At 71.2% G+C, this 55,908-nt stretch carries 55 protein-coding genes and 1 pseudogene (2 of these 56 cut by a window edge); 25 read left to right on the top strand and 31 right to left on the bottom strand.

The features are described 5' to 3' along the window. The 3 genes in view from KXC43_RS14135 to KXC43_RS14145 are tightly spaced (at most 60 nt apart) and all read left to right on the top strand, a layout consistent with a single transcriptional unit that may run on beyond the window. Nucleotides 1-660 carry the 3' portion of an energy-coupling factor transporter transmembrane component T family protein gene (locus KXC43_RS14135; protein WP_221376507.1) on the top strand. It extends 141 nt beyond the left edge of the window, so only the last 660 of its 801 coding nucleotides appear in the window; its start codon lies beyond the left edge, outside the window; its stop codon occupies nt 658-660. Nucleotides 661-720: 60 nt separating this feature from the next. Next, complete coding sequence (locus tag KXC43_RS14140; protein WP_221376508.1) at nt 721-2,166, top strand: sensor histidine kinase; 1,446 nt, start codon at nt 721-723, stop codon at nt 2,164-2,166. Continuing rightward, the gene (locus KXC43_RS14145; protein WP_308129077.1) at nt 2,163-2,807 is read left to right on the top strand and encodes a response regulator transcription factor; all 645 of its coding nucleotides are present in this window, start codon (nt 2,163-2,165) and stop codon (nt 2,805-2,807) included. The genes KXC43_RS14140 and KXC43_RS14145 overlap by 4 nt, the downstream gene beginning before the upstream one ends. On the opposite strand, the gene KXC43_RS14150 is transcribed toward KXC43_RS14145, so the two are convergent. Both KXC43_RS14150 and KXC43_RS14155 read right to left on the bottom strand, forming a co-directional pair. Further along, on the bottom strand, nt 2,804-3,511 hold the full coding sequence (locus tag KXC43_RS14150) for an ABC transporter permease (protein ID WP_221376509.1): 708 nt from the start codon (nt 3,509-3,511) through the stop codon (nt 2,804-2,806). The genes KXC43_RS14145 and KXC43_RS14150 overlap by 4 nt on opposite strands. Nucleotides 3,512-3,567: 56 nt before the next feature. Continuing rightward, a pseudogene (locus KXC43_RS14155) lies at nt 3,568-4,215 on the bottom strand (ABC transporter ATP-binding protein); the annotation flags it as partial. A 94-nt stretch (nt 4,216-4,309) separates the two neighbouring features. Between KXC43_RS14155 and KXC43_RS14160 the strand changes: the two are divergent. From KXC43_RS14160 to KXC43_RS14170, 3 genes are read left to right on the top strand one after another with little or no spacing between them, the layout of a single operon-like run. Then, entirely contained in the window at nt 4,310-6,058 is a 1,749-nt protein-coding gene (locus KXC43_RS14160) for a CehA/McbA family metallohydrolase domain-containing protein (RefSeq protein WP_255644065.1), read from the top strand. Next, nucleotides 6,055-6,552, top strand: coding sequence for a hypothetical protein (locus KXC43_RS14165; RefSeq protein ID WP_221376510.1), 498 nt, complete (start codon nt 6,055-6,057; stop codon nt 6,550-6,552). Before KXC43_RS14160 ends, KXC43_RS14165 begins: the two co-directional genes overlap by 4 nt. 21 nt (nt 6,553-6,573) lie before the next feature. Further along, nucleotides 6,574-7,503, top strand: a complete 930-nt coding sequence (locus KXC43_RS14170) for a methylenetetrahydrofolate reductase (RefSeq protein WP_308129078.1) — start codon at nt 6,574-6,576, stop codon at nt 7,501-7,503. A 2-nt stretch (nt 7,504-7,505) separates the two neighbouring features. On the opposite strand, the gene KXC43_RS14175 is transcribed toward KXC43_RS14170, so the two are convergent. Next, a complete protein-coding gene (locus tag KXC43_RS14175; protein ID WP_308129079.1) occupies nt 7,506-8,120 on the bottom strand; it encodes an aldo/keto reductase in 615 nt (204 codons plus the stop codon). A 125-nt stretch (nt 8,121-8,245) separates the two neighbouring features. Here KXC43_RS14175 and KXC43_RS14180 point away from each other — a divergent pair, with 125 nt between their 5' ends. Next, complete coding sequence (locus KXC43_RS14180) at nt 8,246-8,914, top strand: NADPH-dependent F420 reductase (protein ID WP_221376511.1); 669 nt, start codon at nt 8,246-8,248, stop codon at nt 8,912-8,914. 4 nt (nt 8,915-8,918) lie between these two features. Here the strand turns inward: KXC43_RS14180 and KXC43_RS14185 are convergent, their stop codons facing one another. Beyond that, the gene (locus KXC43_RS14185) at nt 8,919-9,344 is read right to left on the bottom strand and encodes a PIN domain nuclease (RefSeq protein ID WP_221376512.1); all 426 of its coding nucleotides are present in this window, start codon (nt 9,342-9,344) and stop codon (nt 8,919-8,921) included. Beyond that, nucleotides 9,341-9,562, bottom strand: a complete 222-nt coding sequence (locus tag KXC43_RS14190; protein ID WP_221376513.1) for a DUF2191 domain-containing protein — start codon at nt 9,560-9,562, stop codon at nt 9,341-9,343. The genes KXC43_RS14185 and KXC43_RS14190 overlap by 4 nt, the downstream gene beginning before the upstream one ends. 275 nt (nt 9,563-9,837) lie before the next feature. On the opposite strand from KXC43_RS14190, the gene KXC43_RS14195 reads away from it, so the two are divergent. Both KXC43_RS14195 and KXC43_RS14200 read left to right on the top strand, forming a co-directional pair. After that, on the top strand, nt 9,838-10,137 hold the full coding sequence (locus KXC43_RS14195; RefSeq protein ID WP_251800321.1) for an MTH1187 family thiamine-binding protein: 300 nt from the start codon (nt 9,838-9,840) through the stop codon (nt 10,135-10,137). Continuing rightward, a complete protein-coding gene (locus KXC43_RS14200; RefSeq protein WP_255644066.1) occupies nt 10,134-10,841 on the top strand; it encodes an HAD family hydrolase in 708 nt (235 codons plus the stop codon). The genes KXC43_RS14195 and KXC43_RS14200 overlap by 4 nt, the downstream gene beginning before the upstream one ends. A 388-nt stretch (nt 10,842-11,229) precedes the next feature. Here KXC43_RS14200 and KXC43_RS14205 read toward each other — a convergent pair whose 3' ends face one another. From KXC43_RS14205 to recO, 3 genes are all read right to left on the bottom strand, one after another. Then, nucleotides 11,230-11,748 carry a histidine phosphatase family protein gene (locus KXC43_RS14205; RefSeq protein WP_221376515.1) on the bottom strand — a complete coding sequence of 173 codons (519 nt, stop codon included), beginning with the start codon at nt 11,746-11,748 and terminating at the stop codon, nt 11,230-11,232. Nucleotides 11,749-11,884: 136 nt separating this feature from the next. Further along, complete coding sequence (locus tag KXC43_RS14210; protein ID WP_221376516.1) at nt 11,885-12,667, bottom strand: isoprenyl transferase; 783 nt, start codon at nt 12,665-12,667, stop codon at nt 11,885-11,887. Continuing rightward, entirely contained in the window at nt 12,664-13,440 is a 777-nt protein-coding gene (gene recO / locus KXC43_RS14215) for a DNA repair protein RecO (RefSeq protein WP_221376517.1), read from the bottom strand. The genes KXC43_RS14210 and recO overlap by 4 nt, the downstream gene beginning before the upstream one ends. A 119-nt stretch (nt 13,441-13,559) precedes the next feature. Between recO and KXC43_RS14220 the strand changes: the two genes are divergently transcribed. Continuing rightward, nucleotides 13,560-14,345 carry a DUF4097 family beta strand repeat-containing protein gene (locus KXC43_RS14220; RefSeq protein ID WP_221376518.1) on the top strand — a complete coding sequence of 262 codons (786 nt, stop codon included), beginning with the start codon at nt 13,560-13,562 and terminating at the stop codon, nt 14,343-14,345. Further along, nucleotides 14,342-15,103, top strand: a complete 762-nt coding sequence (locus tag KXC43_RS14225; RefSeq protein ID WP_221376519.1) for a thioesterase family protein — start codon at nt 14,342-14,344, stop codon at nt 15,101-15,103. The genes KXC43_RS14220 and KXC43_RS14225 overlap by 4 nt, the downstream gene beginning before the upstream one ends. Before the next feature lie 79 nt (nt 15,104-15,182). On the opposite strand, the gene KXC43_RS14230 is transcribed toward KXC43_RS14225, so the two are convergent. The 7 genes from KXC43_RS14230 to KXC43_RS14260 all read right to left on the bottom strand — a co-directional run bounded on the left by KXC43_RS14230 (nt 15,183) and on the right by KXC43_RS14260 (nt 23,172). Then, nucleotides 15,183-16,385, bottom strand: a complete 1,203-nt coding sequence (locus tag KXC43_RS14230; protein WP_221376520.1) for an acyltransferase family protein — start codon at nt 16,383-16,385, stop codon at nt 15,183-15,185. A 108-nt stretch (nt 16,386-16,493) separates the two neighbouring features. After that, on the bottom strand, nt 16,494-17,390 hold the full coding sequence (era, locus tag KXC43_RS14235) for a GTPase Era (protein WP_221376602.1): 897 nt from the start codon (nt 17,388-17,390) through the stop codon (nt 16,494-16,496). A gap of 977 nt (nt 17,391-18,367) precedes the next feature. Then, complete coding sequence (locus KXC43_RS14240; RefSeq protein WP_221376521.1) at nt 18,368-18,715, bottom strand: cytidine deaminase-like protein; 348 nt, start codon at nt 18,713-18,715, stop codon at nt 18,368-18,370. Then, nucleotides 18,708-20,084 carry a hemolysin family protein gene (locus tag KXC43_RS14245; RefSeq protein WP_221376522.1) on the bottom strand — a complete coding sequence of 459 codons (1,377 nt, stop codon included), beginning with the start codon at nt 20,082-20,084 and terminating at the stop codon, nt 18,708-18,710. The genes KXC43_RS14240 and KXC43_RS14245 overlap by 8 nt, the downstream gene beginning before the upstream one ends. Before the next feature lie 3 nt (nt 20,085-20,087). Beyond that, nucleotides 20,088-20,558 carry an rRNA maturation RNase YbeY gene (gene ybeY / locus KXC43_RS14250; protein ID WP_221376523.1) on the bottom strand — a complete coding sequence of 157 codons (471 nt, stop codon included), beginning with the start codon at nt 20,556-20,558 and terminating at the stop codon, nt 20,088-20,090. 23 nt (nt 20,559-20,581) lie between these two features. Then, the gene (locus KXC43_RS14255; protein WP_221376524.1) at nt 20,582-21,655 is read right to left on the bottom strand and encodes a PhoH family protein; all 1,074 of its coding nucleotides are present in this window, start codon (nt 21,653-21,655) and stop codon (nt 20,582-20,584) included. 125 nt (nt 21,656-21,780) lie between these two features. Next, on the bottom strand, nt 21,781-23,172 hold the full coding sequence (locus KXC43_RS14260) for a serine hydrolase domain-containing protein (RefSeq protein WP_221376525.1): 1,392 nt from the start codon (nt 23,170-23,172) through the stop codon (nt 21,781-21,783). A gap of 51 nt (nt 23,173-23,223) precedes the next feature. On the opposite strand from KXC43_RS14260, the gene KXC43_RS14265 reads away from it, so the two are divergent. Next, entirely contained in the window at nt 23,224-25,596 is a 2,373-nt protein-coding gene (locus tag KXC43_RS14265; protein ID WP_221376526.1) for a beta-glucosidase H, read from the top strand. Between the two features lie 6 nt (nt 25,597-25,602). On the opposite strand, the gene KXC43_RS14270 is transcribed toward KXC43_RS14265, so the two are convergent. Continuing rightward, on the bottom strand, nt 25,603-27,423 hold the full coding sequence (locus tag KXC43_RS14270) for an ABC transporter ATP-binding protein (protein ID WP_221376527.1): 1,821 nt from the start codon (nt 27,421-27,423) through the stop codon (nt 25,603-25,605). Continuing rightward, nucleotides 27,420-28,946 carry an ABC transporter transmembrane domain-containing protein gene (locus KXC43_RS14275; RefSeq protein WP_221376528.1) on the bottom strand — a complete coding sequence of 509 codons (1,527 nt, stop codon included), beginning with the start codon at nt 28,944-28,946 and terminating at the stop codon, nt 27,420-27,422. Before KXC43_RS14275 ends, KXC43_RS14270 begins: the two co-directional genes overlap by 4 nt. 264 nt (nt 28,947-29,210) lie before the next feature. On the opposite strand from KXC43_RS14275, the gene KXC43_RS14280 reads away from it, so the two are divergent. Next, the gene (locus KXC43_RS14280) at nt 29,211-30,008 is read left to right on the top strand and encodes a hypothetical protein (RefSeq protein WP_221376529.1); all 798 of its coding nucleotides are present in this window, start codon (nt 29,211-29,213) and stop codon (nt 30,006-30,008) included. Here KXC43_RS14280 and KXC43_RS14285 read toward each other — a convergent pair. The 3 genes from KXC43_RS14285 to KXC43_RS14295 form a co-directional block, all read right to left on the bottom strand. After that, nucleotides 29,994-30,728, bottom strand: a complete 735-nt coding sequence (locus KXC43_RS14285; protein ID WP_221376530.1) for a 16S rRNA (uracil(1498)-N(3))-methyltransferase — start codon at nt 30,726-30,728, stop codon at nt 29,994-29,996. The genes KXC43_RS14280 and KXC43_RS14285 overlap by 15 nt on opposite strands. A 128-nt stretch (nt 30,729-30,856) precedes the next feature. Next, nucleotides 30,857-31,510 (bottom strand): hypothetical protein, encoded by a 654-nt coding sequence (locus KXC43_RS14290; protein WP_221376531.1) that lies wholly within the window; start codon nt 31,508-31,510, stop codon nt 30,857-30,859. A 43-nt stretch (nt 31,511-31,553) separates the two neighbouring features. Further along, nucleotides 31,554-32,012, bottom strand: a complete 459-nt coding sequence (locus KXC43_RS14295; RefSeq protein ID WP_221376532.1) for a carboxymuconolactone decarboxylase family protein — start codon at nt 32,010-32,012, stop codon at nt 31,554-31,556. Nucleotides 32,013-32,133: 121 nt separating this feature from the next. Between KXC43_RS14295 and KXC43_RS14300 the strand changes: the two genes are divergently transcribed. Both KXC43_RS14300 and KXC43_RS14305 read left to right on the top strand, forming a co-directional pair. Continuing rightward, a complete protein-coding gene (locus tag KXC43_RS14300; RefSeq protein WP_221376533.1) occupies nt 32,134-32,964 on the top strand; it encodes a sigma-70 family RNA polymerase sigma factor in 831 nt (276 codons plus the stop codon). A 2,109-nt stretch (nt 32,965-35,073) separates the two neighbouring features. Next, on the top strand, nt 35,074-35,880 hold the full coding sequence (locus KXC43_RS14305; RefSeq protein ID WP_255644067.1) for a DinB family protein: 807 nt from the start codon (nt 35,074-35,076) through the stop codon (nt 35,878-35,880). A gap of 348 nt (nt 35,881-36,228) precedes the next feature. Here the strand turns inward: KXC43_RS14305 and KXC43_RS14310 are convergent, their stop codons facing one another. Genes KXC43_RS14310 through KXC43_RS14330 form a run of 5 tightly spaced genes read right to left on the bottom strand, consistent with a single transcriptional unit; the run spans nt 36,229 to nt 40,305 of the window. Further along, a complete protein-coding gene (locus KXC43_RS14310; RefSeq protein ID WP_221376534.1) occupies nt 36,229-37,188 on the bottom strand; it encodes a quinone oxidoreductase family protein in 960 nt (319 codons plus the stop codon). After that, complete coding sequence (locus tag KXC43_RS14315; protein ID WP_221376535.1) at nt 37,185-37,547, bottom strand: hypothetical protein; 363 nt, start codon at nt 37,545-37,547, stop codon at nt 37,185-37,187. Before KXC43_RS14315 ends, KXC43_RS14310 begins: the two co-directional genes overlap by 4 nt. Then, nucleotides 37,544-38,410, bottom strand: a complete 867-nt coding sequence (locus KXC43_RS14320) for a DODA-type extradiol aromatic ring-opening family dioxygenase (RefSeq protein WP_221376536.1) — start codon at nt 38,408-38,410, stop codon at nt 37,544-37,546. Before KXC43_RS14320 ends, KXC43_RS14315 begins: the two co-directional genes overlap by 4 nt. Before the next feature lie 9 nt (nt 38,411-38,419). Further along, a complete protein-coding gene (locus KXC43_RS14325; RefSeq protein WP_221376537.1) occupies nt 38,420-39,190 on the bottom strand; it encodes a citryl-CoA lyase in 771 nt (256 codons plus the stop codon). After that, on the bottom strand, nt 39,175-40,305 hold the full coding sequence (locus tag KXC43_RS14330; protein WP_221376538.1) for a CaiB/BaiF CoA transferase family protein: 1,131 nt from the start codon (nt 40,303-40,305) through the stop codon (nt 39,175-39,177). The genes KXC43_RS14325 and KXC43_RS14330 overlap by 16 nt, the downstream gene beginning before the upstream one ends. 184 nt (nt 40,306-40,489) lie before the next feature. Here KXC43_RS14330 and KXC43_RS14335 point away from each other — a divergent pair, with 184 nt between their 5' ends. The 3 genes from KXC43_RS14335 to KXC43_RS14345 are packed head-to-tail and all read left to right on the top strand — an operon-like array spanning nt 40,490 to nt 43,046. Continuing rightward, entirely contained in the window at nt 40,490-41,875 is a 1,386-nt protein-coding gene (locus KXC43_RS14335; RefSeq protein WP_221376539.1) for an amidohydrolase family protein, read from the top strand. 11 nt (nt 41,876-41,886) lie between these two features. After that, nucleotides 41,887-42,690 carry an IclR family transcriptional regulator domain-containing protein gene (locus KXC43_RS14340; RefSeq protein ID WP_221376540.1) on the top strand — a complete coding sequence of 268 codons (804 nt, stop codon included), beginning with the start codon at nt 41,887-41,889 and terminating at the stop codon, nt 42,688-42,690. A gap of 38 nt (nt 42,691-42,728) precedes the next feature. After that, on the top strand, nt 42,729-43,046 hold the full coding sequence (locus tag KXC43_RS14345; RefSeq protein ID WP_221376541.1) for a hypothetical protein: 318 nt from the start codon (nt 42,729-42,731) through the stop codon (nt 43,044-43,046). 4 nt (nt 43,047-43,050) lie between these two features. Here KXC43_RS14345 and KXC43_RS14350 read toward each other — a convergent pair whose 3' ends face one another. After that, nucleotides 43,051-43,617, bottom strand: a complete 567-nt coding sequence (locus KXC43_RS14350; protein ID WP_308129080.1) for a MarR family winged helix-turn-helix transcriptional regulator — start codon at nt 43,615-43,617, stop codon at nt 43,051-43,053. 90 nt (nt 43,618-43,707) lie between these two features. Between KXC43_RS14350 and KXC43_RS14355 the strand changes: the two genes are divergently transcribed. Together KXC43_RS14355 and KXC43_RS14360 are read left to right on the top strand one after the other, a co-directional pair. Next, a complete protein-coding gene (locus KXC43_RS14355) occupies nt 43,708-44,343 on the top strand; it encodes an FMN-dependent NADH-azoreductase (RefSeq protein ID WP_221376542.1) in 636 nt (211 codons plus the stop codon). A gap of 107 nt (nt 44,344-44,450) precedes the next feature. Continuing rightward, nucleotides 44,451-45,659 (top strand): DUF4241 domain-containing protein, encoded by a 1,209-nt coding sequence (locus KXC43_RS14360; protein ID WP_221376543.1) that lies wholly within the window; start codon nt 44,451-44,453, stop codon nt 45,657-45,659. A 74-nt stretch (nt 45,660-45,733) separates the two neighbouring features. Here KXC43_RS14360 and KXC43_RS14365 read toward each other — a convergent pair whose 3' ends face one another. After that, nucleotides 45,734-46,525: a helix-turn-helix transcriptional regulator gene (locus KXC43_RS14365; RefSeq protein ID WP_221376544.1), complete on the bottom strand. Its 792-nt coding sequence runs from the start codon at nt 46,523-46,525 to the stop codon at nt 45,734-45,736. 84 nt (nt 46,526-46,609) lie between these two features. On the opposite strand from KXC43_RS14365, the gene KXC43_RS14370 reads away from it, so the two are divergent. After that, nucleotides 46,610-47,569 carry an NAD(P)H-binding protein gene (locus tag KXC43_RS14370; protein WP_221376545.1) on the top strand — a complete coding sequence of 320 codons (960 nt, stop codon included), beginning with the start codon at nt 46,610-46,612 and terminating at the stop codon, nt 47,567-47,569. A gap of 8 nt (nt 47,570-47,577) precedes the next feature. Here the strand turns inward: KXC43_RS14370 and dnaJ are convergent, their stop codons facing one another. Together dnaJ and hrcA are read right to left on the bottom strand one after the other, a co-directional pair. Further along, nucleotides 47,578-48,720, bottom strand: a complete 1,143-nt coding sequence (gene dnaJ, locus KXC43_RS14375) for a molecular chaperone DnaJ (protein ID WP_221376546.1) — start codon at nt 48,718-48,720, stop codon at nt 47,578-47,580. A gap of 17 nt (nt 48,721-48,737) precedes the next feature. Continuing rightward, nucleotides 48,738-49,760: a heat-inducible transcriptional repressor HrcA gene (gene hrcA / locus KXC43_RS14380; protein ID WP_221376547.1), complete on the bottom strand. Its 1,023-nt coding sequence runs from the start codon at nt 49,758-49,760 to the stop codon at nt 48,738-48,740. A 160-nt stretch (nt 49,761-49,920) separates the two neighbouring features. Here hrcA and KXC43_RS14385 point away from each other — a divergent pair, with 160 nt between their 5' ends. After that, a complete protein-coding gene (locus KXC43_RS14385) occupies nt 49,921-50,580 on the top strand; it encodes a DUF4870 domain-containing protein (protein WP_221376548.1) in 660 nt (219 codons plus the stop codon). A gap of 37 nt (nt 50,581-50,617) precedes the next feature. On the opposite strand, the gene hemW is transcribed toward KXC43_RS14385, so the two are convergent. Beyond that, entirely contained in the window at nt 50,618-51,820 is a 1,203-nt protein-coding gene (gene hemW, locus KXC43_RS14390) for a radical SAM family heme chaperone HemW (protein WP_221376549.1), read from the bottom strand. Nucleotides 51,821-51,856: 36 nt separating this feature from the next. Between hemW and KXC43_RS14395 the strand changes: the two genes are divergently transcribed. The 3 genes from KXC43_RS14395 to KXC43_RS50785 all read left to right on the top strand — a co-directional run bounded on the left by KXC43_RS14395 (nt 51,857) and on the right by KXC43_RS50785 (nt 55,682). After that, nucleotides 51,857-52,633 carry an enoyl-CoA hydratase-related protein gene (locus KXC43_RS14395; RefSeq protein ID WP_221376550.1) on the top strand — a complete coding sequence of 259 codons (777 nt, stop codon included), beginning with the start codon at nt 51,857-51,859 and terminating at the stop codon, nt 52,631-52,633. Nucleotides 52,634-52,690: 57 nt separating this feature from the next. Beyond that, nucleotides 52,691-53,554 carry a hypothetical protein gene (locus KXC43_RS14400; RefSeq protein WP_221376551.1) on the top strand — a complete coding sequence of 288 codons (864 nt, stop codon included), beginning with the start codon at nt 52,691-52,693 and terminating at the stop codon, nt 53,552-53,554. A gap of 139 nt (nt 53,555-53,693) precedes the next feature. Next, entirely contained in the window at nt 53,694-55,682 is a 1,989-nt protein-coding gene (locus KXC43_RS50785; RefSeq protein ID WP_308129081.1) for a PAS domain-containing protein, read from the top strand. Between the two features lie 103 nt (nt 55,683-55,785). On the opposite strand, the gene KXC43_RS14410 is transcribed toward KXC43_RS50785, so the two are convergent. Further along, a protein-coding gene (locus KXC43_RS14410; RefSeq protein ID WP_221376552.1) for a GlsB/YeaQ/YmgE family stress response membrane protein crosses the window boundary here: on the bottom strand, nt 55,786-55,908 show its end. The gene runs 153 nt beyond the window's last position; 123 of the gene's 276 nt are visible here — the last part of the coding sequence; its start codon lies beyond the right edge, outside the window; the stop codon is at nt 55,786-55,788.

Genomic DNA, 55,908 nt, shown 5'->3' on the forward strand with positions numbered 1-55,908 from the left:
GCCGTCGAACTGGCCGTCGTCCCGCTCTTCGGCCTGCGGTACTCCACCCTCGTCCGGCGGGCCTGGCCGTTGCTGATCGGCGCGTTCGGACTGCTGGTCACGATGGTGCTGTTCGCCGCCGAGCGCGGTGGCTCACTGCTGCTGAACCTGGGCCCGTTCGACGTCACCACCGGCGTGCTGATGGCAGCGCTCGGCCTGATCCTGCGGCTGTTCGCGGTGGCCGTTCCCGGCGTGCTGGTCTTCGCCACCACCGACCCGACCGACCTGGCCGACGCCCTGGTGCAGAACGCGAAGGCGCCGGCCCGGTTCGCCCTGGGCGCGCTGGCCGCGTTCCGCCTGCTGCCGCTGCTCGGCGCCGAATGGCAGATGCTGACGCTGGCCCGCCGGGCCCGCGGCATCGACGCCGGCCGCAATCCGGTGGCCGTGCTGCGACTCTTCGTCTCGACGGCCTTCGCGCTGCTGGTCGGCGCCCTGCGGCGGGGCGGCCGGCTCGCGGTGGCGATGGACGCGCGCGGCTTCGACTCGGGGGTTCCCCGCACGTACGCCCGGAGGCAGGTCTTCCGCCGGGCCGACGCTTTACTCGTGGCCGGCGCGGCGGTGCTGTCGGTCCTGACCCTCGGCACCACGATCGCGCTGGGCCTCTTCCGCCCGATCATCTGACCGCCCCACTCTTGACTTTCGGCAGTAGTGGCGGGCCGGGTGCGTCGATAGCCTGGCCGGATGCGGGGACGGCGGGAGTGGCTGGCCGACGGGCTGCTCGGGGCGGTGCTCATCGCGCCGGTCCTCGTGCACCAGGTGATGTCCGGCGATGTGCTCAGGGTTCTGGCCGCGCTCGCGGTCGCGGCCGTGCTGGTGGCGACCGTGCGGCGGTCGCCGGTGGTGGGTCTGCTGGTGGTGCTGCTGGGCACGCTGGCCGACGGGAACTTCGTGTTCGGCCTGCCGGTGATGAGCTACCTGGCCGGGTTGCGCACGGAACGGATCCGCGTGGTCGCCGCCGCGTTCGCGGTGATCGCGGCCGGCGGGACGGCGCTCAACTTCACCGTGTTCGGCACCAGCCTGGGCGACTGGTTCTTCCTGGCCATGTCCCTGTTGCTGCTCGGCGTCTTCCCGTGGCTGGCCGGGCGCTACCGGGCGCAGCAGACCCGGCTCGTGTCGGCCGGGTGGGAACGCGCGGCCCGCCTCGAGTACGAGCGCCGGCTGGTCGTGCGCGAGGTGCGGCTGCGCGAGCGGGCTCGCATCGCGCAGGAGATGCACGATTCGCTCGGGCACGAGCTGAGCCTGATCGCGCTGCACGCCGGCGCCCTCGAAACCACTCCCGGGCTGGCCGAGAAGCAGAGCGCCACTGCCGGCCGCATCCGCGAGTCGGCCGCCACCGCCACCGACCGGCTGCGCGAGATCATCGGGGTGCTGCGCGACGAGGACGACGCGGCGCCCCTCGAGCCCGCCGGGGAACAGGTCGAGGCGCTGGTCGAGCGGCACCGGGCGACCGGGATGACTGTCCTGTTCACGCGGACGGGCGACCTGCCCCCACCGGTCGCGCCAACCGTCCACCACGTGCTGCGCGAGGCGCTCACCAACGCGAGCCGGCACGCGCCGGGCGCCACCGTACGGGTCCTGGTGGCCGACGACGGCACCCGATCGACCGTCTCGGTGACGAACGAGGCGCCGGCCACACCGCCCGGGCCCGCGGCAACGACCGGCCTGGGCCTGGCCGGGCTGCGGGAACGACTGCGCCTGGCCGGCGGCACCCTGACCGCCGAGCCCACGCCCGACGGGGGCTTCCGCACCACGGCCGTGATTCCGCACGACGCCACACCCGTGCTCGACAACCCGCCCGTGGAGGAGGAGATGCACGATGCCCGGCGTCGCGCGCGCCGCAGCCTGGCCGCCGCGATCCTCACTCCGCTCGTGCTGGCCACGGTCACCGCGATCGGCTACTACCCGTTCGCGGTCGCCGGCTCGGTGCTCGACGAGGCCGCGTTCGACGCGATGAGGACGGGCACACCGCGGGCCGATCTCGTCGACGTCCTGCCGGCCCGCCAGACGCCGGGCGACCGGCCCCGGGGGTGCGAGCTCTACACCGACGGCAACTTCCCGATGGCCGGCGCCACCTACCGGCTGTGCTTCACCGACGGCCGCCTGACCGGCAAGGAACGACTGAGGTGAAGGTGCTGATCGCCGACGACGAGGCGATGATCCGGGCCGGCATCCGCGCGATCCTCGACAACGACGCCGGCATCGAGGTGATCGCCGAGGCCGGGGACGGGATCGAGGCGGTCGACCTGGTGCGGCGGCACCGGCCCGCCGTGGTGCTGCTGGACATCCGGATGCCGCGGCGTGACGGGCTGGCCGCGGCGGCCGAGATCCGGCGGGTCGCGCCCGCCACCGGCGTGCTCATGCTGACCACGTTCGGCGAGGACGAGTACATCGTGCGGGCCATAGCCGCCGGGGCGGCCGGCTTCCTGCTCAAGTCGAGCGACCCGCGCGAGCTGACCGCGGCGATCCGGGCTGTCGCGGCGGGCGCGGCCTACCTCTCGCCGCGGGTGGCCCACCGGGTCATCACCGAGCTGGCCGGCGCACGGCTGGGTGCGGGAGCCGAAGCCCGTTCCAAGGTGGATTCCCTCACCGACCGGGAGCGCGAGGTGCTCGCCCTGATCGGTGAGGGGCTGTCCAATGCGGAGATCGGCCGGCGGCTCTTCCTCGTCGAGGGCACCGTGAAGGCGTACGTCAGCAGCCTGTTGAGCCGGCTCGGCGCGCGCAACCGGGTGCAGGCGGCGATCGTCGCCTACGAGGCCGGGCTGGTCTAGGCGTCGCGGCGATCCAGGACGCGCGCCCCGATCAGGAAAGCCCCGGCCGCCCAGGCTGTCACGATCAGCAGGCCCGCGTACGAGTTCTCGTTGAGGAACCGCTCGCCGGCCACCCCGGGCAGGGCGTCAGCGATCGTGTTGAGCACGGCCAGATCCGGCACCTGGAGCAGCGGTGGCACCACCACGACCAGCATCAGCAGCACCACGAGGGTGATTACCGGCCCACGCAGCGCCGCACCGAGGCCGACCGCGAACACACCGAGCAGAGCCAGGTAGAGGCCCATCTTCGGGGCCGCGGCGCCCATCGAGCTGTCGTCCAGGATCGAGGCGGCGACGAGCGTGCCCACGAAGCCGACGATCGTGCCCGCGACCAGCGTGACCGCGGCGACCACCACGCTCTTGGCCAGCAGCAGCCGGGGCCGCAGCGGGGTCCAGGTGAGGGTGGCCCGGATCGTGCCGGCCGAGTACTCGCCGGTCATCACGATCGACGCCAGGGCGATGAAGGCCAGTTGCGCGAAGCTGAGGCCGAGCGCGGCGATCTCTCCGGCCGAGTTCTCGTCGATGTCGCCGTTATTCGCGTACAGCGCGTACTGCCCGGCGCCCGCGGCCATGAGCACGAGTGCGGCGGTGAGCGCCCACCACACCGTACGGGTGCTCCAGAGCTTGATCCATTCGGCGCCGATCGTGGCTCGTAGCATCGTCATCGGAGCGCGCTCCCCTCGGTCAGCGTGTAGTAGGCGTCCTCCAGCGAGGCGTGCCCGGCCAGGATCTGCTCGAGCGGCGCGTCGGCCAGCAGCCGCCCGTTGCCGATGACGATCAGGTGGTCGGCGGTCACCTGCATCTCGCTGAGCAGGTGGCTCGAGACCAGCACCGTGCGGCCCTCGGCGGCCAGCTCGCGCATCAGGCCCCGGATCCAGCGCACCCCGTCCGGGTCGAGGCCGTTGACCGGCTCGTCGAGGATCAGCACCGGCGGGTCACCGAGCAGCGCGCCCGCGATCCCGAGCCGCTGCCCCATGCCCAGCGAGTACGTGCCGGTCCGCTTGCGGGCTGCTCCGCCCAGTCCGGCCCGGGCCAGCACCTCGTCGACCCGTGCGGCCGGGATGCCGTTGCTGCGCGCCATGGCGAGCAGGTGGTTTCTTCCCGTACGGCCGGGGTGAGCCGCCTTGGCCTCGAGCACGGCCCCGACCTTGCGCAGGGGCCAGGCGTACGAGGAATAGGGTCGCCCGTCGATGAGGGCTCGTCCCGACGTCGGGCGGTCGAGCCCGAGAATCATGCGCAGCGTGGTCGACTTGCCGGCGCCGTTGGGCCCGAGGAATCCGGTGACCAGGCCGGGCCGCACCGCCAGATCGAGCCCGTCGACGGCCAGGGTGGCGCCGTATCTCTTCGTCAGTGTCTCCAGGGTTATCACCATGCGCCGCACGGTAGAACCGCAGGTGCTGCCGCCACCCGACCCGAACGGCAGTCGCGCGTACTGACGAAAGTCATGCTCGATACACGGGCTGTTGATCTACCGCCGCGAATGTGTGCTGGAGTCCGCATGCATCAATCTGTGGGAGATCACCGATATGGGTCACGGCCACGACCATCACCACCACCACGACAACGTGCACGAGGGCAGCGACGTCTCGCCCGCTCTCGACCTGACCATCCCGGACAGCGAACTCTCGCCGTCCGACGTCTCCCGCCGCGGCTTCCTGCGCGGCGCGGGCCTGCTCGGCGCCGGTGCGGCCGCGTCTGTGCTGGCCACCCCCGCCCCGGCTGTGGCCCACGGGCAGGATTCGTCGGGAAAGGGGCTGGTCTGGCTGTCGGGTGACCACCACATCCATACCCAGTACAGCTCGGACGCCCAGTACCGGGTGATCGACCAGGCCCGGCACGGCCGCGCCTTCGGCCTCGACTGGGTCGTCATCACCGACCACGGCAGCGCCACCCACGCCAAGATCGGCGTCGACAAGGTCAACCCGGACATCCGGGCCACCCGCGACGAGCTGCGCGACCTGCTCACGTTCCAGGGTCTGGAGTGGAACATCCCGGGCGCCGAGCACGCGACCGTCTTCGTGACCCCGAGCCGGAACGAGGTCGAGGTCCTCAAGAAGTTCGAGCAGAACTACGACGGCTCGCTGCTGCCCGCCACCAACACCAACGAGCAGAACGAGGCGGCCGCGATCGCCGGCATCAAGTTCCTCGCCTCGCAGGTGAAGGCGCGCAAGGTGGACGGCGCCCTGTTCTTCGCCAACCACCCGGCCCGCCGCGGGATCGACTCGCCGCACGAGATCCGCAACTGGCGCGACGCCGACCCGACCGTCGCCGTCGGCTTCGAGGGCGCCCCCGGCCACCAGGCCGCCGGCATCCCCGCCCCGAACGGCCGCGGCGGCGCGCGCGGCTACTACGACAACAACCCGTCGGCCGCCTCGTTCCCGGGCTACCCGCTCGAGAGCTACCGCACCTGGGGTGGCTTCGACTGGATGACCGCCACCGTCGGCGGCCTGTGGGACAGCCTGCTCGCCGAGGGCAAGGCGTGGTGGATCACCGTCAACTCGGACTCGCACGTCAACTATCTGGACCAGTCGGACCGGGGACCGGGCAGCAACTTCGAGGTCAACGGCAAGTACAACGACCCCGTCTACACCGGTAAGACGCTGAGCACTGCGGGCGACTTCTGGCCCGGCTTCTACGGCCGCACCACGGTCGGCGCCACGTCGTGGGGCTACAAGCAGGTCATGGACGGCCTGCGCGCGGGCCGGGTCTGGGTCGACCACGGCCGGCTGATCAAGGGGGTGGACGCGCGCGTCCGCGTGGCCGGCGACCGCCGCTCGGCCACCGGCACCGGGCTCGGCGGCGCGCTGCACGTCAAGCGCGGCACCACCACCGAGATCACCCTCGACATCGACCTGCAGGACGTGCCCAACTGGGCGCAGTTCGTCCCGGTGCTCAAGCGCGTCGACCTCATCGTCGGCACGGTCACCGGCCCGGTCACCGACAAGGACGCCTACACCGCCCCCGACACCAAGGTGGTCAAGTCGTTCGAGGTGTCCAAGACCTCGGGCCGGGTGTCGATCACGTACTCGTTCGGCCGCCTCGACAAGCCGTTCTACGTGCGGGTGCGCGGCACCGACGGCAACCGCACCCAGCCCGGCCTGATGGGTGCGGGCGTCGACCCGTACGGACCGAAGCTCGACGTCATCGGCGACGCCGACCCGTGGGGCGACCTGTGGTTCTACACCAACCCGATCTGGGTCCTGCCCAGGTGACCCTGTACCGCTCGGTTGCCGGCCCCTCGGTTCTCGGCGTTTCGCTCGGGCACCGGGAGGTCGGCGCGGCCGATCACTGGATCCTCTCGCTCGACCCGGCGCCGTCGCTGGCGTGCACGCACCTGGTCCGGACGCCGTTCCCCCACGTGGCGATCAGCCTGGTCGGCGCGTCCGCTTCGACGCCGACCGAATTTCAAGCGGCTGCCGATGGGGCCGCGACCGGGACGTTCGGCCGCGCGGTCGTCTTCCCCGGGTCGCCGGACCTGACCGGCACCCTGACCGTCGGCGAGGTGCTGTCCCGCAGCGCGATCGACCGGGTCGAGGTGCTGGGCTCCGGGGCCGCCGACGAGGCTCTGAAGCTCGACACGCGCGACTTCGTCCGGCCCCAGTTCCGCGGGGACGACCTCGTTCTGGTGACCATGCCGGCCGCGGGCGGACTGCTGGTGCCGTTCGAAACGCGGGACCCCACCCCCTGCTGTGCCGACCACGCCTAGCCGATTCTCTACGCTGGGCCGGTGCCTCGTAACTCGCTGCAGTCCAAGCTGGCCGACCCGCAGCGCGGGGTGATGCTGTTCAGCATCACCCCGCCGCGCCGCAACACCGCTCCCGAGCGGGTCAAAGAAATCGCCGAGATCACCGTGCGCCGGCTGTCCGGCCTGGACCTCGACGGCCTGATCCTCTACGACATCGACGACGAGTCCGACCGCGTCGCCGGGGAACGCCCGTTCCCGTACCTGCCGACCCTCGACCCGGCGTCGTACTACGCCGACCACCTCGGCGACTGGGACCGGCCCACGGTGATCTACCGCTGCGTCGGCAAGTACACCGAGGACGAGCTGCGCGGCTGGCTGACGACGGCCGATACCACCCGCACGCTGAGCGTCTTCGTCGGCGCCTCCTCCGGGGGCAAGCCCGTGCAGACGTCGCTGCGGCGGGCCCAGCAACTGCACGCCGAGGTGCGCCCCCAGTTGCCGCTGGGAGCCGTCGTGATCGGCGACCGCCACACCCGCCACGGCGACGAGCACCTGCGCATGCTGACCAAGCAGGAGCGCGGCTGCACGTACTTCGTCTCCCAGGTCGTGTACGACCTCAACGAGACGAAGAACCTGGTCTCCGACTACTTCTACGCCTGTCGCGAGGCCGGCATCACCCCGCGTCCGCTCATCTTCACGCTGTCGCTCTGCGGCTCGGCCAAGACGCTCGAGTTCCTGGGCTGGCTGGGCGTGCAGGTCCCGCCGTGGCTGGCCACCGAGCTGCTCGAGTCCTCCGACCCCCTGGCCACCTCCCGCCGCGAGGCCCTGGCCATCGCCGAGGACCTGAAGGCCTTCTGCGAACGGCTCGGCATGCCCTACGGCTTCAACGTCGAGAGCGTCTCCATCCGCAAGGCCGAGATCGAGGCCTCCACCGAGCTGGCCCGCGAGATCGCCACCCTGCTCCGCGGCTGACCTCAGCCCAGGCGGGCCAGATCCTCAGCGGTGAGACGCACGGCGCCGGCGGCGATGTTGTCCAGCAGATGCTGTTCGTCACCGGTGCCGGGGATGGCCAGGACGTCAGCGCCCTGATGGGGTGTCCAGGCCAGACGGATCTGATGCTCGGTGACGTGGTGGGCGGCGGCGATTTCGCGTACGGCGTTGTCCGTGCCCGCGGTTGGGCCGTCCTCGCGGCCGGGGCCGGCGATGGCGAAGAACGGCACGAAGGCTGTGCCGCGCTCGGCCGGCTCCGCCGGCAGGGCCGCGTCGCGCTTGAGGTCGACGGCGAAGCTGTTCTGGACGCAGACGATCGGAGCGACGGCGGCGGCCTCGTCGATCTGGGCCAGGGTGGCGTTCGAGATGCCCAGGTGGCGGATCAGGCCCTCGCCGCGCAGGGCGGCCAGCGCCTCGAAGCGCGGGGCCACGGGCGCGGTGCGGCTGATGTGGTTGACGCCCAGTTCGACCGCCCGGCGCAGGACACGGATCGCGACGCTGCGGTCGGGGTTCGCGGTGAGCCGCATCGAGCCGAACCCCATGCGGTTGACGACCTGATCGCCGAGCTGCCAGGTGCCGGCGGCGTGTGCAGTGATCACCGCGGCAACGCTAGGGCGGCGTCGCCCCGAAGGCACTCCGCCGTCCACTCGATACCGTTTTGTACACACCTTTGCTAGCTTGTTAAGCACGGAATGATGCGTACGTGCCGAAGGTTGTCGCGGTCATGACGACGATCGGAATCATCGGTAGCGGGAACATCGGCGGCACGGTGGCGCGGCTCGCAGTGGCGGGCGGTTACGACGTGGTGGTGAGCAACTCCCGCGGTCCCGAAACCCTCAAGGACTTCACCGACGAGCTCGGCCCCAAGGCTCGCGCAGCGACTGCGGCCGAGGCTGCGGCGGCCGGCGACATCGTGGTGGTGAGCGTGCCGTTCAAGGCATTCCCGCAGCTGCCGGTGGCTGAGCTGGCCGGCAAGGTCGTGCTCGACACGAACAACTACTACCCGCAGCGCGACGGCGCCTTCGAGGCGCTCGACAAGGGCGAGAAGACCAGCGCCCAGCTCGAGCAGGAGGCGCTGGGCTCGGCGCGCGTGGTGAAGGTGTTCAACAACATCTACTCGGGCCACCTGGCCTCGCTGCCCCGCCCGTCGGGCTCGACCGACCGCTCGGCCCTGCCCATCGCGGGCGACGACGCGGCCGCGAAGCAGACGGCCACCGAGTTCCTCGACGCCATCGGCTACGACGCGGTCGACGCGGGGACGCTGGCCGACAGCTGGCGCCAGGAGCCGGGTACTCCGGTCTATGGCCCGCCCTACGGCACGTACGAAGTAGAGGCCGGCACTCCCGCGGGCGCCGACCAGATTCGTCAGGCCCTGGCCGAAGCCAAGCGCTGACCCGTCAGGAGATCGAGCCGGGCTCCGCGAGCCATTGCACGCGCTGCCCGGTCACCTCCGACACACACTCGAACCCTTTGTCGTAGTGCAGCAGCACCATCTCGTGCTCCTCAGCCGTGGCTGCCACCAGCAGGTCGAGGGGACCGACCGCTCGGTGACGGCCCTGATCGGCCAGGTGTTGCTGCACTTCTTCTGCCCGCTCGAAGGCTCGGTCGGGCATGACCACCCATCGGTACGACTCCCGCAAGTTGGCGATCATCTCTTCACGGTGTTCTCGCGACTTGGCGCTGAAGAGAATTTCCAACTCACTGAGAGGGCAGACGACCAGCGTGCCGCGCCTGACCTTGTGATCCCAGGCGGCGCGAACGCCAGGATTCGTCGTCAGTCGCACGTGGGCGCTTGTGTCGACCAGGTAACTCGCCTGGCTCATATGCGGTAGTTCCTCTTGTCGAGCAGGATGTCGAAATCGCCCGCATCCCCCATCTTGCCGAGCCGCTCGAACGCCTCCCCGCGCCGCTGCTGGTCAGCCGCGTCCTGAACCGCGGCTGCGACCGTCTCCTCGTGCGTCTCCGTGCCGAACATCCGGGCGGCGAAAGCCAGCACCTCGCGGTCGATCTCGACCTCGATTTTGATCTTGGTCGCGCTCATCAACGTCTCCATTCGGCCACCTCCTCTCATCGTAGCGCCTAGACGACCAACGCCTAGTTACTATACGACTAGGCTAGTCGCGGGACCAGTAGGATGCAACATAGGTACAGCGGAAATCCTTCGCGGGAGCGCGATCCGATTCTCTACGCATCCAGGCCTGCCGAAACCTGTCGCCAGCTGCGTGAAGATGCTGTGAGAGCGCTCTCGGAAGCGAGCCGCCCATCGACGGGATTTGCTCGCCGAGTTGCCCCAAAGCCGGTTGGAGCTGCGACTATGTGGGCGTGCTGGTTGCTTTCTCTGTGACGCCGCTCGGCGTCGGTGACTCCGTCGGTGATCTCGTGGCCGAGGCGGTGCGCGTGGTGCGCGCCTCCGGGCTGCCCAACCGCACCGACGCGATGTTCACCACGATCGAGGGCGAATGGGACGAGGTGATGGCCGTCGTCAAACAGGCCGTCGACGCGGTGGCCGCGCACGCGCCGCGGGTCAGCGTGTCCCTCAAGGCGGACGTGCGCCCCGGCGTCACCGGGGCCCTGGACGCCAAGGTGGAACACATCGAACGGGCGTTGCGCGAATGAGGCGCCTGATCATGTGGGACATCGACCACACGCTCCTGCGCGGCGGCGGGGTCACGACGATGGCCTGGCAGACTGCCTTCACCGCCGTCACCGGGGTGGCTTGGCGCGAGACACCGAACTTCGGCGGGCGCACCGACACCGACGTCTGCGCCGAGGTCTTCGCGACGCACGGGGTCACCGACTGCACGCCCGAGAAGTTCTTTCCGCGGTACGTGGCCGAGGTGCACCGGGTCAAGCATCTGTTCGCCGAGCAGGGAACCCTGATGCCCGGCGTGCGGGCGGTGCTGGCTCGCCTGGGCGACGACCCCGGCGTGGTGCAGACGCTGGTCACCGGCAACGTGCCCGAGGTGGCGGCGGCCAAGGTCGCCGCCTTCGACCTCAGCGCCTCGTTCGACGCCGAGGTCGGCGGCTACGGCACCGACGACAGCGTGCGCGCCACCCTGGTCCGCCGCAGCCTGGAACGCGCCGAGGCCAAGTACGGCGAGCCCTTCCGGCCCGTCGTCATCGGCGACACCGTCCACGACGTGACCGCGGCCCTGGCCAACGGCGCCTACGCCGTCGCCGTGGCCACCGGCCGAACCAAGATGGCCGACCTGGCCCTGGCCGGCGCCCACGCGGTGCTGCCCGATCTCTCCGATGTGGACGCCGCCGTCAGCGTCCTCCTGGCCGAGGCCGACCCGCTCGACCAGCCCCTGACCCACTGACCACGCCACGTGGGCGCGGCCGGCGTTGCTCGGCACGGTTCTGCGCCGCGAATGGCCGGCGGCCTTTTCACCTGGACCGGCTCGGGTGCCGCCATGTGTCATCGGTCCTGCGACCGACCCCGACTGAGGTCCCTGCGCCTCAAGATCTGAATATGCTCGCCGCTGAGCATCCTTCGCCGAACCCGGCACCCGCCCTTCAGCACGATCCTCGAACACCCGGCAACCCCTTGATGACCTCAGGTGTTGCAACGACGCCTTGAACTCAAACTCCCACGGGACCCCGCAGTCCATGGTCCCGAAATCGGGCAACACCGCCGGTGGCCTGTGGACAGTTTCGGCGGGCGTGACGTGACGGTGTGTCCAGCTCGGGCGCCGACCCGGGCCGCCGTCAGGGCAGGCGCAGCTCGGGTGGGAAACCTGTCCAGCGCAGCTCGGGTGGCAGGTGGGTCACGTCGTTGAAGACCAGGGGCGACACCGGGACGCCGGGGGTCGCACTCCAGCGCAGCACGGTCACGCCGGTGTTGGCCGAGTTGAGCGCGGACCACCGGGCGGCCGGCGCGTCGAGGACGGCGCGCACGAACCAGCCGACCTGAAACATGTGGGTGATGCACAGCTCGTCGGCTGGCGGGTCGGCGAAGCGCGCCACCATCGCCTCGGCCGCCGCGGGGTCTTCGGTGGGGTCGGAGTCGGTCAGCTCTTCGGCCGCCACGACCGGCACCCCGGGTAGCGCCGCGGCCACGATCGACGCGGTCTGAACCGCACGAGGGAGCGGGCTGTGGCTGATGCGCGTGATTCCCGCACCGGTCAGCCGCTTGCCGAGCAGCTCGGCCTGACGCCGCCCGATCGCGGACAGCTCCATGCCACCGGGCGCCGCCTCAGCATGCCGCGCCAGCCAGAGCCGGCTCACCGGTCACCGCCGGCGAAACCGCAGCCAGCACCCGCGAAACTGCAGTCAGCGCGTGCAAAGCCGCAGTCAGCGCGTGCAAAACCGCAGCTAGCGCCCCCACAAGCGCAGACACCGGCCGGGCGACGACAGCGGACCATCAGGTCGGGCTGACCGGGTTGGGGACGGCGCCGCCGAAGCGGCGGTCGCGGCTGGCGTACAGCTCGCACGCGTACCACAGGTGGCGGCGGTCGAAGTCGGGCCAGAGGGTGTCGAGGAAGACCAGCTCGGCGTAGGCCGACTGCCAGAGGAGGAAGTTCGACGTACGCTGCTCGCCCGAGGGCCGCAGGAAGAGATCAACCTCGGGCACCTCGGGGTGGTAGAGGTATTTGGCGATCGTCTTCTCATTGATCTTGGATGGGTCGAGCTTGCCCGCGGCGACGTCGCGCGCGATCGCGGCCGTGGCGTCGGCGATCTCGGCCTGGCCGCCGTAGTTGACGCAGAACTGCAGGGTGAGCTTCTTGTTCTTCTGGCTCATCTGCTCGGCCGTCTCGAGCTCGGAGATCACGCTCTTCCACAGCCGGCCCCGGCGGCCCGACCACACGACCCGTACGCCCAGGTCGACCAGCTGGTCGCGGCGGCGGCGGATGACGTCGCGGTTGAAACCCATGAGAAAGCGCACCTCTTCGGGCGACCGCTTCCAGTTCTCGGTCGAGAACGCGTACGCCGAAAGGTAGGGGATGCCCAGCTCGATGGCGCCCTCGATGGTGTCGAACAGCGAGTGTTCGCCCTGCTCGTGGCCCTTGGTGCGGGACAGGCCGCGCTCCTTGGCCCAGCGGCCGTTGCCGTCCATCACGAGCGCCACGTGCTTGGGCAGCGCCGCCTTGGGCAGCTCGGGCGGCTTCACCCCGGAGATGTGCGGGGTGGGTGGACGCGGCGTCATGGGTTCTCCCGTCGATCGACCAGCGGAAGCGAGCGCAACGCCCGCTCCATGTGCCATTGCAGGTGGGCGGCGACCAGGCCGCTGCACTCGCGGCGCACCGGGGCCTCGGACGCGTCGGCCACCACCCAGTCGCCGATGGTCAGCGCGTTCATCAGGCCGATCGTCGCGGGACTGGGGTGGGCCGCGCCCGGCGGGCGGCAGTCGGGGCAGACCGCGCCGCCGGCCGGCACCGAGAAGGCGGCATGTTGCCCCGCGGTGCCGCAGACCGCGCACTCGATGATCGCCGGCGCCCAGCCGGCCACCGCCATGCCGCGCAGCAGGTACGCGTCGAGCACCAGGCTGCCGGCGTGCTCGCCCTTGGCCAGTGCCTTGAGCGCGCCCAGGGTGAGCTGGAACAGTCGCAACGAGGGCTCGCGCTCGACCGGGGTGAGGCGCTCGGCCGTCTCGGCGATGGCGCTGGCCGCCGTGTAGCGCGGATAGTCGCCCAGGAAGTCTTTTCCGTAGAGCGCCACCGCCTCGACCTGGCTCACCGAGTGCAGGCTGCTGCCGACGCCCTCGGGCGAGCCGGCGAGCTGCAGATCGATGTGGCCGAACGGCTCGAGCCGGGCGCCGAAGCGCGAGGTGGTGCGGCGTACGCCCCGGGCCACCGCCCGCAGCCGGCCGTGGCGCCGGGTGAGCAGGGTGATGATGCGGTCGCTCTCGCCCAGCTTCTGCACACGCAGTACCACCGCGTCGTCGCGGTAGAGATGGCGGCGGTATCCGGCGGTCGGCACCCCAACATTCTGCCCCCTGGGTGCGACCGACCCTGACCCGGATCTCAGGGTCATCTAGGGGGCCGGTCAGTGACAGGACCGATGGTGCCCACCCCGGCCCCGGCAATAGCGTCGACACCATGACCGCGACACTCGCCCGGCGTGCCGGAGTTCTCGTCCTCGTCGCCGCCACGACGGCGGCCACCCTGACCGGGTGCGCCGGAGTGGTCGGAGCCAAGATGACGTACGACGACACCGAGAAGACCAAGATCACCGCGATCCGGCTCGACGGCGGCAGCGGCGACATCGCGATCAGCACCGCCGCGGTCACCGAGACCAGCATCAAGCGGATCATCCGCCGCAGCACCGACCCGGGCGAGTCCTACCGGCTCGACGGCAGCACACTGGTCATCGACACCTCGTGCGGGCACAACTGCTCGGTGTCGTACGAGATCGTCGCCCCGGCCGGGGTGAAGGTGAGCGGCGCGCTCGACTCGGGCGACATCACGTTCGACTCGCTCGGCGACACCGACGTCAAGCTCACCTCGGGCGACGTCACCGTGGTCGACCCGGCCGGCACGGTCAAGCTGCGGGGCACCTCGGGCAACATCCGGGTGGTCAACGCGAAGAAGGCCGTCGACGTGCAGTCCACCTCGGGCGACATCGAGGCGATGGACATCGCCGCCCCGGTGAAGCTCAAGGTCACCTCGGGCGACATCAACGCCGTCCTCTCCACCCCCAACTCGGTGACCGCCCAGACCACCAGCGGCGACGTCGAGGTGCAGGTGCCGGCGGGCAGCTACAAGATCAGCACCAGCAGCGGCTCGGGTGACGAGGGTGTGCAGGGAATCACCAACGATCCGACCGCCAAGAACGAGATCAACCTGCGCACGGGAAGCGGAAATGCGGTAGTCATCGGGGCATGAGTTTCTATCTCCCGCTCGGCGACGACCACTACCGCCCGACCCGATCGACGGAGAGCCCCTGGGATTCCGGCATGCAGCACGGCGGCCCACCCGCCGCGCTGCTCGGCCGGGTGCTCACGGTCGACGGCCTGCGCCTGGCCCGCATCTCGGTCGACTTCCTCGGCCCCATCCCGCGCCGCGACTTCCGCATCGAGGTCTCGCCGCTCAAGCCCGGCCGGCTCACCACGCTCAACGAGGCCCGCATGATCGTCGACGGCCGGGTCGCGGTGACCGCCCGGGCCTGGCACATCGCGCCCGGCCCGCAGCCGCCGGTGACCACCCCCGCCGACCACGCCGACCCCCTGCCCGAGGGCGACGGCCACGTGGGCTTCCCGAACTACGAGGGCTGGGGTTACGGCGAGGCAATCGAGTGGCGGGCCACCAAGGGCGAACTGGGTGTGGCCGACGGCGAGACCCACGTCTGGACCCGGGTGCGGATGCCCCTGATCGAGGGGCAGCAGATAGACGGGCAGGACAGGGCGTTGATCGTGGCCGACTCGGCCAACGGCATCTCGGCGGTGCTGCCGATGGACAAGTGGCTCTCGATCCCGCCCACGATGACCACCACGCTGCTGCGCCCGGCCGGCGGTGAATGGGTGCACCTGGCCTGCCGTACGGTCCTCAGCGCGGACGGGCTGGGGCTGAGCTCGGGCGAGCTCTACGACTTCGACGGCAGCATCGGCCTGGTGGCGCAGCCGCTGGTCATCCGCGCCCGCTGAGCCCAAGATCACCTGCCGAGCCGCCCGTGGTGCCGGTCCAGCGCCATCGCTTGCGCGAGCCCCCATGCCTTGCCGCGGCTCAGCGGCCGGCGCGTTGCAGGTCGACGGCCCCGGCGGGAGCTGGGGAGACAGGGGCTACCCGGCGGGTGGCGCCGGGCAGCAGCGACGGACGGCGTCCGGCGGAGATGTCTTCCACCCAGCCGACCAGCATGACGACGATCGCGAGCAGCACCGACACCACGGCCAGGCGCCACGAGATGCCTACCCAGCCGTGCACCGGCAGGCCGGTGGCCTCGGCGAAGCGGACCACAACGATGATCAGCGGGACGTGCCAGAGGTAGATGGAGAGCGCCCGCGCGTTGAGCACGGTCAGGATGCGGCGCGGGGCCACCCGCGGGGACACGCTCAAGGCGACCAGGATGAAGGCGGCCGACCAGAGCGCGTTGGCCAGCGGGATGTCGTTGAGGTCATAGCCGCGCGGGCCCGGGTGGGTCACCGCCCAGGCCGCTGCGGTGGCGGCCAGCACTCCGACGATCCACCAGCGGTAGCGGGCCAGCGCCGCCCCGCGGACCTGAGCCTCGCTGCCCGCCGAGGAGCGGGAGAGCGCAGCCGGTGAGGCGCGAGTGGCAGACCAGGCAGCGCGGGACGCCGACTCTGCGGCGGGTGGGGGTGAGAGGCGGGACAGCGGGGCAGTCAGGCGGCGGGTGGCGGACGGGGCCGGGCGGCGGGCCAGGAGGCCGTCGTGGTGGGCGAAGCCCAGGAGCCAGGCGCCGCCGTAGAGGGCCAGGTCGCGCGCGATCACGTGGGTGGTGGCGCCGGTGAAGGTGATCAGAGCCAGAGCCGCGTACGGAAGGGCAAGGGTGGTCAGAGGGAAGCGGCGGAACACGGGCAGCAGCAGGGGCGACAGCAGGACGAACCACAGGAAGTCCCGCAGGTACCACATCGCGGCCAGGCCCTCGAGCCAGAAGCCCTCGGCCGGCGGGTCCTCCAGCGGGAACGCCCACAGCAGCACCTGCCACTCCCAGGCCATGCCGCCGATCAGCATCATCGGCACGGCGACCGCGGCCAGCACCCACAACGCGGGCAACAGGCGATGCAGGCGCCGCTCGACCGCGAACGGGCCGTAGCGGTCGAGCGAGGCCGCCATCATCGAGCCGGCCAGCGCGAACATCACCGACATGGCCGGGAAGACAATCGTCAACGCCGCCCAGCCGGACGAGTGATAGACCACGACCCGGACGGTTGCGGCAGCACGCAGCAGATCCAGGTACCGGTTTCGCATAGGCTTCGTTGTTACCCAACTCAGCGCTGAGGTCGCAAACCCGCGTGAACTATCCCATAATCCATATATCCGGACGTTTAGATTTGACCGGATCGGGAGAAGTCGACTTTAAAAACCGAGTTTGCGCAGCTGACGTGGGTCACGTTGCCACTCTTTGGCCACCCGCACGTGAAGATCGAGATACACCCGGGCGCCAATTAATTGCTCAATCTCGGCGCGGGCGGTACTGCCCACTGCTTTCAGCCGGGCGCCGCGCGAACCGATCACGATCGACTTCTGACTGTCGCGCTCGACATAAAGATCGGCGTAAATCTTGGTGACGCCACCCTCGACCATCATCTCTTCCACGAGCACCGCGATCGAGTGCGGCAGCTCGTCACGGACACCCTCGAGCGCCGCCTCGCGGATCAGCTCGGCGATCAGCACCTGCTCGGGCTCGTCGGTCAGCACGTCGTCCGGATAGAGCTGCGGCGACTCCGGCAGATGCTTCACCAGCACGTCCACCAGCGCCTGCACCTGATGCCCGGAAACCGCACTGACCGGCACGATCTCGGCGAAGTCGTACAGTTCGCTCACCGCGAGCAGGTGCTTGGCCAGCGTCGCGGAGTCAACCAGGTCGACCTTGGTCACCACCGCGATCACGGTCGCCTTGAGCTCAGCCAGCTCGGACGAGATGAACCGGTCACCCTTGCCCACCGGCTCGTCGGCCGGGAAGCAGACGCCGATCACGTCGGTTTCGCTCCACACCTCGCGCACGAGGTCGTTGAGCCGCTCGCCCAGCAGCGTGCGCGGCCGGTGCAGACCCGGCGTGTCAACCAGCACGAGCTGCGCGTTCTCCTGGTGGACGATGCCCCGGATCACATGCCGCGTCGTCTGCGGCTTGTTCGACGTGATCGCGATCTTCTGCCCGATGATCGCGTTGGTCAGCGTGCTCTTGCCGGCGTTGGGCCGCCCGACAAAGCAGGCGAACCCGGCACGATAAACATCGCCCGACGCCGCGGCCACGGACGCTTCCCGATGCTTGTGCACGCGCCGACCAGGACGAACCGTCGGCGTGCTCTCAGCGTCGGCCCGCGGGCTATGGCCAGCCGATGGCTTCGCGCTCCGGCTGGGAGCGGCTGGCTTCGTGCTCTGACCACTCGGAGCGCCGGCCTGCCTCAGCCGCTGGTTGATCCGGGGGACGCGCTTCGGACGGGCCTCACCGTCAGCTCCGACCCGCTTCGGACGCTGGTCACCCCGGGCGGTGATGTCCCGCACCTTTGACGTACGCGCCATATCTCTCGCGCCGGAACCAGACCGCTCAGAGTTACCGCGCGACTCGCCGCGCACCCAATCCGGCCTGGCCCCCGCCCGCAGACCCGGCTCGCCGCCGGCTCTCGGAGTTTCCCGCCGTCCTCCGGACGAGCTCTCGGCCCGCCGCGCGGCCCGCCGCTCCTGACGCCGGATCTCGTTCCGCTCCCCCGCCGTCAGCCGCCGCTCACCGCCGGACGCCGTGGACCGCCCGCCGCCCGAGGCCGAGGATCCCGCAGACCGCCCGCCGCCCGCCGCCGAGGATCCCGCAGACCGGCCGCCGCCCGAGCCCGAAGAACCCGCCGCAGAATTCCGGGACGCCACAGAGCGCGAAGTGCCCGCCGAGCGCCCCGCCTTCCCGCTGGCAACGCGTGCCGCAGCACCGCGTCCGTCATCCGCCGCACGCGCAGAAGCGGAACCACGGCGATCCCCACCGGCACGGGGAGAACCGGCACTACGCCCATCCCCACCCGCACGCGACCCAGAAGAGCCGTCACTCGACGCAGAAGCGGCATCCCGGCCGTCACTGGACACAGAAGTGGCGGCTTGCGAACCGCCGCCACCCGCCGCCGACGATGCGCCACGAGAGCGCGGCTTGCGGGCTCCCCCGCCGGCCCGCGGGCTCTCGGGCGAGGAGGGCGTGGAGGGCGTCGACGAAGCGGCGTTGTGGTCGGGAGAAGCAGCGGAGTCGCTCATGCCGTGACCGTGCCGCACAGGCTGCCCGTCGGGTCGGCCACGTGGATGGGGGCCTCGGCCGCCAGGTCACGCACGGCAGCCTGGCCCGCCGGCTCGAGCGCGGCCGTCTCGGTGACGACCGCCGCCGCCTCGATGAGCTTGGCGCCCGACGCAACCGCCGACGCCACCGCGAGCTGCAGCGCCGTCACCGACAGGCTGGGCAGTGTCACCGTGGCCGCCGCGTAGGTGCGGCCGTCCTGGTCGCGGACTGCCGCCCCCTCGGCCGCGCCCACCCGGGCGCGAGCGCTGCGCGCCAGGGTGACCAGCTTGGTGTCCTCGGCGCTCAAGGTGTCCGTGTCAGGCATCGGCGGTCTGTTTCTCCTCGTTCTCGGTCGTGTTGTCGGACGGGGTGTCGACGGCGGGCTCCGGCGGCTCGACCCGGCGCACCAGCACCGAGTCGATCCGGTTGCGCCGGCCGGTCGTGCCCTCGGCGACCAGGTGCAGGCCGCCGACGTCGACCGTGGCGCCCGGGATCGGCACCCGGCCCAGCGTCTGGGCGAGCAGGCCGCCGACCGTCTCGACCTCGTCGGCGGGCAGTTCGACCCCGAACTCCTCGCCCAGATCCTCGATCGGCAGCCGGGCCGTGACGCGCACCGCGCCGTCGTCCAGGTGTTCCACCGGGGGCCGCTCGACGTCGTACTCGTCGGTGATCTCGCCGACGATCTCTTCCAGGATGTCCTCGATCGTGACCAGGCCGGCTGTGCCACCGTACTCGTCGACGACGATCACCAGGTGGGTGCGGGCCGCCTGCATCTCGGAGAGCAGGTCGTCCACCGGCTTGGACTCGGGGATGAAGGTCGCCGGCCGCATCAGGTCGGCCACCGCCTGCGCGGTCGACGCCGGGTCGCCGTTCTGGGTGCGGCGGATCACGTCCTTGAGGTAAACCACGCCGAGCACGTCGTCGACGCTCTCGCCGATCACCGGGATGCGCGAGAAGCCCGACCGCAGGAACAGGTAGAGCGCCTGTTGCAGAGACTTCGAGGCCTCTATCCACACCATCTCGGTGCGGGGCACCATCACCTCGCGGGCGATCGTGTCGCCCAGCGCGAAGACCGAGTGGATCATCTCGCGTTCGCCGTGCTCGACGACGCCGCGCTGCTCCGCCAGGTCGACCAGTTCCCGCAGTTCGACCTGGCTGCCGAACGGTCCCTCGGGGAAGCCCTTGCCCGGCGTCACCGCGTTGCCGATCAGGATCAGCAGCGAGGCGAGCGGGTTGAGCACCCGGCCGAGCCAGCGCACCAGCGGCGCGGCGGCCTTACCCACGGCGTACGCGTGCTGGCGCCCCACCGTGCGCGGCGCCACCCCGACCACCACGAAGCTGACCACGGTCATCGTGCCCGCGGTGACCAGCGCCGCCGTCCAGCCGATGCCCCAGCTGTCGACGGCGACCAGCGCGACCAGCGTGGTCGCGGTGAGCTCACACAGCAGTCGCAGCAGCAACAGCAGATTGAGGTGGCGCACCACGTTGGAGGCGACCGCGGCCAGCGCCGCGGCGCCGCGCTCGCCCTCGCGGGCCATTTCCGTCGCGCGGGCCGCGGAGACACTGCCCAGCGCCGCGTCGGCCATCGAAGCGAGGCCGGCCAGGAACACCAGCAGCACCGCGAAGATGATGAGTTGCACGTCGGGCAGGCCGACCGACGCCGAGCCGGCCGCGATCAGATGGGCGGGGTCCACGACTCAGCCGCCGGCCCGTCCGGCCCGCCAGCTCTGGAGCAGCCTGTTCTGCAGGGCGAACATCTCGCGCTCCTCCTCCGGCTCGGCGTGGTCGTAGCCGAGCAGGTGCAGGGCACCGTGCACGGTCAGCAGGTGCAGCTCGTCGGCGGCCGAGTGCCCGGCGGCGACGGCTTGTTTCGCGGCCACCTCGGGCGCGAGCACGATGTCGCCGAGCAGCGCCGGCTCGCCCACGCCGGCCTCGCCGGGGCCGTGGTCGACGCTGCCCTCGTCCATCGGGAACGCGAGCACGTCGGTGGGGCCGTCACCGCCCATCCAGCGGTGGTTGAGCTCGGCCATGTAGTCGATGTCGACGAGCAGGATCGACAGCTCGGCGAGGGGGTTGACCCCCATCTCGTCGAGGGCGTGCCGGGCCACCGCGAGGATCGCGTCGGTGTCGACCTCGACTCCCGACTCGTTGGCGATCTCGATGGACATAGTGGTGCTCTTACCCCTTGGTATCAGCGCCGGCGCCCCGCGCGGCCGCCACTGGCGGCGCGGCCGGGGACGGCGTGGACGGATTGAGTGGCGCGTTCCTGCTCGTCGTCGTAGCGCGCATACGCGTCGACGATCTCGGCGACGAGCCGGTGGCGCACGACGTCGGAGCTGGACAGCTCGGCGAAGTGCACATCTTCGACATTCTGCAGGATCTCACGGACGACCTTGAGACCACTGCTGGTGCCGCCGGGCAGGTCGACCTGCGTGACGTCGCCGGTGACCACGATCTTGGCGCCGAACCCGAGACGCGTCAGGAACATCTTCATCTGCTCGGGCGTCGTGTTCTGCGCCTCGTCGAGAATGATGAACGCGTCGTTGAGCGTACGGCCGCGCATGTAGGCCAGGGGGGCGACCTCGATCGTGCCCGCGGCCATCAGGCGCGGGATCGACTCGGGGTCGAGCATGTCGTGCAGCGCGTCGTAGAGCGGGCGCAGGTAGGGGTCGATCTTCTCGTTGAGCGTGCCGGGCAGGAAGCCCAGCCGCTCGCCGGCCTCGACCGCGGGGCGGGTGAGGATGATCCGGCTGACCTGCTTGGCCGTCAGCGCCTGGACGGCCTTGGCCATCGCCAGGTACGTCTTGCCGGTGCCGGCGGGGCCGATGCCGAAGACGATGGTGTTCTCGTCGATGGCGTCGACGTAGCGCTTCTGGCCCAGCGTCTTGGGTCGGATGGTCTTGCCGCGACGGGACAGGATGTTGAGCGTCAGCACCTCGGCCGGGCGCTCGGCGGTTGCGTCCTCGAGCATCGTCGCGGTGCGGCGCACCGAGTCGACGCTGAGCGTCTCGCCGCGCTCGATCAGTTCGATCAGCTCGGAGAAGAGGCGCTCGGCGGTGGCGTTCTCGGCGGGGTCACCGGTGATGGTGATCTCGTTGCCGCGGACGTGCACGTCGCTGGCGAGGGTTCGCTCGATGAGCCGCAGGATTTCGTCCTTGGCACCCAGCAGGTTCACCATGATCTTGGGGTCGTTGACCGAGATCTTGGTCTGCACCCGCGCCGCGCCACTGGAGCCCGCGCTGGAAGGGTTCGGCGTACCGGTCATAGGGCGGCCCAGAGGGCCTCCGCCACCTGCTCTCGTTCTCTTCGTCGCCCGGGTGGACGGCGTACCTGAGGATCGTGCCATCGTATCCGCTCGGCCGCCTGCGCGCCGATGCCATTATCGCCGGGTCAGGCGTCGAAACCACCGGACGACGCCGGCCCGCCGTCGAAGCCGTCCTGCACCCGGGTCACGCGGTAGGTGGCCCAGTGCATCCGGACGACCGTGCCCGAGGAGTCCCGGCTCAGGCGCAGCAGCTCCCCGGTCTCCCGGCCGCTCACCGTCCGCAGCACGTCCGGCCGTCCCGGCAGGGGTTCGAAGATCGCCGGCGGGACGTCCGCGGCCCCGTCGGCCAGCCGCGCCTGGAGGGCGCCGCCGTGCCACGCGAAGACCAGCGCCGTGCCCTCGCTGTACCAGTGACCGAGGATCGACCGGTACTCCTCGGGCGCGGGCGGCGCGATCCGCCACGGCGAGATCTCTGCCGGATCGAGCTCGACGGCGAGTTTCAGCAGGTCGTGCACCAGTTCGTTGATCACCCGGGCCGTGCCCGACGAGCCCAGCACGGCGCAGCCGAGCCCGGGCGGCAGCCCGTCGCCGCCCCGGCGCCCGTACGCCGCCGCGCGGAAACCCGGCATCGCGCCGTCGTGCCCGACATGCGTCACGAAGCGGCCCTGCGGCTCGACGATCAGGCCCAGCCCGAACCCGTCCAGCCACAACGCCTCGTGGGTGACCGTGGCCGGGAAGCGCATCTCGTCGAGGGTCGCGGTCGCCAGCACCCTGCCGTTCGGGTCGACCGTCGCCGGGTCGGCCAGGTACGCGCCCCAGGTGGCCATGTCGCCGGCGGTGCTCCAGAGCTGGGCGGCCGGTCCGGCGCCGCCGAGGTCGGTCTGCGGTTCGGGGCGGGCCGCGTCCGAGAAGTCGTCGACGACGTAGCCGACGGCGGCCTCTCGCGGCGGGTGCAGCGTCGTGGCGCCCAGGCCCAGCGGTTCGATCACCCGCTCGGTCACGACCTCGGCCCAGGTGCCGCCGCGCAGCTTCGCGACCAGCTGCCCGAGCACCGCGAAGCCCAGGTTCGAGTAGTGGAAGCGGCGGCCGTTGGGCAGCACCCGCTCGGCCCGGTCGAGCTGGGCCAGCACCTCGCCGTCGTCGGGCGCCCGCAGCGTGTCCCAGATGTCCCCGTACGGCTCCCGCTGGAACCCGGCCGTGTGCGACAGCAGCCGCCGGACCGTCGCGTCGCCGTGGGCCGGCACGGACAGGTGCTTGGCGATCGGGTCGTCCAGGTCGAGCAGCCCTTCGTCGCGGGCCTGCATGACGAGCACGGCCGTGAAAGTCTTGGTGATCGAGCCGATCCGGAACCGGGTGCCGGGGCCGAGCGGGTGCGCCGGGTTGCCCGAATCGCCGACAGTCAGCACCCAGGGGTCGCGGTCGGCGCGGTGCAGAGCGACGGCGAGGGCGGGTACGCGGCCGTCAGCCTGCGCCTTGCGGACGGCCCGTTCGTAGCGGACCGGGGGATGGCTCTCCATCCCCAAGATCCTAAGGTGGCAGCGACGGGCACGAAGGATGGGAGCGCTTCCATGACCGATGTCGAGCATCTGCTCACACAGTTGAGCCTCGAGGAAAAGGTCTCGCTGCTCGCCGGGCAGGACTTCTGGTCGCTACCGGCGATCGAGCGGATCGGGCTGCGCTCGCTGGTGATGTCGGACGGGCCGATCGGGGTGCGCGGCGTCGGCTGGGCGCCCGACGACCCGTCGATCGCGCTGCCCAGCCCGACCGCGCTGGCCGCGGCCTGGGACGTCGAGCTCGCGGAGCGGGCCGGGCAGCTGCTGGGACAGGAGTCGCGGCGCAAGGGCGTGCACCTGCTGCTGGGGCCGACGGTCAACCTGCAGCGCACGCCGCTGGGCGGCCGCCACTTCGAGTGCTACTCCGAGGACCCGCTGCTCAGCGGGGAGATCGCGGTCGGCTTCGTCCGGGGCGTGCAGCAGCACGGCGTCGGCACGACGGTCAAGCACCTGGTGGGCAACGACTTCGAGACCGATCGCATGGAGGTCGACGTCCGGATCGGCAACCGGGCGCTGCGCGAGATCTACCTGGCCCCGTTCGAACGCGTCGTCGAGGAGGGCGGCTGGGGCGTGATGAGCGCCTACAACAGCGTCAACGGGCAGTCGATGGCGCAGAACGGGCCGATCCAGGACGAGATCCTCAAGCGCGAGTGGGGCTTCGACGGGATCGTGGTCTCGGACTGGCGGGCCGCGCGCTCGACGGTCGGCGCCGCGCTGGGCGGGCTCGACATCGCGATGCCGGCGCTGGAGAACCCGTGGGGCGACAAGCTGGTGGCCGCCGTCCGGGCCGGCGACGTGCCCGAGCAGGTCGTCGACGACAAGGTGCGGCGCGTGCTGCGGCTGGCCCAGCGGGTCGGCGTGCTCGACGGCGGGCCGGCCGTGACGCCGCCCGAGGACCTCGACGGCGACGCCATCGCGCACGAGGTGGCAGCGCGCTCGTTCGTCCTCGTACGCAATGAGAACTTCGCTCTTCCCCTCGAGCCGGCCGCCCTGACCAAGGTCGCGGTGATCGGCGCCCTGGCCGCCGACGCCCGGGTGCTCGGCGGCGGCAGCGCCCAGGTCTCGCCGCCGCACGTGATCTCACCGCTCGACGGCCTCAAGGAGCGCCTGTCCGGAGTGGACGTCGAGTACGCGACCGGCGCCGACCCGCGCCCGTTCCTGCCCGCCGCGCACGGCCCCGGCTGGACCCCCACGACGGTCACCATGGGCGACTACTCGTTCGTGGTCGACCCGGCCGCGGTGCGCTGGATCGGCTCGCTGCCCGGCGGGCTCGACCCGGCCGGCATCGACGAGATCCGCCTGGAGACGACGTTCACGCCCGAGGCCGGTGGCGAGCACACCTTCGCGGTCTCCGGCTTCGGCACGTTCGAGCTGCGGGTGGGCGATGAGCTGCTGTACGAGGGCACGCTGCACCCCCCGGGCGCGACCCGGGCCGACCTGCTGCTCTCCCCGCGCGAGCAGCGGGCCACGGCCACGCTGGAGGCCGGGGTGCCCGTCCCGGTCGTGATCCGGCAGAGCATCGCCCGCGGCATGGCCCACACGGTCTCGACCACGCTCGGCCACCGCCCGCCCGGCCCCGATGACGAGGGCCTGATCGCCGAGGCGGTGCGGCTGGCCGCCGGCTCGGACGTCGCCGTGATCGTGGTCGGCACCACCGAGCAGACCGAGTCCGAGGGCTTCGACCGCACGTCGCTCGCGCTGCCCGGCCGGCAGGACGAGCTCGTGTCGCGGGTGGCCGCGGCCAATCCCCGTACGGTCGTGGTCGTCAACGCCGGCTCCCCGGTGCTGCTGCCGTGGGCCGACGAGGTCGCGGCGGTGCTCCTCACCTGGTTCCCGGGGCAGGAGGCGGGCGCCGCGCTGGCCGACGTATTGCTCGGCGTGACCGAACCCGGCGGCCGGCTGCCCACGACCTGGCCGCGCCTCGAGGCGGACTGCCCGGTGCTCGCGGTCGAGCCACGGGACGGCGTGGTGTCGTACGAGGAAGGGATCTTCGTCGGTTATCGCGGCTGGCTCCGTTCCGGCGTGGCTCCGCTGTACGCGTTCGGGCACGGCGCCGGCTACACGTCCTGGCAGTACGACGAGCTGAACGTCAACGAGACGGAGGCCGTGGTGACGCTGACCAACACCGGCGCACGGGCCGGACGCGAGGTCGTGCAGATCTACGTCGGGCCGTCGCCGGTCGACCCCGACCGGCCGGAACGCTGGCTGGCCGGCTTCGCGAACGTCGAGGCGCTGCCCGAGGAGACGGTGACCGTGCGCATCCCGCTGCCGCCGCGGACCTTCGAGACGTGGGCCGACGGTGGCTGGCAGCGCCGCCCGGGCGAATACCGGGTGATCGCCGCGCACGCCCTGGACGACCCCCGCCTGACCGCCACCCTCAAGATGTAGACAGGCTCACAGAAGATCCCCTGTGGACAAGCCGTCCGGCCCGCCCCGCCCGGTGTAATTTGGGCCCGCCCCCTGGTCGGGCGGGGTGGGCCGAGTGGGCTGGTTGCGGGACTGCCACGCCGACCACAACGTCGCATAACGCCCACCCGCGGCCACCAGATCGTCGTGGGCGCCTTCCTCGACCACGGCCCCGTGCTCGAGCACCACGATGCGATCGGCCCCGGCTGCCTGGGTCAGCCGGTGCGCCACCAGCAAAGTGGTGCGCCCCTTGGTGGCCGCCAGCGCCGACTCCTCCAGTTCGCGCGCGCCCGAGCTGCCGGCCTCCGCGGTGGCCTCGTCCAAGACGGCGATCGCCGGGTCGAGCAGCACCAGCCGGGCCAGCGCCAGCTGCTGCGCCTGGGCCGCGGTCAGCGGGTGCCCGCCCTCACCCACCACGGTCGCCAGGCCCTGCGGCAGCGTGCGGGCCCAGTCCAGCGCGCCGACCAGCGCCAGCGCCGCCTCGGCGGCCTCGGTCGTCGCGCCCGGGCAGGCCAGCCGCAGGTCCTCGATCAGCGGACCGGCGAAGACATGCACCTCCTGACTGATGATGGCCACGATGCCGGGCGCGAGCTGGTCGACCGGCACCCCACCGGCGGTGGCCGTGCCCGTCAGCGGGCGCAGGACGCCGGCCGCGATCGAGGCGACCGTGGTCTTGCCGGCCCCGGTCGAGCCGACCAGCGCGACCCGCTCCCCCGGCGCCACGCGCAGGCTGATCCCGCGCAGCACCGGCACCCGCTCCTCGTACCCGAAGGTGACGTCGCGCAGGGTCAGGTCGGCGGCGGCCAGCGGGCGCACGCCGGTCGGAGCCACCGGCAACGTGCCCACCCCGACCAGCCGGGCCAGTCCGGCGCCGGCCGCCTGGATCTCGTCGAACGTGAACAGGATCATGGAGACCGGGTTGAACAGGCGGTGGAACAGAACCGCGGCCGCGGCGGTCTCACCGACCGTCACCCAGCCACTGCGCACGTACCAGAAACCGGCGACCAGAATGGTGGCCAGCCCCATCAGCTCGGCCCGGTTGATCCGCCCGACGAACCGGGTGAACAGCGCGAACACTCCGACCGAGAGATCCCGGGCGCGCGCCGAGGCGTCGTTGATCGCGTCCAGGTGGCGGCGTTCGAGCCGGTACGCGTGGACCGTACGCACCCCCTGCAGGCTCTCCATCAGCAGCTGCGAGCGGGCGCCGACCGCGGCCCGCTCGGCGGCGTAGATGGGCGCCGACCGCGGCAGGTACCAGCGCAGCGCGAGCAGGTAGGCGGGCATGGCCGCGAGCCCGGCCAGGCCCAGCCGCCAGTCCAGTCCGAACATCCCGGTCACACTGAGCAGGGCCAGGAACAGCGCCGAGATGACGGCCGGCAGCACCTCGGCCGCCGCCGCGCCGACCGCGGCCACGTCGGCTCCGACACGGGCCAGCAGGTCGCCCCGCCCGGCCCGGTCGAGCGTGGTGGCGGGCAGGCGCAGCGCGACGCTGACCGTCTGCTCGCGCAGGTTGGCCAGGATGCGCTCGCCGAGACGAGTGACCAGGGTGGTGGTGGCCCCGGCGGCGATGCCGCCGAGCAGGGCGATCCCGGCCACGAGCAGGCCGATGGGCACGAGGGCGGCCGAGGCGGCGCCGTCCCGTACGAGATCGACCAGGTGACCGAGCGCGGTGACCGGAACCACCGAGGCGGCGGCCGCGCCCAGCCCGGTGGCCACCGTGAACGCCAGTTCGAGCCGGCGGAGCCGCAGCTGCGAGCAGAGCCACAGCCAGGTCTGCCGCGGGGTCGCGATCGGAAGGGCGTGAGTCACCGCAGCACCACCGCCTGGTAGGTCTCGTCGCCCGCGGCCAGCGAGGCGTGCGTCCCGGTCGCCACCACGCGGCCGCCGCGCACCACGATCACCCGGTCGGTCACGGCCAGCAGAGCCGGGCTGGTGGTGATCAGCAGCGTCCCCAGCGTCGAGCCGGGCCGGTGGCGCAGCTCCCGGATGCCGCGGGCGATCGCGTGCTCGGTCACCGCGTCGACCGCTGTGGTCGGCTCGTGCAGCACCAGCAGCCGCGGGCCGGCCAGCAACGCGCGGGCCAGGGCGAGTCGTTGCCGCTGACCGCCCGAGAGCGCCGCGCCCCGGTCGGCGATTGCGTGGTCGAGCCCGTCCGGGTGGGCCGCCACCACGTCGTCGGCGGCCGACGCCCGCAGCACCTCGCCCAACTGGTCCGGGCCGGCCGGTTCGAGCAGGTTCTCGCGGATCGTGCCGCTGAACAGCTCGGGCAGGTGGGGCGCCACCAGCACGTCCGGGGAGCCGTCGTCGAGCAGCGCTACCAGCGCCCCCGCGTCCGGCTCGACCACCACCCCGACGCACTCGCCCGCCACCGGCGGCACCGGGCTGGCGCCGGTCGGCGGAGCGGCCGGGCAGAGGTCGAGCACCGCCTCGATCCGTTCGGCCGAGGCCCGCGACGACGCGAACCAGCCGGGTGCGGCCGAGAGCGTGGCGAACGGCTCACCCAGGAAGGCGGCCAGGCCGATGACCGTCACGAGTTCGCCCGCCGAGATGCGCCCGCTCAACGCGAACCAGCCCGCCAGGATCGCGATGCCGCAGGCCACCAGCGTGCTGACGGTGTCCGAGGCGGCCTGGAACCAGCCCAGCGTCTTGGCCGCGCGCAGCGTGGCGCTCAGCGACTCGCGGCTGACGTCGCGGTAGCGGTGGGCGGCGGCGTCCTGGGCGCCTATCCCCCGCAGCGGGCGCAGCCCGGTGACCAGGTCGGTGGCGAGCGATGCGGCCCGTCCCGCGACCTCCTGCCGGGCGGCGACCCGGCGGGTGATCCGAGGCGCCGCCCACTGCAACCCGACCAGCACGACGGGGGTTCCGAACAACACCATCAGGCCCAGGGGTACGGAGATCAGGCACAACCCGACCGCGCTGATGGCAGTGGCAACCAGCGCCCCGAACAGCCGGGGCAGATAGTCCAGCAGATACGACGTGGTGTCGGCGTCGGTCGTCGAGATGGTCAGCACGTCGCCGGTGCGCACCTCCGTCCGCGGGTCGAGCACCTTGGCCGCCACCTCGAGCCGCAGCCCGTGGGCCTCGTCGGCGATCGCTCGCATGAGCTGCCGCGTACCCGCCCGGTAGGCGACGGTCAACACGAGGAACAGCGCGGCCAGGGTGCTGACCCAGAACGCCAGCATGCCCAGGTGCCCGGGCGCGACGGCCCGGTCGACGATGACGCCGATCAGGATCGGGACGACCGCCTGGCAGCCCTGGTGCAGCCCGATCAGCAGGCTGCCGGACGCGACCCGGCCACGGTTGCGGAGCAGCGTCCGCCACAGCAGGGTCATGCCCACGGGAAGGTCGGCGGGTAATCGACAGTCATCGACTATCGACCTTGGCCCGGCTGCTTCATCAGATCAAGACCGGAGAGCACTCGAGCGACTTCTCTTAGTCACGTCCGGCCGCGTCTCGTGGTCGCGCCGGACCGCGTCGGAAGGTCGACTCCGCCGCCAGATCTAACTCATTGTGACCAACGTCGCTGACACGTAGAGTAGTTCGAGCCTAAAGTGTGTTGGTCCGGTTGATCCGTTAAGCCCGTTAGGACGCCTTGCATGTCGCGGATTCCTGAGCTCGACGCCAAGGCCCTGGCCCGGCACTGCGCCGCGGCGCTGGCGGCGCATCCGACCGGCGGACGCTTTGCCGCGCTGGCCGTCGGGCCGACCGACCCGACCGCCGACGTCGCTCGCACGGTGGCGCCGTCGAGCGCAACCGAACACGACGTGAACAGCATCTTCATGATCGTGCTGGACCGGCGGACCGGGCTGCCGGCGGGGGTCGGCCAGGTCGTCCGCGGGGGTGGCCGCGCCCTGGACGACGGCCCCGAGCGGATCGGGCGGGACCTGTCCGCGGTGGTCGAGGCGCACGGGCTGCACGACGGCGGCACCATCTGGGATCTCGCTACTCTGAGTGTTCTCCCCGACTACCGTAACGATCGTTCGGCCGTTACTGTAAGTGCTCTTTTGTATCGTTCGCTGCTGCGGGCGGGCCAGCGCGCGGGCGTACGCCATCTGGTTGCTCTGCTCGACCAGCGCGCCCACGACGAGCTGACGCTCCTCGGCTTCCCGTTCGTGCCGATGGCCGGCGCCGAACCGGCCGGCGGGGTGCACGCGGTCTACGCGCCCTTCGCCGCCGTGGAGGCCGCGATCGCCGCACAGGGCCGTCGCCTGCGCCGCCTCACCGGCCCGTTCGCCGGCCACCTGCCCGCGCGGGGCCTGCGCCGCCTGCCCGCGCGCCGCTTCGCTGCCCGCCTGTCCGACCAGGTCGCCACCGGCCGCGACCTCGACGAGCACATCCTGCTGCCCGGCCTGGAACGCCGCCGCTACCGCGGGCTGCGCTCACCATCGGCCTAACCGGGCGGACAGCACGGACAGCGCGGCCACGCCCGCCGTCGAGGTGCGCAGCACCTCGCGGCCCAGCCGGACGGCCTTCGCCCCGGCGCCGGTGAACGCCTCCAGCTCCGCGTCGCTGATGCCGCCCTCGGGGCCCACCACCAGCGCGATCTCGCCCGACGCGGGCAGGCCGGCCGCGGGCAGCGAGCCGGTCGCCTCCTCGTGGAGCACAAAAGCCGCGTCCGCGGCGGCCAGGCGGGCCACGATCTGCTTCGTCGAGCAGTCCGGGTCGCCGCCGACCAGCGGCAGCCACGCCCGCCGGGCCTGCTTGGCGGCCTCGCGAGCGGTGGCCGCCCACTTGTCGCGGGCCCGGGCGCCCCGGTCGCCGCGCCACTGCGCCACCGAGCGGGACGCGGCCCAGGGCAGGATCTCGTCGACGCCGATCTCGGTCATCGCCTGCACGGCCAGCTCGCCGCGGTCGCCCTTGGCGATGCCCTGCACCACGACCAGGCGCGGGTCGGCCGCCGGCACGTGCTCACGATCGAGAATCTCGACGTCGACGCTGCCCTTGCGCACCGCGGTCACCTTCGCCGTCGCGCTGCCACCCCGTCCGTCGGCGAGGATCAGCGTCTCGCCGGCTCGCAGCCGTTGGACGTCGGCGGCGTGGTGCCCCTCGGGCCCGTCCAGCGTGTGACGGTCGGCTGCGGGCAGGGCCTCGACGAGAAACAGCGGTGCGGACACTCCGGCACGCTACCGAATCGGGCGGCCGCCCGTTCGGGGAGGACGGTTGCCGAGCGGTCCGTCTCGGGCCTGCACCGGTGCCCCAACCTGCGCGAGCGCAGCGACGAGCTGCGGGCCGCCGCCGAGGATCAGCCCCGGTCGCCGGGCCGGCGGTTGGTTCGCATGCGGGCGATCGCGTCGTCCCACTCGTCAGGCTCGCCGACGTCGCCGCGGGACATGAAGTGGTCGGCGTGCGAGATCGCGGCCCAGATCAACGCAACCGCCACCCCCAGGCCCAGCAGCGTGACAGCGCCCTGGGCGATGTCCTCGAGCCAGGCGTACCACTGGGGATAGAGCAGGGCCTCGACCTGCGGGATGCGGTCGCCGATGCCCTGCCACGTCATCGCCGTGAAGTAGTCGCGCAGGTAGCTCGGCCGGCTGGCGTCGGCCCCGATCGTCGTCAGCCCGATCAGGAAGATCGCGAAGCCGAGGCCCACGCCCCAGCTGCGCGCCCAGCGCACGCCCCGGCCGATCAAGGGCGCCAGGCCCGCGTACGCCACCCCGGCCGCGCCCAGCACGACCAGCAACGCCGCCCCCCGGCCGGCGCGGATCATCGCCGGAAGCGGCACACCGTACTCAGTCTCGACGTCTCTCATCAGGACCGTCAGCCGCTCGGCACCGGGAGAGGCCCAGTAGGCGAGGTCGAGCACCCCGGCGGCGAGCAGCAGGGCGCCGGCCGGCACCATCAGCCAGGCCAGCAGCGTCGCCACTCGCACACCCCGGGGCACTTCCACGCCCGCCATGCCCCGGATGTTAGACCTGCCGGGTCACGCGCTACTCCTCCGATCATCCCCAATCCTGAGGCGCCTGCTGGCGGGTCGTGACGTTGATCCGGTTGAAGAAGTTCGTCGTCGCGATCCACAGGACGAGCGCGGCCAGCTCCCGGTCTCCGAAGTGCTTGGCGGCCTCGTCCCAGACCGGGTCCGGCACCGGGTCCGGGCTGTCGGCGAGCCGGGTGGCGTGCTCGGCCAGGGCGAGCGCCGCCCGCTCGGCGTCGGTGAACCACGGCGTCTCCCGCCACACCGCCACCGTCATCAGCCGCTCGTCGGTCTCGCCGTTCTTGCGGGCGTTGCGGGCGCCCGACTCGACACAGGGCGCACAGCCGTTGATCTGGCTCGCCCGCAGGTGGACCAGCTCGAGCGTGGCCGGATCGACGCCGGCCGAGTGAGCCGACTTGTAGAGGATGTTGATCGCCTTGACCGAGTCCGGCAGATGAGCGGCGGGGTTGTCCATCCGAGCCTGCATGATGTTCTCCTCCGGTATGCGCGGCGGCGCGTCACATCGGCGCGCTCTGATCCGTCAGGGGTCCGACGGATGAAGCCGCCCCGGTGTGACCGATGTGGCGCACACCACAGAGGGAGAGACGATGAACGTGCAGGAGCGCTTCGAGCAGAACCGCCCACGGCTGCGCGCGGTGGCCTACCGCATGCTCGGCTCGCCCACCGAGGCCGACGACGCGGTGCAGGAGTCCTGGCTACGCCTCAACCGCACCGGCGCCGACCGCATCGACAACCTCGACGCCTGGCTCACCACGGTCGTCGGCCGCGTCTGCCTGGACATGCTGCGCTCCCGCGGCGCCCGCCACGAAGTCACCATCACGCCCGATCAACCCGCCGCAAGGCCGAACCCCGAGGACGAAGCCCTGCTCGCCGACTCGGTAAGCCTGGCCCTGCTGGTGGTCCTGGAGACGCTGACCCCGCCCGAACGGCTCGCCTTCGTGCTGCACGACCTGTTCGCCGTACCCTTCGACGAGGTAGCCCCCATAGTCGGCCGCTCACCCGACGCGGCCCGCCAGCTGGCCAGCCGAGCCCGCCGCCGAGTACGCGCCCAGCCTGCCGAACGCCCCGCCGGCCGCGAGGTGGTCGACGCGTTCCTGGCCGCCTCCCGCAACGGAGAATTCGAAACGCTGCTGAGCCTGCTCGACCCCGACGTACGCCTGCGCGTCGACGCCTACGGCCAGGAGCAGCTGTCCCTCCCGGCCGAAATGCAAGGATCGGACGCGCTGGCCCGCTTCTTCACCGGAAAGGCCCGCAACGCCGAGCCGGCCCTGGTCGACGGCGCCCTGAGCATCCGGGTCGCACCGGGCGACGACACCCTGCTCGTCATCACACTCACCGTAACCGACGGGCGCATCACCGCCTTCGACGCGATCACCGACACCGCTCGGCTGCGTGCGATGGAGATCCTGCCTTTGTGAGGCTCCTGCGTTGATGACCGTCAGCTGTTGCGGCATGCGGCGGAGTGTGGCCACTCGTCGTAGGCCGGTGTCTGAGGACGGCCGCCGAGTCCGCGACGTGGTGGACCGGCGAAGTGCGGCCCCTCACCGTGGGCACTGGCTCGGCACGGCTGCCAGGCGGGCGACGTTGGGGCTTGGCGGAGTGCGGCCACTCACCCCGAGCCGACGGCTGAGCACGGCTGCCAGGCCGGCGACGTCGGGGCTCGGCAGTGTGCCGCCTCTCCGTGGTGAGTGGGTAGCTGGGCAAGCCCGCGACATTATGGTCGGGCCCGGCGCTGGCAATTGCCCGAGCAGGGAAACACTCCCCTGAGTGCTGGCTGCACATTTTTAGAGTGGCGTATCTATGCACACCATTTCACTCAGCCTAACACTTGATCGCGACCGGTAATGGCTTCCCTATTACGTCCCGCTTCGCTCGGGAATTCTGCTCGCCCGGTCACTCCTCAGCCGCCTTGCGTGCCCTTGATCTTATGTCGGCGCGAGCGAGTGGAGCCGAAGTCGCTTAGCTTCGTGGCAACTACGTCGCGGTCCAGGCAACCGGCCAACAGAGCCGCCCTGAATAATTGTTCAATTCCGCAACCTTGTGGATAGGCAACCTAATTTGGCATGATCGACTGCCCGGCGGGGTAGGCATTCGCTCAGCCGACGCGGGACAATAAACGTATGCGGCAGCTACAGTTATTCAGCACGGTAGAGCTGGCGAAAATACGTGACCGAACCCGGCGCCGAAACTATTCACCCGCGGGCGAAGAGTTCCGCCGCGAGCACGAGCGTCACCGCGCCTGGGGTTTACAACAAAGGCACGCCGCCAAGCCGTCTCCGCCGTGAAGCCGCCGAGTCCGAGCCGAGCCGCAGACCCGAACCACTCGCGCGTTCCTCCGGCATCCCAGCCCAGCGTCAACCCACACCAGTATCAAAGTCAGCAACACACGCAGCCGTGCAGGTCACCGCCCCACCCCAGCCGCCCGCGCAGGCCGCCGCCCCACCCGAGCCGGCTAGGCAGGTCGCCGCCCCACCCAAGCCGACCAGGCAGATCGCCGCCCCACCACGGCCAGTCGAACCGATCACCACCCCACCACGGCAAGCCGACAAGGTCACCAGCCCACCACGGCCAGTCGGGGTAATCGCCTCACCGCAGCCAGCCGAAACAGACGATCAGCCCAGAGCAACTAACCGGGCAGATCGGTGCCCCACCGAAACCAAACGACGAGGTGACCGCCTTACCGCAGCCGGCCGAACAGGTCACAGCCCACCAGCGCGACCGACAGACCATCCGGGACAAGCGATGCAAGCCGCGAATCCAGCTACTCCGGATCGACGGCACAGGATCCACACCGACCCCGCACACCTGCAAGCCCAGCCACGCTCTCGCTTATCGCAATGCCGCCCACCCAGAGACCAGCCCAGCCGCCCAAATCCCGCAACCGGCCGCACCAGCCCTCACACACGACGCCGCCCGCCTGGCCAGCCGCCCGGCCACCCACATCCCGCTTCAGGCCACACCAAGCCTCACGCACAACGCCGCCCGCCTGGCCAGCCGCCCACATCCCGCTACAGGCCACACCAAGCCTCACGCACAACGCCGCCCGCCTGGCCAGCCGCCCAGCCACCCACATCCCGCTTCAGGCCACACCAAGCCTCACGCACAACGCCGCGCGCCCGGCCAACCACCCACATGCCACTTCGGGCCTACACCAAGCCTCACCTAAGACGCCGCCTGCCGGACAACCAGTCCAGGGCCATACCGCACTCACGGCTCCGCCCACCTGGCAAGCAGCCCAGCCAACACCGTCCCCGCCAGCCGCGGCACTCACCTCAAGCACCACGCCGCTCGCCCATCGACCCCCGCCATGCAAAATGCCGGCAGCCGCGGCGAATCAAGTCGCCCGCCAATGCGCCCGGCACTCCCCACAGACCCCGCCCTCCCAGTCAAGCGGTTCTTTTGTCACATTCACCGCGACCTGGCGCCGCGTTGCGGAAGACGACTGTGCGACCCTCCGCGACGGCCGAGCGCTGGCCGACCGCCGAGCGTGACGGCATGCACGTCGGCCGGCGTGCCCGACCGGCGGCATGAGCGGACGCTACGTGCGTGGCCTCCGGCGACCCGATGCCCGAGCCGAGGCCGGCTTGTCGATGTGCGGCCCTAAGGTATGGGGCGTGACGCCGTATATCGACGAGGACCTGCACGATGCAGAGTTCCGTGAGTGTGATTTGACCGGGGCGCGCCTGATCGGCGTCGTCATGCAAGATGTCGTGATCGACGGGCTGGTCACCAACCTCGTAGTGAACGGTGTCGAAGTCACGCAGTACGTCGAGGCAGAGCTCGACCGGCGTCATCCGGTGCGGGTGCTGATCCGCTCCGAGGACCCTGCCGACCTGCGCGAGGCAGCGCGTCAGCTCCATGCCGGCTGGGCCGCAACGATCGAGCGGATCCGCCGGACGCCCGGCATCGAGCGCCGCAGCGTGAACGACGAGTGGTCGGCCGTGCAGACCCTGCGCCACCTAGTTTTCGTCCACGACTCGTGGTTCCGCCGCTGCTGCCTGGGCTCGACGGAGCTGTTCACGCCCATGGGCATCGGGACGAGCGTCGAGCCGTACCGCGGAGCGCACGGGCTTGACCTCTCGTGCGATCCGGCCCTGGACGAGATTGTGAGCGTGCGTAAAGCACAGGCCGCCGAGTTGGAGGCATGGCTCGACAAGGTCACCGCTGTCCAGCTAGCCACCCGAGCGCCGGTGCCCGACGACGATGTCTGGCCGCCGTACGCCCGAGGCCGCTCGGTGCGGCAGTGCCTCGGCACGGTGCTCAACGAGACCTTCGAGCACCACGGCTTCTGCGTCCGCGACCTGGACCTGATTCGGGCACAGGACGCTGAGTAGGGCCGGCCATCGACTCAGCATCTTGCCAATGCGGATATCGCTGACTGTCTGCGCGGGGCCGAGCTGCTGGCCCCAGAGCTGGACACGGTACTTCTCGAGTGTCCGGCGGCCGCACCGTAGTCCTTCTCGCGCCGGCCGATCCGGGCATCAACCCATGAGAGAGACCGGCCACGGCCCGTTGCGGCTCTCGGCCCGAGGTCTTGACCAACTTGTTCTTCGACGCAGATCGAATGTTCGTATGGTGCCCGCCGCTCCAGGGGGACCCCCACCACGACCATTGTCCAGAAAGTGACCGATCTTCGAGAGCAGCCAGACGCAGCCCTGTGGATAACTCGCCATTGTGGACAACTAGAAGGTCAGCACGACCCGCCCGTCGGCGTCGCCCGCCACCTGTCGATTCCAGGCGGATTCGACGTTGGTGAACGGCACCACCTCGTGCGACACGGTCAGGCGGCCGGCGGTGGCGTGGTCGGCCACCACGCCGAGCGAGTCGGCACGTTCGCCTACGGACAGAGCGTTGTTGGTGTAGCCGAGGATCTTCAGTGAGCCGCTGCGCAGCGTTGCCGAGTCGAGGGGTGCGGTGGCGCCGGCTGAGCTGCCCAGGTTGACCAGGCGACCACCTGGGCGCAGCACTCTCAGGGCGGCCGCGGCGGGGATTCCGAAGACCGGGTCGAGCACCAGATCGACCAGGCCGGAGACGGCGCGTAGGCGGTCGGCCAGCGCTGCCGGGTCGTCGTCGGGTAGTAGGGGGACTGCCTCTTCGGCGCCCAGTTCCACGGCGCGTTCGAGTGCGGCGGTGGAGCGGGAGACGGCGATGACCCGGGACGCGCCGGACAGCAGGGCCAGCTGGATCGCGGCCTGGCCGACCACTCCGCCCGCGCCGAGCACGAGCACCACCTCGCCCTCGGTGAGGCGGCCGGTGCGGGTGAGCGCGGCGTGGGCGGCCACGGCCGAGAGGCCCAGGGCGGCGATCAGGGTCAGTGGCGCCTCGGGTGGGAGGGGCACTACGTCGACGTACGGGATGGAGACCGCGCCCGTCATGCTGCCGTCGCCGGGGCGCATGCCGGCTGAGGTGGCGAACCAGACGGGCGTGCCGTCGTCGCGCCGGCCCACGCCCTGCACGCCGGGGACGTACGGGGTCGCGGGTTGGCCGAAGTAGCTGGTGCCGCTCGCGCAGAGCACGTCCAGGGGGGTGATCGGCGCCGCGGCGACGGTGATCGGCACCTCGCCCGCGTGGGGCACCGGCGGCCGCCGCTCCTCGATGGACGGCGGCCGGCCGCAGACGCGGAGCACGGCCGCCGGGATCATGTGGCGATGTCCGGGTAGGGCATGTCGAAGTGGGCGAGCCGCGCGCCGAAGGCCTTCTGGTATTCCAGCGGCTCGGTGTTGTCCCGCTCGAACATGGCGATGAACAACGTCAGCGTGAGGAACGGGTGGGCGCCCAACTCGAAGAGGCGTACGTGGTCGTGGCCGATCAGCGCCTGCCGCTCGTCGTCGGTGAAGCGCAGCCACGTGCTGGCCTCACCGCTGTGGCAGTTGAGCACGGCGTTGGCCCGGTCGTCCTCCCACCACGTCACCAGCTCACGAGGGGACGAACGGTAGCGCTCCACCAGGTCGGGGTCGCGGTCCACCGTGTACAGGAACTTGTCGAGCAGATACTTGCTCACCGCACGCCTCCCTGTGTGGGGTACCAGGTGAAGTAGGCCTCCATGGTGTGGAACAGGTCAAGGGTGTCGACGTAATCGGCCTTGGCCCCGGCGCCGGCTACTCCCATCATCAGCATGAAGTCCATGAAGCCGTGGGTGGCGTTGCCCGGCGAGTGCAGGCTGTCCAGGGTCACCTCGCGCAGGCAGTTGTCGAGGTCGCCGGAGGCGATCCACTCGACGGCCCGGCGGTCGAATTCCGGGTCGGGGCCGTGCGGCCCGAACTGCCGCGGCCCGCCCAGCTCGAGCGACAGGTGCCCGGTGCCGATGATCGCGACCCGCAGGTGGGACGGCCACTGCTCGACGATCTGGCGGATGGTCTCGCCCAGTTTGACGAAGCGTGAGGGTTGCGGCAGCGGCGGCGCGAAGATGTTCGTGTAGATCGGCACGATCGGCAGGTCGGCCTCGGGGCGCAGCGTGATGATCGGGCAGGTGATGCTGTGGTCGATCCGCAGCTCGTTGCTGAACGCGAGGTCGAAGCCCTCGTCGAGCCCGTTGCGCAGGATGTGCGCGGACAGATCTTCCTGACCCTTGAGCAGCATGCGGGGGAGGCCGAACTCGCGCTCCTCGTTGTACCAGTTGGCGTCGTAGAAGGGCGCCTTGCCCACCAGGAACTGCGGCATGTTGTCCAGCCACAGCTGGTGGAAGTGGTCGGAGCCGACCATCACCAGCACGTCCGGGTTGGCGCGGGTCAGCGTCTCACGGAAGGCGAGGATCTTGCGCTCCCACTCGTCCGCGAACGGCGGCCGGTCCTCACCGGTGGCGGTGCTGGCCTTGTAATAGAACGGGTGGTGAGTGGAGGCGATGACCGCGACAATGCTGGCCACGGATTCTCCTTAAGGTTCGTAGACGGCGTTACGGTCGACGGTGCGATAGATCTCCATGCCGAGCGGCCGCCGGCGTTCCTCGGCCAGGTGCCCGAGCAGGCCGGCCGCGCGGGCCAGCAGCGCGAAGCCGCGCAGCAGGTCGATGGGGAGTCCGAGGTCGGCCAGGGCCGCTCCGCACACGCCGGCCCCGTTGAGCGGCAGCCGGCGGCCGAGCACGTCGGGGTGCACCCGGCCGATCGCCTCGAACAACTGCAGGTGCGGGCCGCGGAGGCCCTCCTCCGAAGCGATCCGGATCAGCACCGGCGTACGCGGGTCTTCCTCTTTGTGCACCGGATGGCCCAGTCCGGGGACGAAACGCCTCTCGGCCTTGGCCTGGCGGACGGCCTCGAGCGCGATCGCGTCGTAGTCCGGCTCGTCGCCCGCGCCCTCCAGCAGGGAAGCCAGGAAGCGTCCACAGTCCTCGGTCACGCCGAGGAAGCGCGACCCACCGCCGAGCAGGCCGGCGGCGAGGGCGCCCTGGATGGATTCCGGCGCCGACAGGTACGTGAGCCGGGCCGCGATCGCCGTCGGCGTGAAACCGTGGTCGGCCAGCGCTACCAGCACCGCTTCGAAGACCCGTACCTCGGAAGAAGTGGGACGACGGCGGGTGACCAGCCAGAAGGCGAGCTCACCGAAGCCCACCTGCCCCATGAGATCCGCCGCCAGATCCTGCCCGAGCAGCGAGATCGTGTCGGGTGTGGACGTGCCGATGCCGGTCGGGAAGCTCAGCTCCTCAGCCACTTGCGGATCTCCTCGCCGTGCTCGTCCAGCCCGGGCGGCGGCAGCTCGTACCGCGCCCGTGAATCGCTGAAGGTGATGGGGTTGCGGATGCCGGGAATGCCGCCGGCGGTGACCACCGGGTCGAGCCCCAGCTCCTCGGCGAACGCGACGCCGCCGTCGATCGTGTTGATCGGCGCGCAGGGCACGCCGGCCGCGATGAGGTCGCGGAACCACTCGTCCTTCGTACGGGTGGCCAGGCGCTCGAGCAGGAGCGGGCGTAGCTGCTCGCGGTTGGCCGTACGGTCCTGGTTGCGGCCGAAGCGCGGGTCGTCCGGCAGGTCGGGCAGGTCGAGCACCTGGCACAGCTTGCGGAACTGGCCGTCGTTGCCGGCGATGACGATGAGCTCGCCGTCGGCGGTGGGCAACGGCTCGTACGGGAAGAGGCTCGGATGCGCGTTGCCCATGCGGAACGGGACGGTGCCGCCGGCGACGTAGCCGCTGGAGTGGTTGACCAGTCCGGACAGCGCCGAACTGAGCAGGTTGACCTCGACGTGCTGGCCGCGGCCGGTCTCGGCCCGGCGGTGCAGGGCGGCCAGGATGCCGATGTTGGCATGCAGGCCGGCCATCACGTCGAAGACCGAGATGCCGGCACGGTACGGCGAGCCGTCCGGGTCGCCGGTGAGGCTCATCAGCCCCGAGATGGCCTGGACCATCAGGTCGTACCCGGGCAGGCCGGCCCCCGCCCCGGTGCCGAAGCCGCTGATGCTCGCGTACACGATTTTCTCGTTGGCCGCGGCGACCGTGTCGTAGTCGAGTCCGAAGCGGGCCAGGCCACCGGGGCGGAAGTTCTCGATCATGACGTCGGCCCGGCGGGCCAGTTCCCGCGCGTCGGCCAGGTCGGCCTCGTTCTTGAGGTCGAGCGCGATCGATCGCTTGTTGCGGTTGATGCCCAGGTAGTAGGTCGAGACGTCGTCGCGGACCGGCGGCATCCAGGTGCGGGTGTCGTCGCCGCCCGGACCCTCCACCTTGATCACGCGCGCGCCGAGGTCGGCCAGCAGCATCGTCGCGTACGGCCCGGCCAGGATCCGGGAGAAGTCCGCGACCAGCAAGCCGTCCAGTGGGCCTTTCTCAGACATACCAACCGCCCGTTCTACGGACACCCGTCCGCTCGACCAGCTTGCCCCGGCGCACCCGACGTGTCAACGCCCGCTTCACACGGCCGAAACAAACTATTGACCCTGCAAGTGACCGGGAGCACACTGACGCCATTCGGCTTGCCCGCGATGCGGACAGCGGTCCGATTCGTTGAAAGGATGGGCGATGATCTTCCGAAACGGCCTCGTACTCACGATGGACGACTCACATACCGTGCTCGAGAACGCCGACGTGCTCGTGGTCGACGACAAGATCGCCGAAGTCGGGCCGAACCTGACCGCGCCCGACGGACACGAGGAGATCGACGCCTCCGGCGGCATTCTCATGCCCGGCATGGTCGACACCCACCGGCACATGTGGCAGACCGCCATGCGCGGTTACGGCGCCGACTGGACCCTCACCCAGTACTTCGTCTGGTACTACCTCGAGTCGGGCCGGCACTTCCGGCCCGAGGACATCTACGCCGGCAACCTGCTCGGCGCCCTGGAGGCGCTCGACTCCGGCGTGACCACCACGGTCGACTGGTCGCACGGCCTGCAGAGCACCGACCACGCCGACGCCGCGGTCGACGCGCTCGAGGCGGTGCCCGGCCGGTTCGTGCTCGCCTACGGCAACATCCAGCAGGGGCCGTGGGAGTGGGCGACCTCGCCCGAGTTCCAGGATTTCTACCGCCGGCGCATCGACGGTGGCCGGCTGGCCGGCTTCCAGATGGCGTTCGACGTCACCGGCGACCCCGCGTTCCCCGAGAAGGCCGCCTTCGAGGTCGCCCGTGAGCTCGGCGTCTCCGTCACCACGCACGCCGGCGTGTGGGGCGCCACCAACGACGACGGCATCCGGCTCATGCACGACAGCGGCTTCATGAGCCCGGGCCAGGTGTACGTGCACGCGGCCACGCTCTCCAGCGACTCGTACCACCGCATCGCGGCCACCGGCGGCTCGGTGTCGGTGTCGACCGAGAGCGAGCAGAGCGCCGGGCAGGGCTACCCGCCCACCTGGCAGCTGCGCAAGCACGGGATCCCGGTGTCGCTGTCGATGGACACCAGCGTGTGGTGGAGCGGCGACCTGTTCTCGGCGATGCGCTCCACGCTCAGCGCCGACCGCGTCCGCGAGCACATGGAGGCCCACGGCAAGCAGGAGACGGTCACCCACCACCACCTGCGGGCCGAGCACGTCGTCGACTGGAGCACCCGCGGCGGGGCCCGGGCCCTGGGCCTGGACTCGTCGATCGGCGCGCTCACGCCGGGGCGCCAGGCCGACGTGGTGCTGCTCAAGAACGACGCCTCGCCGGTCATGTTCCCCGTGCTCAACCCGTACGGGCACGTGGCCTTCCAGGCGCAGCGGGGCGACGTGCACACGGTGGTCGTGGGCGGCCGGGTGGTCAAGCGCGACGGCCGGCTGGTCGACGCGGATCTGGCCGCGGCCCGGGCCAAGGTCGGCGCCACCATCGACCACCTGCGCTCGACGCTGGGCGAGGACGCCTGGAAGCGCGGCATGAACCCGGACATCCCCGAGGCCCGCATGCTGCACAACCCTTATCAGTACACCAAGTAGGGTCCCGTTCCATGACCGACACCGGAAGGGGCGCGGGTCCGGATTTCATCGAGGCCCTGGCCCGCGGCCTCGACGTCCTGCGCTCCTTCCGCCCGGGCACACCCACGATGACGCTGAGCGAGATCGCCGGGCACACCGGGCTCGCCCGGCCCACGGTCCGCCGCATCCTGATCACCCTCGAGGCGCTCGGTTACGTGCGGGTCGACGGGCGGGGCTACGCGCTGACCCCGCGCGTGCTCGAGCTCGGCATGGCGTACGTGAACTCGTTGAGCATGTGGGACGTCGCCCGCCCGCACATGGAGAAGCTGGTCGCCCAGACCAACGAGTCGACCTCGATGGCCCAGCTCGACGGCAGCGACATCGTCTACGTGGCCCGGGTGGCGGTGCCCAAGATCGTCACGCTGGCCGTCACCATCGGCACCCGCTTCCCCGCGCCCGCCACCTCGATGGGCAAGGTGCTGCTGGCCGGCCTGCCCGCCGAGGAGCTCGCGGCCGTGCTCGACCAGCCCTCCCGCTCGGGCATCAGCGCGCGCCGGCAGCCCACGCCGGCCGAGCTCGACGCCTCCCTGCGCGAGGTCCGGGCCAAGGGGTGGGCGCTGGCCGACCAGGATCTGGCGCCCGGCATCCGGTCCGTCGCGACCGGCGTGCGGGACGGGGACGGCCGGGTGATCGCCGCGATCAACGTGACCGTGCACGCGGCCGAGACGTCCGTCGAGACCCTGGTCGAGGAGCACCTGCCCCGGCTGCTGCGCACCGCCGCCGACATCAGCCACGACTGGTCGCTGACCGGATCCGTTCCGGCCGTCACGGTCTGAGCGCTGCGGCCGGGCCCGAGTGGTGCCACCCTGTTCCGGTGAGGCTCGTATCCGATCTCTTCGATCCCGAACCGGCGCGATGGGGGCTGCGGGGCGACCCCTGGGTGTGGCGGGCCATGAGCGAGTACGTCGCCGGCCTCGCCCTGCCGCCGTCCGTGGGTGAGGTCGAGCGGCTGCTCAAGGCCACCTTCGACCGGGTGGTCGGCATCGACCTGGCCACCGAGAGCGCGCCCTGGGTCTACCGCGAGGAGTTCGCGCACGGCGGCCTGTCGAGCGGCAGCGTCCACCTGGAGACCTGGCGCTCGGAACTGCTGCCCACGCTGATCGACCGGGCGCGTTCCCGGCTGAGCGGCTGAGACCTCAGCAGACGGAGCCCGGGACGCACGGGTCGGACCGGCCCTCGCGCTCGGCCCGGTCGGCCTCGGCGATGGCGGCGTCGATGCGCTCGACCGACTCGGGCGAGGCGGCCGCCGCGATCTCGTGGGCGATCTTCTGCAGCTGGCGCACCTGTGCCGTCGACAGGTTGTCGAAGACCAGGCGCCGGGCTTCGCGTACGTGGGCGGGCGCAGCCGCCACCAGGGCGGCGTAGCCCTCGGGGGTCAGGAACGCCTGGACGCACCGGCTCTCGCCGTCGCTGCCGATGCGGCGCGTCACATAGCCCTGCTTCTCCAGCCGGCTGACCGCGTGCGAGAGCCGGGAGAGCGAACCGCCGGCAAGGTGGGCGAGGTTGCTCATCTGCACCGCGTGATCCTGCGGCTGGGACAGGTGGGACATGATCGAGTACTCGAAGAAATTGAGCCCGGAATCGCGCTTGAGCTGGGCGTCTATGGCGGCCGGGGCCGTCATCAGCATCGCGATCAGGGTCATCCACGCCGCGCGCTCTTCGCCGTCGAGCCAGGGGACGTCTTTCGGCGTGTCAACAGTCACGTCGAAAGAATACCGCCCTCCCGCACTTGAATGTTCAAGCCGAAGGTGTCAGCATTCCACTTGAACATTCAATCCCGTTGGGAGCATGCAATGACCGTTCTCCGCATCGACTCGAGCATCCAGGGCCCCGTCTCGGCCTCGAGCGAGCTGGCCGACGTCGCCGAGGCGGAGTGGACCGCCGTCCGCCCGGGCACCGCGTTCGTCCGCCGGCACCTCGGCGCCTCGCCCCTGCCGGCCGACGCCTGGGCGAACGCCGTCCACGCCAACTTCACGCCCGAGAGCCAGCGGACCGATGCGCAGCGCGCCGCGGTGGCCCTGGCCCAGCAGCTCACCTCCGAGGTGCGCGACGCCGAGGCCGCGATCCTGGCCCTGCCGCTCTACAACTACGGCGTCTCCCAGCACGTGAAGAGCTGGATCGACCTGGTCATGGCGGGCACCCCCGACCCCACGGAGCGGCTGCTCGACGGCAAGCCGGTCATCGTGCTCACCACCCGTGGCGGCGGCTACGGCCCCGGCACCCCGCGCGAGGGCTGGGACCACAACACCGCCTACCTGCGCCGCGTCGTCGGGGACATCTGGGGCGCCGACCTGACCCTGATCGAGCGCGAGCTGACCCTGGCCGGCGTCAACCCGGCCATGGACGCGCTGCGCGACACCGCCGAGCTGCTGAAGAAGGCCGCGCACGAGGCAGCCACCCACGCCGGCCGGACCCTCGCCTCCCGCTGATCTCTCTCGTCCGGCTCTCGTTCGGCTCTCACCGCCCCCGACACGACCGGAAAAGTCGCTTCTGCGGGGCGGCGAAACGGAGTCACCCCTGAATAAGATCGCCGACCATGGAGACCACGGTGGCGGCGGTGTACTGCGAGGGCTGGGACGACGGGGTGGTCAACCCGCTCACGCAGGATCAGGCCGAGTCGCGCGACTCCGCCGGCGAGCCGTACTCCGTGGTGCTGCTCGCCGGCGGCCGCCCGCACACCGTGCTCGACATCTCCTGGGCCGAGGGGTACTGCGCTGTCACCCGCTACGACGCCGAGGGCCGGCGGATCGCCGTCCACGAGTTCCGCCGGGCTCCCGAGGGTGACCTGTTCCTGCGCGAGTCGAAGACGTGGCACGACCCGGCAGGCACCGGCGCACGGCACCGGACCAGCTGGCAGATCGGCGGCCGCCGCAACGACTCGATCGAGCCCGCGGGCGACCGCGGCGGCCGGCACACCTTCTCGGACGGCGGCTTCACGCCCCCGCGCCTGCCGATCCCGGCCTTCGGACGATGGAAGGCCCTGCTGGACAGCGCGGCCCGTGTGCACGCCGAGGCCTGCGTGAGGCAGTTCGCCGAGATCTGCGCGGTGCCCCGGGTGATCGACGGCCCGTTCCGGATCAACAACGACTCGCCCGGGGCTCAGGACCTCCCGGTGCGTACCTCCGACGAGCGCCCGTGGCACCCGCCGCGCCCGCTCCAGCCCCGCGGACTGGCTTCGCTGTTCCGCGACGGTGCGGAGCGCACGGTCGGCGACCGCCGGATGCGCCTGTCGACCCGCCCGGCGGGCAAGCTCAACCTGCCGTCGGGCCGCCTCGTGGCCGCCGACCCGTCCTCGCTGGACTACGGCGAGGAGCCGTTCCTGACCACGGTCCCGGCCGGCACCTACCCGGTGACCGTCAGCCTGGCCACCTTCACCGACGACCCCGCCCACACCCGCGTGGCGGCGGTGCGGATCGACATCAGCGACCGGCACCCGGTGCGCTGGGAACTGGCCCTGCGCGACGGCCAGGACCTGCTCGACCTGGGCTACGGCGAGTTCTTCGGTTTCGGGGTGGACGCCGGCCTGGCCTGCTTCGTCGACGAGGACAACCGCGAACGCCTGACCGACGAGTGGCAGTCCTTGGAGCTGCGGGATCCACGCTTCGTCACGCTGTCGGGTGGCAACATGATCGCCTGGTCCAGCGGCTGGGGTGACGGCGCCTACCCGACGTGGATCGGCCGCGACCACTCGGGCCGGGTCACCTCGTTCATCGCCGACATGCTGCTGTTCCCCTCGGACGACTGACCCGCTGCTGGCGGCACATAATGCCGTTCAGGAGGCGACCATGAGCACGCCGACGCCGGTCGTTGACACAATCGTCATCGCCCTCTTCCTGGCCGCGACGTTGATCGGCCGTCCGCGACATGCTGCTCCAACGGCACGCAAGGCGTCGGGCCGGGAAGGCGGCCGCTCAGATAGGCGGCGGGCGGCACGCCCATCAGGGTCCGGAAGTCGCTGATCATGTGGGCCTGGTCGAAGAAGCCGGCGTCGTCGGCCACCACCGCCCACTCCCGGGTGCCGGCGAGCGACAGCACGGTCCGCAGGCGACTGATCCGGGCCACGTGCTTCGGCGACAGCCCGACGTCCCGGCTGAACAGGGTGCGCAGCCGCCGCTCGCTCACGCCGGCCCGTGCGGCGACCTCGCCCAGCCGGGCGGCCCCGGTGAGCTCGCCGATCGCGAACTCGACCAGCTCGCCGCCGGGCCGCCCCGCGCCCCGGCGATCCAGCTCGGCGGTGATCCGCGACCGGATGGCCGCGACCCGCTCGGACGCCGGCCCGTCGGCGGCGGGCGGAGGCGCGGGAAAAGGGTCCACGTCGACCCAGCGGCTGGGAGCGAGAGACGCCAGCTCCGCGGCCAGGTCGGTCGCGGCGCCACCCCACAGGTCGCTCAGCCGGACCGCGCGGTTCACCAGGCGTTCCGGTGCGACCCCGAGCGCAGCCCGGACCCGGCTCGGGCGGACCGGTACCCGTACGCAGGTCGTCGGCGTGCGGAGCGGGTGGTATCGGCCGCGCGTCCGCGGACCCGTCACTATCAGGTCGCTGCGGCCGTCCGCGGTGATCCGGAGAACCACCGATGTAGTCACCTCGGGCACCTGTACGAACACCGCCATGACGTCAACCTAGCCGGGTCGCGCGAGACCGGGGAGTGCCGGATCTTCCAAGACGACCACCGCCCCGGGCGGCACCGTGTCTCCATGATTCTGGTTACCGGTGCCACCGGCACCACCGGCTCCGCTCTGGTGAGAGACCTGCTCGACCGAGGCCTCGAGGTCGCCGCGATGACCCGCGACCCGGCCCGCGTCCCCGCCCGCCCGGGTCTGACCGCCACCACCGAGGTCGTCCCGGCGGAGGCGATGTATCTGTTGCCGCCGGCCGCGCGCACGCCGCCCGGCTACGAGGAGAACCTGCTCCACGCCGCGAAGGAGGCCGGGATCGGCCGGGTCGTCCGGCTCTCCGCGATCGGGACCCCCGACACCGGCCACGAACTGCCGCCCGGGCATCTCGGCGCCTGGCACTTCCGGGGCGAACTGGCCCTCCGGCGCAGCGGACTGGAGTGGACCGTGCTGCGCCCGACGACCTTCGCCACGAACTCGCTGGCCTGGGCGCCCGACATCCGGGCGGGCCGGCCGGTCGTGAACCCGTTCGGCGACGGGAAGCAGGGGGTGATCGACCCGGCCGACATCGCCGCGGTGGCGGCCGAGGTCTTGACCGGCGACGGCCACCACGGGCGGACCTACACGCTGACCGGCCCGGAACTGATCACCGTGCCGGAGCAACTGGCCGTGCTGGCCGACATTGTCGGCCGGCCGATCGAGGTACTCGACCGGGAGCCCTCCCCGGAGCTCTTCCCGCCCGAGATCGCCGAGGCGGCCACGGCGGGCGCCCGCCTGGTCCGCTCCGGCGGCAACGCCATCGTCACCCCGGACGTCGAGAAAATAACCTCGCGCCGCCCGGCCACCCGGCCACCTTCCGAGCGTGGGCCGAGAAAGCATGGGCCGGCTGACGACGGGTTCCGTTTGAAGCGCAACCGCTTTCGCACGTCGTCGTGGTGGGGTGAGCGTTCTGGACGCGCCAGCGGCCAGCTCACCCCGCCGCGACCCTCGGCGGGAGCAGCGGTCTGTACCCACCGCCCCGCTACGACATCTTGCTCTTGACCTGGCCTTTAGTGGCCGTTGAAAGCATCCCGCATCCTACTGAAGAAGCCGCCTTGCTTGCTGAGCTCGGCTACGTCCTCGCCGCGGGTCTTGGCGAAGTCGCGCAGCATGCGCTCCTGATCGGCCGTCAGCTTGGTCGGCGTCTTCACGTCCAGGTGGACGAACAGGTCGCCCCGGCCCTGACCCCGCAGGTGCGGCACGCCCTTGCCCCGGATGCGCAGCGTGCTGGCCGGCTGGGTGCCCTGTTTGACCTCGATGCCCTCTTCGCTGTCGAGGGTCTTGATCGTCAGGCGGGTGCCGAGCGCGGCCGCGGTCATCGGGAGCGTGACCCGGCAGTGCAGGTCGTCGCCCTTGCGGGAGTACACGTCGTGCGGGCGCTCGTGAATCTCGACGTAGAGGTCACCGGGGGTGCCGCCGCCGGGGCCGACCTCGCCCTGCTGGGCCAGGCGGATGCGCATGCCGTCCTCGACGCCGGCCGGGATCTTGACCGTGAGCGAGCGCCGGGTGCGGACGCGGCCGTCGCCGGCGCAGGTGGGGCAGGGGTGCGGGATGACCGTGCCGTGGCCCTGGCAGGTGGCGCAGGGGCGGGACGAGACGACCTGGCCCAGGAAGGTGCGCTGCACGCTCTGCACCTCACCCCGGCCGCCACACGTCTCGCAGGTGGCCAGGTGGGTGCCGGGCGCGGTGCCGGCGCCGGTGCACTGGGTACACAGCACGGCGGTGTCGACGGTGATCGGGGCTTCGACGCCGAACGCCGTCTCGACCAGGTCGAGCTCGAGGCGCAGGATCGCGTCGGCGCCGGGACGGGTGCGCGGGCGCGGGCCGCGGGCGTTGCCGCCGGCCGCCGTGCCGAAGAACGCGTCCATGATGTCCTGGAAGCCGACGAACGGGCCGCCCGCGCCGCCGGGACCGCCGGGGCCCATGCCGCCGCCGGGGGCGAGCGGGTCGCCGCCGAGGTCGACGATCTGGCGCTTCTGGTCGTCGGAGAGGACCTCGTACGCCGCGTTGATGTCCTTGAACTTCTCGTGCGCTTCCGGATCGGGGTTGACGTCCGGGTGATATTGCCGAGCCAGTTTGCGGTAGGCGCGCTTGATCTCGTCGTCGGTGGCTTCCCGGCTCACGCCGAGAATGCCGTAGTAGTCCTTGGCCACGGGCTCCGCAATCCTCGTCAGTTCTGTGCTAGAAGGTCGCCCACGTAGCGTGCCACCGCGCGCACGGTCGCGATGGTGCCGGGGTAATCCATCCGGGTGGGACCCAGCACCCCGAGCCCACCGACGATCGTCGCGCCGGGGCCGTAACCCGTGCTGACCACCGACGCCGACCGCAGGTTGTCGATCTTGTTTTCGTCACCGATCCGCACCCGGGTCATGCTGGGCTCGAGATCGCCGATCAACTTCAGCAGGATGACCTCTTCCTCGAGGGCTTCGAGGACGGGGCGCAGCGTGCCTTGGAAGTCGAGCACACCCCCACGAGTCAGGTTAGCCGTGCCCGCCAAGGCGAGGCGTTCCTCACTGCGCTCGACGAGCGTCTCGAGCAGCACCGAGGCCAGACAGGCCATGGTGGCACGGCTGCCGGGCGCGCACTCGTCGACCAGGCCCTGCACGAGCGGCGGCGTGTCGGACAGCCGCTGACCGGCCAGTTTCTCGTTCACCCGGCGGCGCAGGTCGGTCACGTCGTCGGCCGGGACAGGGCCGGGCAGCTCGACCAGCCGCTGCTCGACCCGGCCGGTGTCGGCGATCATCACGAGCATGAGCCGGGTGGTCGAGATCGGCACGAGCTCGAGGTGGCGCACCGACGACCGGGCCAGCGACGGGTACTGCACGACCGCGACCTGGCGGGTCAGCTGGGCGAGCAGGCGCACCGTGCGGTGCACCACGTCGTCGAGGTCGACGGCGCCGATCAGGAAGCGCTCGATGGCCCGGCGCTCGGCCGGAGTGAGCGGCTTGACTTTGGAGAGCCGGTCGACGAAGAGCCGGTAGCCGGCGTCGGTCGGCACGCGACCGGCGCTGGTGTGCGGCTGCCGGATGTAACCTTCCTCTTCCAGCACCGCCATGTCGTTACGCACGGTAGCCGGCGACACGCCCAACTGGTGGCGCTCGACCAGCGACTTGGAGCCGACCGGCTCCTGTGTCTCGACGTAGTCCTCGACGATCGCCCGCAGCACCTCGAGCTTGCGGTCATCCAGACTCAATGACCCCTCCCCCTCTCCTGCTGCTTGGCACTCCCACGGACAGAGTGCCAGTCTACGTCGCCACCGGCGTCAGCGCGATGATCGTGCCGCCTGTCTATTCACCGACTCGATCAGCATGTCGCTCTCGACCGCATTGAACTGCGGCTCTACGGTGTCAGCCATGACTGAACCACCTCGCCCGCCCGGTGAAGGTAACCCGAACGACCCGACGCGGCCGTTCAACCCTTATGCGGCTAACGACCCGACTTCCGGTTCGACACCGCCTCCTCCGCCGCCCTACGGCTCGCCACCCCCGTCCGACCCCGGCTACGGCCCGCCGACGTCGGGTCCGGGCTACGGCGCGCCGCCGCCCACCTCCGGCCCCGGGTACGGCGCACCCCCGCCCACCTCGGGCTCCGGTTACGGCGCACCGCCGCCCGGCTACGGCAACCCGCCACCGCCGTACGGCTACCAGCAGCCCGGCTACGGCGCCGGCCCGGCCCAGGACGACAAGACCTGGATCCTGATCGCGCACTTCGGCGGCGCGCTGGGCGCCCTCGTCGGCGGTGGACTCGGCGGCTGGATCGCGCCGTTGGTGGTCATGCTCGCCAAGGGCAACCAGTCGCCGGTGGTGCGGACCGAGGCGGTCAAGGCGCTGAACTTCCAGATCGTCTGGACGATCGCCGGCATCATCGGCTGGGCCACCGCCTGTGTCGTCATCGGCTTCGTGATCATCCCGATCGCCGCGCTGATCTCGATCATCTTCGGCGTGATCGCCGGGCTGAAGGCGGTCAACAACGAGCCGTACAACTACCCGATGACCATCAACCTGATCAAGTAGGGCGCGGCAAATGCGCCGGGGACGGGGGCCCGGCGCGTCACACCACGTCGCGGATCACGGCATCGGCCAGCAGGCGGCCACGCAGGGTGAGGACGAGACGGCCGCTCTCGTACGCCGCGGGGTCGAGCAGCCCGTCGGCCAGCGCCTGCTTGGCGCCCACCCGGTCGACCCGGTCGAGCGCGATGCCCTCGCGCAGCCGCACCCGCAGCATCACGTCCTCGACGTGCCTGTCCTCGTCGCTCAGCAGTTCCCGCCCGTGCCCGGGCGACAGACCTTCGACGAGCCTCTTCCCGTACGCGGCGGGATGCTTGACGTTCCACCAGCGAACCCCGCCGACGTGGCTGTGGGCGCCCGGCCCGAGGCCCCACCAGTCGGCGCCGGTCCAATAGAGCAGGTTGTGCCGGCAGCGCGCCGCCTCGGAGGTGGCCCAGTTCGAGACCTCGTACCACTGGAAGCCGGCCTCGCTCAGCGCCGCCTCCGCCGCCAGATAGCGGTCGGCGGCCACGTCGTCCGACGGGTACGGGATCTCGCCCCGCCGCATGCGGGCCGCCATCCGGGTGCCGTCCTCGACGATCAGGGCGTACGCGCTGACGTGGTCGACGCCGGCCTCGACCACCTTGCGCAGCGACCCGGCGAAGTCGTCGGCCGTCTCGCCCGGCGTGCCGTAGATCAGGTCGAGGTTGACGTGCTCGAACCCGGCCTCGCGGGCCTCGATCGCCGCCTGCGGGGCGCGGCCCGCCGTGTGCCGGCGATCCAGGATCTTGAGGACGCCCGGCGCCGCCGACTGCATGCCCAGCGAGATCCGGTTGAAGCCGTGCCCGCGCAGGCGGCGCAGGTAGGCGGGGTCGACGGACTCGGGGTTGGCCTCGGTCGTGATCTCGGCCCCCGGCGCCAGCCCCCAGGCCGCGTCGATGCCGTGCAGGATCCGGCCGAGGTCGTCGGCGTCGAGCAGCGTCGGGGTGCCGCCGCCGAAGAACACCGTGTCGACCCGGGCCGGGTTGATCGTGCGGCGGGCCAGGTCGAGCTCCTGCAGCACCGTCTCGGCGTACGTCTCGCGGCTGACACCGCCGCCGAGCTCGCTGGCCGTGTAGGTGTTGAAGTCGCAGTAGCCGCAGCGGCTGGCACAGAACGGGACATGAACGTAGACGGCGAACCCGTCTTTCCCGACGTGCGCCGTCGCTGAATCGGGCAGAGACCCGTCCTGCGGAACGGGTTCACCATCGGGAAGTGCGCCGGCCATCTCTCAAGTGTGCACGCCGGTCGTTAATCTTCCGCCATGGCTCTGGTCCGTACCGTCACCGACGCCGGGGTGACCACCATGACCCTGGACTCCCCCGCGAACCGCAACGCCCTGTCCACCGCCCTCATGCGCGAGCTGCTGGACGCCCTCGCCGAGGCTCTCACCGACACCCGGGTGCGCGCCGTTGTGCTCTCGCACACGGGCGCCGTCTTCTGTTCGGGCGCCGACCTCAAGGAGACCGTCGCGGCGGGCCCCGACGGCCGGGTACCGGCCGAGATGATCGCCGACGTGCTGGCCGCGCTCTGGGAGTTCCCCAAGCCGGTCGTCGCCCGCGTCGCCGGTCCGGCCCGCGCCGGCGGGCTCGGGCTGATCGCCGCGGCCGACATCGCGGTCTGCACCCGCGACGCCACGTTCGCCTTCTCCGAGGTACGCCTGGGTGTGATCCCGGCGGTGATCAGCGCGACCGTGCTGCCCCGGCTGGCTCCGCGCGCGGCGGCCGAGCTCTATCTCACCGGCGATGTCTTCGACGGCGTCCGGGCGGCCGAGATCGGCCTGGTCACCGCGGCCGTCACCACCGAAGAGCTGGACGGCAGGGTGCGCGGCTACTGCGACAGCCTCGTGCGGGGCGGGCCACTCGCGCTCGCCGGCGCCAAACAACTTCTGCGGCGTACGGCGATCCGGGGCGAACTGGCCGAGCTGTCCACCCGGTCGGCGGGCTACTTCCGCTCCGCCGAGGGACGCGAGGGCATGGCCGCGTTCCGCGAGAAGAGACCCGCAGCCTGGATTCCCGCCGCACCGACAGCGGACGGGTGACGCGTACGAGGTGACCTCGTTGTCTACTCTTGTCGCCTGAACAACAAAGTGGTGGGGGTGCGAGTGCGCAAGTCACCGGTCGTGGCGGTCGCGATTGCCGCGCTCATCGGTGTGCTCGGCGTCGTCGTGGTCGTCAACACGTTCTCCGGCAGCATCAAGCTCCCCAAGATCGGACCGGAGTGCACCGTGCGGGCCGACGGCGAGGTCACACTCGACTACGTCCAGATGGCCAACGCCGCGACGATCACGGCGGTCGGGCTGCGCAAGGGCATGCCCGAGCGGGCCGTGGTGATCGCGCTGGCCACCGCGTTCCAGGAGTCGAAGCTCGAGAACCTCGACGACGGCGACCGCGACTCGATCGGCCTCTTCCAGCAGCGGCCGAGCCAGGGCTGGGGCACCTTCGACCAGATCAAGGACCCCCGGTACGCGGCCGACAAGTTCTACTCGTCGCTGAAGAAGGTCAAGAACTATCAGAAGATGCGGGTCACCGACGCTGCGCAGAAGGTACAGCGGTCGGCCTATCCCAACGCGTACGAGAAGTGGGCCGACGAATCGGCCGTGCTGGCCCGCGCGCTGACCGGCCGCGCGACCGGGGCCGTGGAATGCAGCGTGAGCGGCTCCCCGGTGCTGCGCGGGGCCACCGCCGCGGCGGCGCTGGCCGAGGGGATGCGGCTCGACTGGGGCAAGGGTTTGCCCGAGTCGGCGACAGCCACCGAGGCGGCGCGCCTCACGGTCAAGGTGAGCACGGCGAGCGCGGGCTGGCGGTACGCGCACTGGCTCGTGTCGCACGCCTCGGCCACGGGTCTCGAACGGGTACGTTTCGGCAATCTCGAATGGCACGCCCCGGACGGCCGGTGGCAGGCGGTGAGCGCGGACGGTGGCGCCGGGCCCGGACGCGTGGTCGCCGAAGTGTTCAGCTGACGTCGCGTTTCGGTCCGGCCTCGAAAGTTTCGGTCCGACAAATAGTGACTGCCGGTGATAGCGGGCGTCTCGGGTACGCAGTTGCGTAGCGTATACATCGACATGGACAGACAGCTACCACCCTGGTACTAAGTAGGACGTGTCAAGGGCGATCGAGTGGATTCTCCTGGGTGCCGGCAGTTGCACGGCGATCATCGTTGGTCTGCGGTGGCACCGCCCCGCCCGCGTAGGGCCGTGGCTGCTCCTGGCCGGCGCGGTGTTCACGTTAGCTGTCGGTGACGTTTTCTACGCCTTCGACATGATGTCGGCGGCTACGGGCTGCTATCTGGGGATGTTCGTGCTCGTGGCGGGCGCGCTGTGGCGGTTCACCCAGGGCGGATCACTGCTGGTCGACCGGGCCCGGCTGCTCGACCTGCTGGCGTTCGCCTGCGCGGCGCTGCTCGTGGTGTGGGTCTTCGTGATCGCCGACAACGACCCGTGGGCGCGGATCTCGGCGTCCGATGTGATCGGTTCGCTGTTGCTGATCGGGGTCGCCCTGCGCCTCAATCTCGCCACCGGCCGCAACGTCTCGGCGATGCTGCTGCTGGCCGGCTCGATCGGCCTGCTGGCGGGCGATGTCCTCTACCCGCTGTTCCAGAACGAAGCGGCCGAATCCGGCTTCCGCGTTCTCTACGTCGCCTGGGGCCTGGCCGCACTGCACCCGTCGATGGTTCGCCTGACCCAGCCGATGCCCCCGCGCACCACCCACTGGCACGGCCGCTGGGCCGCGCTGCTCGGCGCCTCGGTGGCCACCCCGCCGATCGTGCTGCTGATCGAGGCCCTGGACGGCACCGTCCGCGACGGCGTCCCGATCGCCATCGCCGGCGCGATCACCCTGACCCTGACGATCACCCGCCTGGCCGATTCGGTGACCCTCAACAGCCACGCCCTGGCCCGCGAGCGCGGCCTGCGCAGCGCCACGGCCGACCTGGTCTCCGCGGCCGACCTCCCCGCCGTCGACGAGGCCGTCCGCGCCGGCGTGGCCGCGCTGATCCCGCCGAACGCCCTGCGCCGCGTCGTCTTCGCCGCCGACGACCGCCGGCTCGCCGCGGCCCAGCTCCCGCCGGCCCCCACCGGCCGCCGGCCCCGCAGCTGGTGGGCCGACTCCACCCCCACCATCGAGGCCACTGTCGCCCCGGATCCTTCCACCGGCGCGTCCGCCCCGTCCGAGCCCATGAGCTACGCCGAGCGACCCCTCCGCGCTGACAGCAACGAAACTCCGAACGTCACCGCCGTCGCTGTCACCGATCGCCCCGCGCCCCGCGCCCACACCCGAGGTCGCTTCCGTCGTTCCGGTCGGCTCAGCCGAACGCTCCGATCCGCTGCCACCCGCGTCCGCCGGCTCCGGCCCGGCACGTCTGCCGGCTCGCCACGCCCCGTCCGGCTCGGCGCCGCGGGCGTGAGCGGCCGGCTCCGGTCCGGCGGCCCGGGCCGCTGGTGGAGCACGAGCGGCACCCCGTCGGCCAACGAGGACACGACGCTGGTCTGCCCGCTGTGGCTGGAGCCGCTGGCGGTGGCGCGTCCCAGCGGCGGCGCGTTGGTCCTCACCGGCCGCCGTGAGGCACTGACCGCGGCGCACGACGCGCTCGAGGTGCTCGCCGGCCAGGCCGCGCTGGCCCTCGACCGGATCAGCCTGGTCGAGGCCGTGGGCCGCCGCGACAGCGACCTCTACCTGCGCGCGGTCATCAGCAACACCGCCGACCTGATGCTCGTGCTCGACGAGGATCAGCGCATCCGCTACGCCAGCCCCGCCCTGCACGAAGTGCTGGGCGACGACAAGATCTCGCCCCTGGCCACCCTGGAAGACCTGGTCCACCCCGACGACCGCGGCCAGATCCGCCGCGCGTTCGCCGCCGGCGGCGACGGCACGATGTTCTGCGCCCTCCGCCGCCCCGACCACAGCCAGGTGCTGGTCGAGGCCACCTACCGCGACCTGCGCGGGGACCGCCTGGTCCAGGGCTTCGTGGTGACCATGCAGAACGTCAGCGACACTCAGGACCCGATCGACAGCGTTCCCCTGCGCGACAACGTCGACGAGCTCCCGGCCTGGATCAACCGCCGAAGCGCCCAGCACAAGTTCCGCTACTGACGACCGGCGCGCCCCGGCGCTGACAATTCCGGACGTCCTTTCTTCCGTGGACACAGCGAAGCGCCGGACCGATTCGGTCCGGCGCTTCGAGGTTTAGCAATCGTTACCGGTGAATGCGGCGGCGACCGCCGACGCCGGCCACCAGAGCCACACCGATCGCGGCCAGCACAACCTGGAACAGGAGCTCGATCCAGTCGAAGCCCTTGGTGTCGGCGACGCCGGTGGC

Source organism: Paractinoplanes polyasparticus (genome assembly GCF_019710575.1).
GTDB lineage: Bacteria > Actinomycetota > Actinomycetes > Mycobacteriales > Micromonosporaceae > Actinoplanes > Actinoplanes polyasparticus.

What these genes read in the sequence shown, in the direction of transcription:
- KXC43_RS14140 (WP_221376508.1), top strand. Translation starts at nt 721, where the DNA reads ATGCGGGGACGGCGGGAGTGGCTGGCCGACGGGCTGCTCGGGGCGGTG.
- KXC43_RS14150 (WP_221376509.1), bottom strand. Translation starts at nt 3,511, where the DNA reads ATGACGATGCTACGAGCCACGATCGGCGCCGAATGGATCAAGCTCTGG.
- KXC43_RS14180 (WP_221376511.1), top strand. Translation starts at nt 8,246, where the DNA reads ATGACGACGATCGGAATCATCGGTAGCGGGAACATCGGCGGCACGGTG.
- KXC43_RS14185 (WP_221376512.1), bottom strand. Translation starts at nt 9,344, where the DNA reads ATGAGCCAGGCGAGTTACCTGGTCGACACAAGCGCCCACGTGCGACTG.
- KXC43_RS14190 (WP_221376513.1), bottom strand. Translation starts at nt 9,562, where the DNA reads ATGAGCGCGACCAAGATCAAAATCGAGGTCGAGATCGACCGCGAGGTG.
- KXC43_RS14200 (WP_255644066.1), top strand. Translation starts at nt 10,134, where the DNA reads ATGAGGCGCCTGATCATGTGGGACATCGACCACACGCTCCTGCGCGGC.
- KXC43_RS14210 (WP_221376516.1), bottom strand. Translation starts at nt 12,667, where the DNA reads ATGACGCCGCGTCCACCCACCCCGCACATCTCCGGGGTGAAGCCGCCC.
- KXC43_RS14220 (WP_221376518.1), top strand. Translation starts at nt 13,560, where the DNA reads ATGACCGCGACACTCGCCCGGCGTGCCGGAGTTCTCGTCCTCGTCGCC.
- KXC43_RS14225 (WP_221376519.1), top strand. Translation starts at nt 14,342, where the DNA reads ATGAGTTTCTATCTCCCGCTCGGCGACGACCACTACCGCCCGACCCGA.
- KXC43_RS14230 (WP_221376520.1), bottom strand. Translation starts at nt 16,385, where the DNA reads ATGCGAAACCGGTACCTGGATCTGCTGCGTGCTGCCGCAACCGTCCGG.
- KXC43_RS14240 (WP_221376521.1), bottom strand. Translation starts at nt 18,715, where the DNA reads ATGCCTGACACGGACACCTTGAGCGCCGAGGACACCAAGCTGGTCACC.
- ybeY (WP_221376523.1), bottom strand. Translation starts at nt 20,558, where the DNA reads ATGTCCATCGAGATCGCCAACGAGTCGGGAGTCGAGGTCGACACCGAC.
- KXC43_RS14255 (WP_221376524.1), bottom strand. Translation starts at nt 21,655, where the DNA reads ATGACCGGTACGCCGAACCCTTCCAGCGCGGGCTCCAGTGGCGCGGCG.
- KXC43_RS14260 (WP_221376525.1), bottom strand. Translation starts at nt 23,172, where the DNA reads ATGGAGAGCCATCCCCCGGTCCGCTACGAACGGGCCGTCCGCAAGGCG.
- KXC43_RS14265 (WP_221376526.1), top strand. Translation starts at nt 23,224, where the DNA reads ATGACCGATGTCGAGCATCTGCTCACACAGTTGAGCCTCGAGGAAAAG.
- KXC43_RS14275 (WP_221376528.1), bottom strand. Translation starts at nt 28,946, where the DNA reads ATGACCCTGCTGTGGCGGACGCTGCTCCGCAACCGTGGCCGGGTCGCG.
- KXC43_RS14280 (WP_221376529.1), top strand. Translation starts at nt 29,211, where the DNA reads ATGTCGCGGATTCCTGAGCTCGACGCCAAGGCCCTGGCCCGGCACTGC.
- KXC43_RS14290 (WP_221376531.1), bottom strand. Translation starts at nt 31,510, where the DNA reads ATGGCGGGCGTGGAAGTGCCCCGGGGTGTGCGAGTGGCGACGCTGCTG.
- KXC43_RS14295 (WP_221376532.1), bottom strand. Translation starts at nt 32,012, where the DNA reads ATGCAGGCTCGGATGGACAACCCCGCCGCTCATCTGCCGGACTCGGTC.
- KXC43_RS14300 (WP_221376533.1), top strand. Translation starts at nt 32,134, where the DNA reads ATGAACGTGCAGGAGCGCTTCGAGCAGAACCGCCCACGGCTGCGCGCG.
- KXC43_RS14305 (WP_255644067.1), top strand. Translation starts at nt 35,074, where the DNA reads ATGAGCGGACGCTACGTGCGTGGCCTCCGGCGACCCGATGCCCGAGCC.
- KXC43_RS14310 (WP_221376534.1), bottom strand. Translation starts at nt 37,188, where the DNA reads ATGATCCCGGCGGCCGTGCTCCGCGTCTGCGGCCGGCCGCCGTCCATC.
- KXC43_RS14330 (WP_221376538.1), bottom strand. Translation starts at nt 40,305, where the DNA reads ATGTCTGAGAAAGGCCCACTGGACGGCTTGCTGGTCGCGGACTTCTCC.
- KXC43_RS14335 (WP_221376539.1), top strand. Translation starts at nt 40,490, where the DNA reads ATGATCTTCCGAAACGGCCTCGTACTCACGATGGACGACTCACATACC.
- KXC43_RS14340 (WP_221376540.1), top strand. Translation starts at nt 41,887, where the DNA reads ATGACCGACACCGGAAGGGGCGCGGGTCCGGATTTCATCGAGGCCCTG.
- KXC43_RS14355 (WP_221376542.1), top strand. Translation starts at nt 43,708, where the DNA reads ATGACCGTTCTCCGCATCGACTCGAGCATCCAGGGCCCCGTCTCGGCC.
- KXC43_RS14360 (WP_221376543.1), top strand. Translation starts at nt 44,451, where the DNA reads ATGGAGACCACGGTGGCGGCGGTGTACTGCGAGGGCTGGGACGACGGG.
- KXC43_RS14365 (WP_221376544.1), bottom strand. Translation starts at nt 46,525, where the DNA reads ATGGCGGTGTTCGTACAGGTGCCCGAGGTGACTACATCGGTGGTTCTC.
- KXC43_RS14370 (WP_221376545.1), top strand. Translation starts at nt 46,610, where the DNA reads ATGATTCTGGTTACCGGTGCCACCGGCACCACCGGCTCCGCTCTGGTG.
- KXC43_RS14385 (WP_221376548.1), top strand. Translation starts at nt 49,921, where the DNA reads ATGACTGAACCACCTCGCCCGCCCGGTGAAGGTAACCCGAACGACCCG.
- hemW (WP_221376549.1), bottom strand. Translation starts at nt 51,820, where the DNA reads ATGGCCGGCGCACTTCCCGATGGTGAACCCGTTCCGCAGGACGGGTCT.
- KXC43_RS14395 (WP_221376550.1), top strand. Translation starts at nt 51,857, where the DNA reads ATGGCTCTGGTCCGTACCGTCACCGACGCCGGGGTGACCACCATGACC.